Here is a 56,306-nt window from a genome sequence, read left to right as displayed (position 1 = left end):
CGTGGAACTTCCCGCTGGTGACCAGCGCCTGGAAGCTCGCCCCGGCCTTGGCCGCCGGCTGCACCGTGGTGCTCAAGCCTTCGGAGATCACCCCACTGATCGAACAGGCCTACGGCCAGATCGCCCAGCAGCTTGGGCTGCCGGCCGGGGTGCTGAACATCGTCAACGGCAAGGCCGAGACCGGCGCGGCGCTGAGTGGCCACAACGGCCTGGACAAGCTGTCGTTCACCGGCAGCAATGCCGTCGGCAGCCAGGTCATGCGCAGCGCCGCAGCCCAGTGCCGGCCAGTGACACTGGAGCTGGGCGGCAAGTCGGCGATCGTTGTGTTCGACGACTGCGACCCAGACCAGGCAGTGGAGTGGATTGTCGCCGGCATCACCTGGAACGCCGGGCAGATGTGCTCGGCCACCTCGCGCCTGCTGGTGCAGGACGGTATCGCCGACACGCTGCTACCACGGCTGCAGGCGGCGCTGGAGAAACTGCGCGTGGGCAACCCGCTGGTCGAGGAAGTAGAGATGGGACCGCTGACCAGCCAGGCGCAGTGGCTCAAGGTCGCCGGCTATTTCGCCACCGCGCGCGAGGAAGGGCTGAAGTGCCTGGCCGGAGGCAAGGCGTTGGACGCAGAGGGTTGGTTCGTCAGTCCGACACTGTACGTCGATGTGCCCGAGACCAGCCGCTTGTGGAGCGAAGAGATTTTCGGCCCGGTGCTGTGCGCACGCCGGTTCACCACCGAGGAACAAGCGATCGCCCAGGCCAACGACAGCCGCTTCGGCCTGGTAGCCACGGTCTGCTCGGCGGACCTCGAACGCGCCGAGCGCGTGGCCGATGCGCTGGAGGTCGGGCATGTATGGATCAATTCGGTGCAGGCGGTGTTCGTCGAAACTTCGTGGGGCGGCACCAAAGGCAGCGGCATCGGGCGCGAGCTTGGGCCTTGGGGATTGTCGGGGTATCTGTCGGTAAAGCATGTGACGCGGTGCGTAGGCTGAGGCCTCGGAGATGAAACCGGGGCTGCCTTACAACTCCGGGCATCGAAACGTAAGAGATTTCCGAATCTTTCACCCGACACTTCAGGACATAGTGGGCAACGAACTATCCTACGACCGCTCCAGACGCTTCGCTATTGTTGGGCTTGGCAAGCAGGGCTAATTTCCCCGGGTCGTCATTTGGCGACCGGGTGTGAGAGCCCGGCGATACATCGTGCCAGCGTTATGGCAGCCGTTCGTGGGCAGGCTTCGGCCTGGCCGGAATTCCGATGTTCGCCGGTCTCTCACCCCACGCACGGCTGCCACCTGATTCTGTGAGAGGAAGATGCATGGCAGTTTCTTGAGATGAAATCGGAAGAAAGCCATGAAAAAAATCGTTCCAGACCCACCGGCCCAGCCTCTTCACCGTCCCCTCTTCATCATCAACCCCGACATGCCCGCCACCGACGCCCTCGTCCACCTTATCCAACTGATGCACGGAATCGAGGACACCCTCGATGAATACTGCTGCGCCAATGCCGGGCTGCCTGGGAACGGGATGCTGGTGAATGCGGCGCACAGCGTGCAGATGGGCAGGCTATTGGCTGAACATGTGCTGGGGGATGGCAAACGCAGATAACAGCTTTGCCCAATACCCGTAGGAGCGGGCTGGTCAGATTTGGAACAAGACAGCCGCTCTCATACGCATCCCTTTCAAGGTGTTTGCGTAGAGGCTGGCAGGCGTTCGCCGAAAGTTTTGTTGGGCCTGTGAAATCGAGCGCCGCCCGCGCGGCGCTCGATCTCACAGGCGCTAAAAAACTTTCGGCGAGCACCTGTCAGCCTCTACACAATCACATGCGAACACCCTCTCCCACAAACATCTGTGGAAGAGGGCCCGCTGCCTCAAACCGACTCGTCGGCCGCCCGCGTCCCTTCCTGCAGCAACACCATGCTCTGCGGCGACGACAGTGCGATGCCTTCCTCGCGCAGCCGCCCGAGAATGGCGAACAGCAGGTCGCTGCGCGCGCCCGATACCTGACGCGGCCCGGCCACGTAGCCGCTGGCGCTGAGCACCATGCCGCTGGCGGTCAAATCCTTGAAGGTTACCGACGGCGCCGGGGCATCGAGGATCGCCTCGTGGTCGTGGTAGGCCTGCAGCAACAGCTCGCGCACGTGGTTGGCGTCGGTCTCCAGTGGCAGGGTCAAGGTCACACCGACAACACCCAGGGCGTTGGCCATGGTCACGTTGCGCACGTTCTGGGAGATGAACTGCGAGTTAGGCACGATCACCGTCGAACGGTCTGACATCTGGATCTCGGTGGCGCGCACGTTGATGCGCCGGATGTCACCCTCCACCCCCGCCAGGCTGACCCAGTCGCCCACTTTAACCGGGCGCTCGGTGAGCAGGATCAGGCCGGAGATGAAGTTCTGCACGATCTGCTGCAAACCGAAACCGATACCCACCGACAGCGCACTGACCACCCAGGTCAGGCTGGTCAGGTTGATGTGCAGGGTCGACATCACCAGCATGGCCAGGAACAGGAAGCCCAGGTAGCCAACCAGCGTCACCAAAGAGGCACGCATGCCAGCGTCCATGTCGGTTTCCGGCAACAGACGCTCGCTCAGCCAGCGCTTGACCACACGGATGGCGAACAGCCCGCCGAAGAAGATCGCCAGCGCCAGGAAGATATCCTGGGGCACGATATTCAGATTGCCGAGGATCTTGCCGCCGCTGCCATCCCAGTCGGCCAGGCTCAGCAGCAGCTCGCCGGGGCTGGTGCCCGAAGGCATGAAGGCCAGCAGCGCGGCTATGAACAGCAATACGGTCCGACCGATACCGGCCAGCACCGTGCTGGCCTGGGCCTGGTGACGCTGCTGCAGGCCTAGCGCCGAGGCCAGCGCCAGCCCACCGGGCTGACGCGGCGACAGCAAGGTTTCGCAGAGGTCGCCGAACACGGTCACCAGCAGGTAGGCGCACACCGCCACGACGCTGATCCACAGCAACTTGGCGGTCAGGAAGTAGGCCAGGGTGAGGTAGCCGGTGAGCAGCGCCAGCAGGATCGCGATGACCCACACCACCACCACGAAGGGGATCAGACCCGCCAGGCCCGCCGGACGCTCCAGCCCGTGCTGGCGGCGAGTGCGGCGATAGCGCACCAGCACAGCGACGAACAGCAGCGATACCACCAGCGCGGTCAGGCCGTTGGTGGCCAGGGTCAGCGCCAGGCTGGTGCCGATGACGCTGTTGATGCGCTCCTGGGTCAGCAGCAGCACCAAGGCCAGGGCCAGGGCCTGCGGGAACCAGCCCAGGGCGCTGGCCACTTCGTCGGGAATCGGCGGCAGGCGCCAGGACGGGCGTTGCAGCATCAGCATGGCGCGGCCCAGGCCAGAAATGAAGGCGCTGAACACCACCAGGGTGAGGACGTGGTTGGTCAGGCTGGCCAGGTCCGCGCCCAGCTCGGCACTGCTTTCCAGGCCCCAGCGCAGCAGCGACACGGAGCCGGCGATGGTCGCCAGGGTGGCCAGCGCCACACTCAAGGCCAGGGCGCTGCGGCGCAAGCGGCCTTCGGGCAGCCAGCGGATCATCGCGTCGGCCAGCAGGCGCTCAAGCACCTTGCGCACCAAGGTCCAGACCAGCACGGCAGCGACCAGCGCGGTGATGAACAACCAGCGGTGCTCGGCGCTGAGGGCACTGGCCACGGCATCTGCCGCCTCGCCGCGCAGGTCGCGCAGGCGCGCCACGTCTTCATCGGTAGGACGGATCAGGCTCGACCAGAACGCCGGGCTCAGCGGGCTGGCGGCGCGGCTGGTGATCTGCGAGTTGAACAGGCTGCGACGCAGGTTGACGATCTGCGTAGACAGGTCACGCGCCGACTGGGTGAGCTGGGTAGCTTCGGTCTGCTCGGCCACCAGGGCCTTTTTCTGCCTGTCCAGTTGCTGGCGCTGGCGCGTCAGGCTCTCGGCCTCCTCGGGCTGCACCGGCCCCAGCACATTGAGCTGATCATCCAGCCGGGCGACATCCGCCGTACGCTGCGTGGCCAGGGCATCGGCCTGGCGCTGAACCTGCAACGCCGACTGACGCAGTTGCGAGAGCAGATCGTCATTGGCATTGCTGGTCACGCCCTGGCGGATCTGGTCGAGCCGGTCGCTCAACTGATCCAGGCTGGCATCTTCGTCCAGCACCTGCTGTTCGGCAGCGGCCAGGCTCGATACCGGCGTGGCCGGTGCGGACCAGGCAGGCGTCGCCACCCACAGCAACAATGCCAAAATTCCTACGTAAAAACGCTCAAGGCTTATACGCCTCATCGAAATCCCCTCTATACAGCTCGACAGGCGGAGGATTCTACGCTGCCGCGGCGATCAGGTGATGACCGTTTCTCGCGCCAGCAACTGACGCTTGCGTTCCACGCCCCAGCGATAGCCACTGATATCGCCGTCACGCCGTACCACTCGGTGGCAGGGAATTGCCACGGCAATGCGGTTGGCTGCGCAGGCCAGGGCTACGGCACGCACCGCCTTGGGTGCGCCGATACGCTCGGCGATATCGCTGTAGCTGACCCGGCCGCCCGCCGGTACCTCGCGCAGCGCCTGCCAGACACGCTCCTGGAACGCGGTGCCCTGTACATCGAGGGGCAGTTGCAGCCCCAGCGACGGCTGCTCGACAAAACCCACCACCTCGGCAACCAGGCGCTCGAAAGCAGGATCACCACCGATGAAATGGGCCTTGGGGAACTGGTCCTGCAACTGTTCGAGCAGCGTTTGCGGGTCATCGCCGAGCAGGATCGCGCAGATGCCGCGCTCGCTTTGCGCCACCAGGATCGCCCCGAGAAAGCACTGGCCAAGGGCAAAACGAATGGTCGCGCCCACGCCGCCGGCCCGGTACTCACGCGGCTGCATGCCCAGGCGCTGGCCCGCGCTGGCATAGAAGCGACTGTTGGAGTTGTAGCCTGCGTCGTAGATCGCGTCGGTGACGCTGCCGGCCTGCTCCAGCCCTTCACGCAAGCGTCGGGCACGAAAGGCCGAGGCATAGGCCTTGGGTGTGAGGCCGGTTTCGGCCTTGAACAAGCGGTGCAGGTGGAAGGGGCTGACACCCAGTTCAGCACCCAGCTGCTCGAGTTGAGGCGCGCTGTCGTGGGATTCGATCAGCCGGCAGGCACGCGCGACCAGCGCGGTACGCTTGGCGCCAGGGTCGGCGAGGGTTGCCATGCAGCGTTTGCACGGGCGGTAGCCGGCGGCTTCGGCAGCGACGGCATCATCGAAGAACTCGACGTTTTCGCGCTTGGCCATGCGCGACTTGCAGCCTGGCTGGCAATAAATGCCCGTGGTGCGCACGGCATAGACGAAGTGACCGGCAGCTTCTGGATCGCGGGCCTGGACGGCCTGCCAGCGGGCTGCATCGGTGTTGTACGGGGTGGCTGGCATGGGCGGGGCCTCTGGGGTGATTGGTTGTCAGCGTGGCAGGTTCTGTTGGGCTGGGCTCTCCGGTTCTTGCGGGGTTATTTTGTGCCGGCCTTTTCGCGGGCAAGCCCGCTCCTACAAGAGCCAGCACACCCTTGCCCGCGAAAAGGCCCCGCCTCAAGCCCGCCACAGATACCAGGCCGCCACCGTCCGATAAGGGCTCCAGACCCCGCCCAGCGAGCGCATCTGCGCCGGCGTCGGTGCCTTCTCCAAACCCTTCAGGCGACGGTATCCCTCGCGCACCCCGAAGTCATCCACCGGCAGGATGTCCGACCGCTCGAGGCTATAGATCAGCAACATCTCCACCGTCCAGCGCCCCACGCCACGCAAGGCCACCAGGCGCTCGATCAGCGCTTCGTCCTTCATCGCCAGCGCCTCTTCGCGCCCGGGCACTGCCCCTTCGAGCCGAGCCTGAGCGATGTGCAGGATGCTCGCCAGCTTGCTCGCCGAGAAGCCACAGCCACGCAACACCTCGGGGTCAGTGGCGAGCAACTGCTCGGGCGCAGGAAACGCCACCTGCGGATACAACGCCAGCAAGCGCCCGAGTATCGCCTCGGCCGCCCGGGCATGCAGTTGCTGGTACGCCACCGCCCGCACCAACGCCTCGAACGGCTCACGCCCAGGCGTAGCGCGGTGCAGGCACGGCCCGACCGCGGCGATATGCCGGGCCCAGTCCGGGTCCAGCCCGCTGAGGAAGTCGATCGCCTGCTGATAGGCGTGCGGCGAGAGATCGGCATGGATCATGGCACGTTACCCGTGGAATGAGCTGAAAGCCCCATGTTAGACCAACCGTTCATCGCAAGATCGCCGAATCTTGCGCGACAAATTCCTGGTATGCCATTGCTCCGACAGCATTGCCCCGCATAGAATTGAGAACTATTCACAGTCACCTCCTCACTTCTTCGCAACCAGGGCCGCAGCCACGATGCAGATGAACGACATGCTCAAGCCTGCCGAAGTCGATCTGCTCTACCAGGCTCACCACGCGTGGCTGCGCGGCTGGTTGCGGGCACGGGTCGGCTGCCGGGAACATGCCGCGGACCTCGCCCAGGACACCTTCGTACGCCTGCTGCGCGCGCGTCAGGTTTCGCCGCTGAAAGAGCCGCGCGCCTACCTCAGCAGCGTCGCCCGCGGGCTGATGATCGATCAGTTCCGGCGCCGTGCACTGGAACGCGCCTATCAGGAAAGCCTGGCCTGCCTGCCCGAAGGCGAAGCGCCCAGCGAGGAGCATCGCCTGGTGATCCTCGACACCCTCGAACGCCTCGACCGCGCCCTGCAACTGCTCAAGCCGCGGGTGCGCCAGGCGTTCCTGCTGGCCCAGCTCGATGGCCTGAGCATCCCGCAGATCGCCGCGCACCTGGAAGTGTCCCGGGCCACGGTCGAGCGCGACCTGGCCCGGGCGCTGGGCACCTGCTATCGGTTGCGCTATGCCGACGCCTGAGCGCATCCCAGCCCAGGCCCAGGTCGATGAGGCGATCGACTGGCTGGTGAAACTGCGCTTCGACGATCCATCGGCACACCATCAGCAGCAATTCCAGCACTGGCTGCACAGCCATCCGCACAACGCCCTGGCCTGGCAGCGGGTCAACAGCCTGGGCAACGAACTGGCCGGCCTGCCTCCTGACCTGAGCCGGCGCACCCTCGAGGGCAGCCAGCGCCAACGTATGAGCCGGCGCAACAACCTCAAGCTGTTGGTCGCATTCGCCGTTGCCGGCGGGGCTCTCTGGACTGCGCGCGAGCCCCTGGGCCTGCCAGCGCTGATGGCCGACAGCCGCACCGCGACCGGCGAGCGCCGCGACTTGCAAGGCAGCGACGGCAGCCGGATCCAGCTCAACACCGCCAGCGCCATCGACCTGCGCTACAGCGCCGACCAGCGCCTGCTGACACTGATTCGCGGCGAAGTCAGCCTGGACAGCAATGCCAGCGACAACCGCACCTTTCACATCGACACGGCCATCGCCGACATGGACACCCGCAACGGCCAGTTGCTGCTGCGCGAGAACGACGACGGCCTGCTGCTGGCGGTTCGCCGTGGCGAGGTACTGCTGTTCCCCTCCTCCGCTCGCCCACGGTGGGTGAAGACCGGCGAGGTGCTGCAGGTGAGTGCCTCGGGGCAAACCGAGGTGGCGGCCCTGCATGGCGACCCGTGGGGCTGGACCGATGGCGTGCTCAGCGTGCAGCAGATGCCGTTGGGCGAGTTCGTGGCCGAACTTTCGCGGTATCGGCCGGGGCTGCTCAGGTGCGCACCGGAAGTCGCCGGGCTGAAGGTTTCCGGGACTTATCACCTGGCAGACACCGATCAGATCCTGCTGTTGATCGCACGAAGTTTGCCGGTACGCATCGACTACCGCACGCGCTACTGGGTGAGCATCGACCTGGCCTGATCCCCGGGCGTTTGGCCAGTCACCCTGTGTCATGAAAATAAATGAGGTGGAATCTCATTCTCGTTCGGCCTGAAGGAACAAAGCCCGAAAAGTGGTCTCCCCAACCTTCAGGAGCGTTTCATGATTCGCCCGTGTTCCCCCCGCAACGACAGCCTGCGCAGCGCCATCCACGCCGCTGCCTTCGGTCTGGGCTTGGTCACTGCTGCACTCTCCGCCCAAGCCCTCGCCGCCCCGGCCAGCCAGAACCAGCAGATCGCCTGGAACATCCCGGCAGGCCCGTTGGCCCCAGCGCTGGACCAGATGGCCCGCCAGGGCGGCCTGAACCTGTCGTTCGATGCGAACAGTCTCCAGGGCAAGACTACCCGCGGCGTGCAGGGCAGCTACGACAGCGCCCAGGCCCTGTCGATCCTGCTGCAGGGCAGCAACGTGCAAGTCCAGCAACAGAGCGACAAGAGCTTCATGCTGATCCCGGCGCTGGACGTCGGTGATGCACTCGAGCTTGGCGCCACCAGCATCTCCAGCGATCGCCTGGGCGAGACCACCGAGAACACCGGCTCCTACACCACCGGCGCGGTGACCATCGGCAAGACTCCGCAAAGCATCCGTCGCACCCCGCAGTCGGTGACCGTGGTCACCCGCCAGCGCATCGACGACCAGAACATCACCAACCTCACCAACCTGCTCGAACAGACGCCCGGGGTAGTGGTCAACCTGACCGACAGCGAGCGCGTGCAGTATTACTCGCGCGGCTATTCGATCGACGCCATCCAGTACGACGGCGCCACCGTGGTGCAGAGCAGCGGCGGTGGCTCGTTCATCCAGAGCGACTCGGCAATCATCGACCGCGCCGAGATCCTGCGTGGGGCCACCGGCATGCTGCGCGGGGCGGGCAACCCTTCGGGCACGGTGAACCTGGTGCGCAAGCGCCCGACCTACCAATACCAGGGCAGCGGCAGCATTACCCTAGGCACCTGGAACGCCCAGCGCTATGTCGCCGATATCTCCGGGCCATTGACCGAAACCAGCAACGTGCGTGGGCGGATCATCGCCGTGCACGACGACAAGGACCACTTCCAGGAGTCGCGCCAGGAACGCAGGGACGTGCTGTACGGCGTACTGGCCTTCGACCTGAACGACAGCACCACCCTGACCACCGGCCTTGAATGGACCAAGCTCGACGCCACCGGCGCATGGGGCAACCTGCCCGCCAACTACGACGGCTCGCCGCTGCCGTTTGGCCGCAGCACCTACCTGGGTGCCGACTGGAACCGCTGGAACCGCAGCAACCTGCAGACCTTCGCCGAGCTCGAACATCGTTTCGACAACGACTGGAAGCTCAAGCTGATGGCCCAGCGCACCCACTTCGAATTGGCCGACGATGGTTTCAAGCAGACCTACTTCACCCGCGCCACCGGCGCCGCCAACCCCACCAACAATCCGTACCTGATGAGCTACCAGGTCACCGAAGGTGATGGCGGCGAGAGCCTGCAAAACAACCTGAGCGCGACCCTCAATGGCCCGTTCGACCTGCTGGGTCGTACCCACGAGCTGATGCTGGGCGTCGAGCGTATCCGCAACGATTCCTACGCCTCGGCCACCAACTACGTTCAGTCGGGGGTGTTCGACATCCGCAACTGGGACCCCAAGACCAGCCTGGCCAACCCGTCTATCGACATCCTCGCCCACCCGGTGCGCACCCGTACCACCCAGGAAGGTGCCTACGCCACCTGGCGCATTTCCCTGGCCGACCCGCTCACCGCGATCATCGGCGCACGCACCAACTGGTACGACTATGAGCAGGAAAACAACACCCGCTCCAACGGCAAGTTCAGCGTCGACAACGAAGTGGTGCCCTACGCGGCGCTGATCTATGACCTCAACGACAACTTCAGCACCTACGCCAGCTATACCGAGATCTTCAACCCGCAGACCGCCACCGACGCCACTGGCTCGGTGCTCGCGCCGGTCACCGGCGAGGCCTACGAGACTGGCATCAAGGGCGAGTTCTATGACGGGCGGCTGAACACCTCGCTGGCGTTCTTCCGCATCTATCAGGTCGGCAACCCGCTGGACGACATCAGCGGGCCAAATCCCTGCCCACCGAACTACACCAGTGGCTACTGCAAGGTTGCGGCTGGCAAGAACCGCAGCCAGGGCTTCGAACTGGAGATTTCCGGCGAAGTGCTGCCGGGCTGGAACGTGACCGGTGGCTACACCTACAACACCACCGAGTACCTGAAGGACACCACCAGCAACACCGGCAATGCGATTCGCACCACCGACCCCAAGCGCATGCTGCGGCTGTTCACCAGCTACCGCCTGCCGGGTGAACTGGACGCCTGGACCATTGGCGGTGGCGTGCAGGCCCAGAGCGACATCTACAACCGCAGCGGCACTGCGGTCGCCACGCAGTCGGGGTATGCGGTGTACAACGCGATGGTCCACTACCGCTTCAACGACCACTATTCGTTGCAGGTCAACGCCAACAACATCTTCGACAAGCAGTACTACCGCCAGGTGGCACCGACACCGACCGGCTACTACTGGGGCGATCCGCGCAATGTGTCGGTGACCTTGCGCGGCAGCTTCTGACCTTCCCGGACTGAATGGGTCTGTTCGCAAGCCAGTCGCAGCGGCGGTTCGGCGCCCCACAGGCCCTCTCCCACGGAGATACCGCTGCTGTCCACAGCGTCTGTGGGAGCGGCGGTTCGGCGTCCTGACTTGCCCGCGAAGAACCCTCACTGGCCCGGGCTGACTTCCACGCAAACCCGCCCGGCCCGCCGCCACGCCTGCCGTGCAAAGCACACGAACAACCCTGCCATCACCGCCAGCGCCATGGGCAACCCATGCGGCGCGACGTCCATTGCCGCACCGCTGACCAGCGGCCCGACCAGGCTACCTACACCCCACAACAAGCCGACACTCGCATTGGCCGTCACCAGGTCCTTGCCCTTGAAGCGCTGCCCGATCAGCACCAGCGCCAAGGTATAGATCCCCCCGGCCACCGCCCCCAGCACCACCAGCAACGGCCACAGCAGCCAGGTCATCTGCAGCAGCCACGGCAGTGCAATACCGATCGCCATCGCCACCAGCCCACACACCAGGTGCAGCCCGGTGCGCTCCACCCGGTCCGCCAGCCAACCCAGCGGCAGCTGGAACAGCATGTCGCCAGCGAACACCACTGTCACCATCAGCGCGGCCACGCCTATTGCAAAGCCATGGCTGGTGGCATACACCGGCAACAACGACAGCACCACGGCGTCGAAGAACGAGAAGAACAGCACCGCCACGCACAGGGCCGGGGCAACACGGAAGAAGCCGCCCAGGGTGAAGCTCTTGTCGTCTTCCTCGCCATGCTCGACATGATCGTTCGGCACCGTGAACAGGATGCATAGCAACGCCAAGCCATAGCAGGCGGTGACCACCCCCGTCACCCAGGGGCTGTTGGCACCGACCAGCGCCAGCATCGCCGGGCCCAGTACCTGGAAGCCTGTGAAACTGGTGGCGTACAGGGCCATGATCTTGCCGCGGTTGTGCTCCGGGCACAGTTCGTTGACCCACGACTCGCCCAGGATGATCGCGATGCCCATGCCGACCCCTAGCGCCAGGCGCAGCAGCGCCAGCAGCCAGATCGACGCGAACGACCACTCCAGCAGGCCGATGCTCAGGGCACAGAGACTGAAGCACAACAGGTAGATGGTGCGCCGGGTGAGGAGCCGGCAGCAGGCGTCGACCATGAACGCCGAAAGCATCATGCCCGCAGCGGGAATGGCCGAGACGATGCCGATTTCCAGGGTGCCAGCCCCCGCCTCGTGCAGACGCAACGACACCAGCGGCAGGCTGGCCCCCAGGCTGAAGCCCACCACCGACACGGCGAACAGAAGGCCCGCCAGCAAACGCATGTTCATGTACCACTCCAGACAACTGAAAAAGACGTGCAAACGCAGGCGCCCACGGCCACGCCGAGGCGGCGCAGCAGACAGGGGCGCAGATCAGTTCAGTGCGTGGTGTGTGGCGAGAAGGTGAAGGCGAACAGGACGCTGCGCCGGCGCTTGAGCACCGTGTCGCTCGGCCACGCGCGACGCGCTGTCGGGGGGACAGGCAGGCATGTGTGGCTGAGGGGGTGTGGGCGGCGCATTGCTGGGATCGCAGGGAAAAATGAAGGAGGCGGCACTCTAGGCCAGGGCTGATCGTTCAGTCAACTGGGCGGCCCCTTTCGCGGACGAACCCGTGAAAGGGGCGCAACACGCGCCCTGGTGTCTCAACGCTTGCCGGTGGAAGGCAGGAACACCGCCAGCAAGCCGAACAGCGGCAGGAACGAGCACAGCCCATATACGTACTCGATCCCGCGCAGGTCCGCCAGATAGCCCAGCAGCGCCGCGCCGATGCCACCGAAGCCGAACATCAGCCCGAAGAAAATGCCCGCGATCATGCCGACGTTCCCCGGCACCAGCTCCTGGGCATATACCACGATCGCCGAGAACGCCGAGGCGAGGATGAAGCCGATCACCAGGCTCAGCACCGTGGTCCAGAACAGATCGGCGTAGGGCAGCGCCAGGGTGAACGGTGCCACGCCCAGGATCGAGAACCAGATCACCGCCTTGCGCCCGATGCGGTCACCGATCGGCCCACCGAAGAAGGTGCCCGCCGCCACCGCACCGAGGAACAGGAACAGGTGCAGTTGCGAGCTGGCCACCGACAGGTCGAACTTCTCGATCAGGTAGAACGTGAAGTAGCTGGTGAAGCTGGCCATGTAGAAGTACTTGGAGAACACCAGCAGTCCCAGCACGATCAGCGCGGCGAGCACTCGCTGGCGCGACAGGCCATGGGTGGCGGCACCGGCCTTGCGCGCCTTGAACTGGTTGAGGTGATCCTTGTACCAGCGGCGCAGCAGCAAGGTCACACCGAAGAAGAACAACGCCGCCAGGCCGAACCAGGCGACGTGGGTCTGACCGAACGGGATGACGATCGCCGCCGCCAGCAGCGGGCCGAAGGCCGAGCCGGCGTTGCCCCCCACCTGGAAGGTCGACTGCGCCAGGCCGAAGCGTCCGCCGGAGGCCAGGCGGGCGATGCGCGAGGTTTCCGGGTGGAAGGTCGAAGAGCCGATCCCCACCAGCGCCGAGGCCAGCAGGATCATCGGGAAGCTGCCGACGAACGCCAGCATGACGATACCCACCAAGGTACACAGCGTGCCCAGCGGCAGCAGGTTCGGCGTCGGCCGCTTGTCGGTATAGAAACCGACCCATGGCTGCAGCAGCGAGGCGGTGACCTGGAAAGTCAGGGTGATCAGGCCGATCTGGGCGAAGCTCAGGTCGTAGTTGGCCTTGAGCATCGGATAGATCGCCGGCAACACCGACTGGATCAGGTCGTTGATCAGGTGTGCAAGTGCGCAGAAGGTGATGATCCGCATCACCAGCGGGCTGCTGCCGGAAGTCGGCGTTGCGCTGCTGGTCGCGGAGCTGGACGAGGTACTGCTGATGGCCATGGGCTCGACATCCGTGCTCAGGTTGGGATCCGATTATTAGAAACATCTCGATACGAAGCCACCCTTAATTTGTTTTTTCTGTGCTGGATGTTGGCTTTGGTCCAGGAGTGCTCGTCGAAAGTTTTTTAGTGCCTGTGAGATCGAGCGCCGCCCCCGCGGCGCTTCGCGGGTAAACCCGCTCCTACATTTGTTTCGGGCCAATGAGTCCTGTGGCATTTTCGCGCGACCCCCTTTGGCGCAGGCGCGGTACCGAGTCGTACACACCAGGCGGTCGCGCGCCTGTGGCACAGGCATAAGTGGCCCGAAACAAATGTAGGAGCGGGTTACCCGCGAAGCGCCGCGCGGGCGGCGCTCGATCTCACAGGCGCTGAAAAGCTTCAGGCAAGCACCTCTCAGCCCTCACGCAATCAGATGCGAACACCTTGAAAGACATGCCTGTAAAAGCGCAAAGACGCTTAAACCACAACACCACCCATCGCTCACACACTTGCAAATGGTTCTCACTATATTTAGCATCCTCAACCAATTCCCCCGTAGATACAGGGCCAAACCGCCCTTTTCGCGAGCACACCGATCCCATGAACCCGATGCCCGCCGTGCAGTTCGATCACGATCCCCAACGCGAAGCACTGGAATGGTTCGCCCGCCTGCGCCAGCCGGGCGGTGATGAGCGGCAGCGCAAGGCCTTCGCCCTGTGGTGCCAGGATCCGGACAATGCCCGCGCTTTTGCGGCGCTGGAAAGCCGCTGGCAACAATTGCAGAGCCCGCCTGCGCGGCTGCGGCCACGGGAGGTGGCGGTACGTCGCAGTCACTGGGGCAAGGCGCTGGGGGCGTTGTTCCTTTTGCTGCTGGCCGCGCTCGTCTATCTCTACTGGCCATTGATGCAGCGCCTGGGCAGCGAATTGCACACCGCTGCGGGCGAGCGCCGTAGCCTGCGCCTGGCGGACGGTTCGACCCTGCATCTGGACAGCGCCAGCGCCATGAACGTCGACCTGCGCAGCCGCACCCGCCAACTGCAGTTGGTGCAGGGCCAGGTGTACCTTGAAGTGATGCTTGATGGGCGCGCGCTGGAAGTGCACGTGGACGATGCACGGATCCAGGTGTTCGGCACCCGCCTGATGATCGCTCGCCACAGCGACTACGACGAACTGGTGGTGCTCAGCGGCAAGGCCATGGTCAGCCAGGGCGGCGACCAGCGCATGGTGTCGGCGGGCGAGCGGGTCAGGTTCAACCCGGTGCGTATCGACGCGGTGGAAAAGGCCGACATCAAGACGGCCGATGCCTGGCGCAACGGGCAACTGGCCGCCCGGGACATGCCCTTGCAGCAGGTGCTGGAGCGGCTTGCCAGCTACCAAGGGCAGCGGGTGTGGATGATGGACGAGCAAACCGCTTATCGGCGCATCAGCGGTGATTTCAACCTCGACCGCGCAGGCGAAACCCTCGACAGCCTCGCCGCCGCCCAACAACTGCGGGTCAACAACCTGCTCGGGCAGTGGCTGATCGTCCGCTGAAGCGGGCCTTCCGGCTAAGTTTTTGAAAGCGTGCAGATTTTTTTTGAAATGAGTGTTGACAGAGGGTCATCACAAGAGAATAATGCGCGCCATTGGCTACATAGCTCAGTTGGTTAGAGCATAGCATTCATAATGCTGGGGTCCGGGGTTCAAGTCCCTGTGTAGCCACCAAATACGAAAAGGGCTTACCGCAAGGTAAGCCCTTTTTCTTTGCCCTCGAGAATCCCCTTCAGCGTATTCCCGCCATGGCGACGGCCACCCCCAGGCCAATCAATGCCACTCCGATCACCCGATCCACCACGACCTGTCGTTCGATCATCGCCTTGCGCAGCCCGGCGCTGGAGAAAAACACCGCCACCAGGCTGAACCACGCCCAATGGGCCAACGACATGAAGGCACCATAGGCCAGATTTATCGCCAGTCCGCTGCCCGGCTTTACCACCTGCGTGTAGGCGCTGATCACGAACAGCATGGTCTTGGGGTTCAGTGCGTTGGTGAGAAACCCCGTGCGCAGGGCCGCGAATGTGCCCGCCGCACTGACCGGCTCCTGGCTGTCGAGACGGATGCGTTGGGTATTGGTCAGCGACCGGTATCCCAGATAGACCAGATACCCCGCCCCCAGCGTTTTCATCAGCACGAACAGCGTCGGGCTGCGGCTGATGAGCACAGCGATGCCGAACAATGTGTACAGCACGTGCACCTGAACCCCCAGGGCGATCCCCAAAGCTGCCGCCAGCCCAGCTCGACGCCCTTGTGCATAACTGCTGCGGGTGACCATGGCGAAGTCCGCGCCGGGGCTGATGACAGCCAGGAGGGTGAACAGGGCAATGGCGATCAGTTCGGTCATGCGAGAAGCCTCGATAGGTGACGTCAGAACACAGTAATCACGATTATCGAAGGCGCTGATGCGGGAAAAAATCGATTTTGCCGCTACTCTATCTGCTAGTTTTCATCACCTAGCTTTTGTCGCGCATGGCGTCTTCCCACTACTGCAGCCCAGAACAGACAGCGAACGCCCCATGAAACTCCCCCACCTCACCGCCCTGCGCTACTTCGACAGCGCTGCGCGCAGCGAAAGCTTCGTGCGCGCCGCCGAGCAACTGCACGTCACCCATGGCGCGGTCAGCCGCCAGGTCCGTCTGCTCGAAGAGGGCCTGGGGATCGAACTGTTCGAGCGCCGCAACCGCGCAGTCTTCCTCACCGCGGCCGGGCGAACCCTCTTCGACACCACCCAAACGATTTTCGAACAGCTCGCCAGCACGGTGCAGCGCCTGCAGGAACACGCACAGGACAACGTCCTGGTGCTGTCGTGCGAGCCCACCCTCGCCATGCGCTGGCTGATCCCGCGCCTGCCGGACTTCCATGCCCACCAGCCGGACCTGCAACTGCACCTGGTGGCCGCGGGCGGCCCGGTCGACTTCACCCGCGGCGGTATCGACCTGGCTTTGCGCCGAGACGACTTCCGCTGGGATCGCCAACTGCACAGCCTGATGATCTGCGAGGAATGGATCGGCCCTGTCGCCCGCGCGGGCGCGCCCGCCACGCTCGACGGCCAGCGCCTGCTGCACAGCCACACCCGCACCACAGCGTGGAACACCTGGCTGAGCCTGAGCGGCCACAGCGCCACCGGCACAGAACGCAGCGACTACGAGCATTTCTATCTGTCGATCCAGGCCGCCAGTGCCGGGCTGGGCATGGCCATCGCCTCGGCGCTGATGGTTGGCGATGAACTACGCAGCGGCCAGTTGCAGGCGCCCTACGGGTTTCTGCGCGACGGCTCGGCCTATCATCTGCTCAGCCCCCAGCCCCTGGACGATGACAGCAAGCGCCAGCGCTTCGCCGAATGGGTCTTGCACCAGTGCCAGGGCAGCCTCGATCACCTGGGCCTGGCACAGAACGACGACCCCGCACTGCCGTCGCCACCCCAGGTGCGATAGCCCGCGGTATCGAGATGGATACGGCCTGACGGATAGCGCCCCAGCCCCATGTTCCAAGCCTGTCCCTGCTGCTGCCAAAAGGTGCACAGCGGATTGGGATCGGCCCAGTCGGGCAGCAACAGGTCGACAGCGAAGGCGCGGGTATGGGCGCTGCCCACTGCGCCCCCGGCACAGGCGTTGAGCTTGGGCTCGCGGTAGGCGGACACCACCTCGAACTGGCGCAGGATGCCCTGCTGCTCGAGGGTGCGGATCAGTGCCAGGGTCGAGCGCACGGTCGGCCATTGCGCGCTCGGCGCCACGGCGAACGGCGAGGCGCGGCACAGACGCCAGTCCGATGCCGAACGCAGCAACTGATGGATCGGCACCACCCCGTACAGCCGCGCATCCACCAGCATCTGGCGAAACGCGCGGGTCTCGTGGTCCCCCGCCCAATTCGCGAACATCCGCACATCACGCTCATCGGCGCAGACCCCTGTCATCGCCAGAAGCGACGTCGCCAACAGCCATGTTCCGACGCTTTTCATCCCCCACCTCTTCATCCAGTATGAGCAGCCCGCCGACCCTGGCGGCCACTGACAAGGAGTTAAGCATGCAAAAGATGGCTGTATCGGGCCTGGCCGCCCTCGCCTTCAGCGGCCTGGCACTGGCGGATGCACAGATCGACCTGGGCGATGCGCAACGGGTCACCCGCTTGTTCGCCTTCCCCAACAACTGCCACGTGATCTGCTTTCGCGACTGGACGCTGGAGCAGACCGTCGAGCACTACCTGACCCAGAGCGTACGCCGCGACGGCTATGCCGACGCCCAGGTGCAGGTGCGTCGCGACAACGACAGGCTGCATGCCCATATCAGCGCCGTTCCAGCCAGCTATGCCGAGCCGTTGCGCAAGCTACTCGACAGCGGCGAACTGGCCTACCAGGGCGCTACCCGTCTGAACAACGATGGCAAGTGGGCCTACGACTGGTACCTGTTCCTGCCACTGGGCATGGCCCTGGAAAATCGCCGCAGCATCGAGCTGCTGCACTTCCCGCCGGATTATTCGCTGACCCAGGCCCAGGACTACCTGCGCTCCAACACCACCGATCGCTGGGCGCAGCTGCTGACCTTCAACGGTGTCGAGGCCAGCCAGACCCCGGCCTACCAGACCATCGTCGACATCGCCCCGATCGCTGCGCCCGCCAGCGCCGGCAAGGACCTGGAAGGCACCTACAGCTACTTCGCCGACTATCAGACGCGCATGGTCAAGGAGATGACCCTGCGCCACGACGCCAAGCCCCTGCCGATGGTGGCTTTCGGCGCACCGGTGCGCAGCTGGATCCAGCAGCAGTACGGGCCGAAGGTCAATGTGCTGGGGCTGGTCAGCATCAGCCCGGAAGCGGGCACCCAAGTGCCGGTGCTGGGCTCCAACCACCCGAGCGCGATCTGGTATGCGGCCGACAAGAACAACACCGGCGGGGATCAGGACAAGGCGGACGCCGCAGGCCTGAAGATGATGGGCCAGGACCTGACCGCCGCCTGCTGGCAGGCCGGCATGGGCCGCAACCCGCAGGCGGACGCCAAGCTGACACTGGAGGCCTGCTCGGCCAAGTGGCAGGTGACCCAGAAAAAACAGACCTGCGAACTGTTCTACCGCACCATCCGCGACATGACCCCGGAGCAGGCGGCGGCCAAGTGCAACACCGGCACCGTGACCCGCAGCCTGAGGGATCTGCGCAAACCCGTGGAGATCACAGCGCCGCAGGGCTGACAGGGGCCATCTAGACTCTAAAGGCCCCGATCAGCCGCTTCAGCTCCACTACCTGGCTCGACAGCGCGCGGCTGGCGTCCTCCGTCTGGCAGGCGCCCTGCGTGGTGTCCTGCGCTGCGCGGTTGATCGCCACGATGTTCTGGTCGATGTCATGGGCCACGGCCGTCTGCTGCTCGACGGCCGCGGCGATCTGCTGGTTCTGCTCGACGATACCGCCCACCGCGCCCAGGATATTGGCCAGCGCCTGCTGCACCTGCCGCGCTTCATCCACGGTACCCGCCGCCATCTGGTGGCTGCTGCCCATGGCTCGCACGGCAGCACCAACCCCTTCCTGCAGGCGCTGGATCATCTGCGCGATCTCCTCGGTGGAGTCCTGGGTGCGGCGTGCAAGGGTACGTACTTCATCGGCAACCACGGCAAAGCCCCTGCCCTGCTCGCCCGCACGCGCCGCCTCGATGGCTGCGTTCAGTGCCAGCAGGTTGGTCTGCTCGGCAATGCTGCGGATCACTTCCAGCACCCGGCCGATGGCCTGGCTGTCGCCGACCAGCTGGTTGACCGCAACCACCGTCTGGTCGATCTCGCCGGCCAGGCGAGCAATGCTGTCCTGCTGGTGCGCCACCAGGCTGCGCCCGTTGGCACTCTCGCGGTTGACCTGCTGCGCGCCATCGGCGGCCAGCGCCGCGCTGCGGGCCACCTCTAGGGCGGTGGCGCTCATCTGGTTCATCGCCGTGGCCACCTGCTCGATCTGTTCGCGCTGGCCACTCACGGCCTGGTTGCTGCGTGTCGACACCGAAAGCACCTGCCCGGCCTGCTCCTCGACGGTCGCCACGGTACGCCCCACCTGCTCGATCAGCACGCGGATGCGCCGCACGGTCTCATTGAAACCCTGGCCCAACTCGCCCAGCTCATCCTGGCTGCGCACCTCGAAGCTGACCGTCATGTCGCCAACGGCCACCCTGTCCATGGCCGCACCGAGGTTGCCGAGGGTACGCCGGGTCGACACATAGAAACCGCTGTAGAGGTAGAGGATCGACAGGAACACGATGGCCAGCGCCGCGACCAGCGCCAGCATGTGCAGGCGGTGCTCGCCCAGGCGTGCCTGCAACTGCTGCTGCAGGTGGGCGATCACTGCATCGTTGAGGCGGTAGGTTTCGCCCATCAGGGCACTGACCTGCTCGTAGAAGGCAGGCCAGGGCGCATCGAGGGTCTCGGCCACCACGACCTGGTCCTCGAACAGCGCCGCAGCCCGGCGCACCGTCGCCTGGCTGGCCTGGGCCTGCGCACCGAGGCTGGCCTTGGCCTGGGCATCGGCAGCCAGCGCATCCTCCACACGCAGGGCGTAGTCGGCCGACAGACGCTCCAGGCGTTGCAGCAAGTCTTCGAACCGCGCACTCCCCGCCGAATCGATGAAACCGCGCCCCAGGGCAACAGCGCCGATGGCCCGTCCTTCGCCGAGCATCTGGGTGACCTGGGCGGTGCTGGCACCGATCAGGTCGCTCAACTGGCGTACCGACGCCTGATTGTCCTGGCTCAAGCCCGCCTGGCTGGCCACCAGCTTGCCCAGCACCTGAGCCTGGGCCAGCAGCTTGTCGAACAGCGCGGTCTTGTTTTGCAGGGAGGTTTCGGCGCGAGCCTTGGCGAAGGCGTCGGCCAGCTCGACGCGCTTGGCTTCGAGTTGCGGATCCTGGCTCGCCAGGGCCTGGAGCTGGGCCTGGACCTTGTCCTCGAGGGCATCGATACGCGCTTCGACATCCCCGGCCTGGCCCGACTGGCCGAGCACGGCGTTGATCTGCAGAAGATTGCCCAGGCTTTCGAGGTCGCCACGCAGGGCCAGGGTGCCAGCCACAGGGCCAAGGCCGCTCAGCTCGACGCCTGTGACATGGAACTGGCGATAGGCATCGCGAACCAGATAGAAGCTGGTGACCAGCATGGGCAGGAAGAACAGGACGCTGATCAGGCTGAACTTCATGCCGAAGCTCAGCCGGTTCATCAACGCGATGGCCGGATGGAGCAGGCGCTTCATGGGTCACCTCCTTGGATTTTTATTGTTCTGCGGGGTAGCACAAGGCCATAACTGGCCGAGGCTCTGTATAGCGCAGAATCAATCCAAGGTTTGTAACTTAAGGTTAAGCGGCTTCGGCGTTCAGTTCACAGCAGCACCGTCCACAGCGCAAACACCGCGTACCACAGCACCGCGCTGCGCAGCAGCAATTCCCACAGGCTGTCCAGGCGCGCCAGCGCGCTCTGCGCCTCTTCTTCCTCGGGAATGTCATCGGCCACCCGCCCGACACGGGCGATCAACTGCCCCGCGCTGATGTGCCAGTTGAGCACCTCGTGCAGCATCACCCGGGCCACCGAAACGAAGTTGCCGACCAGCGCGAAGCTCAATGCCAACACCCGCACCGGCAACCAGTCCATGGCATGGCGCAGCTGCGCCGCGCGCTCCTTGAGCGCTGGTTGATGGCTGTTTGCTGCACTCAGCGCCAGCAAGCGATACCCCAGTGCGGCGGCCGGGCCGAGCAGGAAATACCAGAAGATCACGGCAAAGAAGCTCTGGTACGCCTGCCACACCAGGTTGCCCTGCACCCGCGCCAGCAGGTCACGCGGATCGTCTGCAGCCAGGCCCAGATCGCGCTCGGCCACATGCAGCGCCGCCTGTTCATCACCCCGACGCCAGGCGTCGCGGAACGGGCCGAGCGCCGCCTTGGCATCTCCGCGCCCAAGGCTGTAGATCAGCACCAGCAGGTGCACTGGCAGCGCCAGCAAGCCGTAGGCCACCGGCTGCAACACATGCAGCAGCAACGCCAGCACCAGCACCGGTGCCAGCACCAGGATCGCCAGGCTCCACCAGGGGTGCACCTTGCCGCTGCGCTCCAGACGCACCAGCTCACCGAGGAAGAACCCGTCACGCTGCAAGCGATGGCGCAGGGACGAGAACTGCTCGACCCACAACACCAGTACCAACACCAGGAAACTCATGCCTTGTCCTCGTTCAGCGCAGCGCGGTAGCGGGGCCAGTCGAAGGCTGGCCCGGGATCGGTCTTGCGTCCCGGCGCGATATCGTCGTGACCCTTGATGCGTTCGGGGCCGATCGCAGGCCAGAGGCTGCGGATCTGCCGCGTCAGCTGTTGCAGGGCCGTGTACTGGGCATCGGTGTAAGGCATATCGTCGGTGCCTTCGAGTTCGATACCGATGGAAAAGTCGTTGCATCCCTCACGCCCGTCGAAGCACGACACCCCGGCATGCCAGGCGCGGTCGAGCAACGACACGAACTGGGTGACCGCACCGTCGCGCTCGACGAACAGGTGCGCCGACACGGTCAGGTGCTGGATGCTTTCGAAGTAGGGATGCTCTGCCGGGTCAAGCCGGTTCTGGAAGAACTGCTGAACCTTGCCCGTACCGAAACAGGCTGGCGGCAGGCTGATGTTGTGGATCACCAGCAGGGAAATCGCCTCGCCTTCGGGGCGGGCGTTGAAGTTCGGCGAGGGGCAGTGAGTGACACCGGAGAACCAGCCAGTGGCGCGGTCCAATTGCATGGGCAGATCCTGAAAAACGCCGGATACGAGGCTTCAGTATGCCCCGCCGACAGCGCGCTTGCATGTAAATGATTGTGGGTACCTCAACGTGCCTGGGCAATGCGCAGGCTGTCGAGCACCGCATCGAGGGCGCGCTCGAACAGCAGCCCGTCGTCCAGCACCCGTGCCTCGCCACGATGCAGGGCAAGGGCCAGGCCAATGCTGTTCCACTCGCGCACCTTCATGCCGGTGCGGTTGGCGAAGACCAGCCGATCACTGCTGTCGATACGCGCCACCAGCTTGCAGCGCAGCGGCTCGTCATCGTCGCTGAGCTCGATCCAGGTGCCCAGGCGCAGGCGCTGAACCTGGCGCAATTGCGGGCTGTGCTCGTCCAGGACCGGCGCCCGGCCACCTGCCGACTCCTCGGCGACGGCCAGGACGATATCCGTCTCCACCCGCACATCGTCAGCCTCGTCCTGCCATTGGCCGGGCTCGGCACAGGCGCGCAAGTGCAGACGCTCCAGTTGCAGGAAGAATTCGCGCAGCGCAGCCGAATCCAGTGCCACACCCGCCAGCCCATCACGCAAAGCCTTGAGCAGCCCCGGCACCTGTTCGAGCAGGGCCTGGCGCGCTTGCGGCCCCGGGTGCGGGGCGATGCTGTCCAGCAGCGCGTCCATGGTCGCCAGGCCATCGATCCAGGCCGCGGACGCCTCGCCCTGCTTGAGCCAGGCGAGCAGCAGCACCTGGCTCCAGGAGTCCACCAGCATCTGCACCACCACCCGCGGCAATACGCGCCCGCGCAGGCGTTGGTTGAGCGCGTGCTGGACCTGCTGGCGTGCCTGCAGCGTCCGCGCCCGCCCCTCCTCGGCATCGCGGGTGCGCTGCTCCAGCAGCTCGTTGCGCCGACGCTCTTCGGTGCTGAAAAGCAGGAACTCCTCGAGCACCTCGGCGAACAGCCGAGCATCGTCGGTGAAATCGCTGAGCAGCCGCAGGACGATACGCTCAACCCGCGCCTGCAACCCTTCACCCGCTCCTTCCCAACCGATGGCCATGGCAGCGATCTCGTTGAGCAGGCGGCGCGCTGGATGACTGGCACGGCTGAACAGGCTCTTGTCGAGCAAGGCGACCTTGAGCAGTGGGATGTGCAAGCGTCCAAGCAGGGCGCGCAGGGGCGGGGGCAGGTTATCGTCGTGCTGGATGTGGTCGAACAGCAGGTCGACCAGGTTGATCATGTCTTCGTCGGCAGTGGCCAGGCGGCGGCGCGTGCCACTGCGAACGCTGACCCGCAGCAACAGTTGTTCGAGCTGCTGGCCGAGGTCGAAATCGTCGGCCTCGAACGGCCCGGGCACGTAATGCTGCAGGTGAGTGAGCAAGCGCAACAGGTCGGCGCTACCGATCGGCTGCGCCGCCGAGACACTCTGCAAGCGTGGCGCCAGCCTGCCGCGTACCGGTGCCAGCAAGCCTTCCAGCGAGGCGAAATACGCCTGGCCGGCGCTGTCCGCACCAATGTCTTCACCCGCGATCAACGAGGCCGGGGTGCGTCGTGCGGCCAGGCCGCGGTCCTCGGCACGCCGACGCGGGGCGGGGGCAAGTTCGCCCAGCACGCCTGCCGCGGCCAGCAACTGGTTGGCCTCGCCATAGAGCAGGTCGACGTCGCGCAGCACATAGCGCTCGAACAGTTTGAGCAGGACCAGCTTGACCTTGAGGTCTACCCCCAGGCTGCGTCCGGCGTCCAGAAAGTAGCCACACAGGCACGCGGGCCCCAGCGGATTGCACCGCACATCCAGCGGGATTTCGAGCAGGGCGGCAAAGCGCTGGCCGAGTTGCTCGAGAGCAAAGACGTCGCGCGCCAGCACGCGCTCGACCATGGCCCCGACCGCCAGTGTTCGCTCGCGCTGGGCCTTGCCGACGGGCAGGTCGATAGTGCCCAGCGCGCCCAACGGGTCGGCCTGGCCGATGCGGCTGAAGGTTTCATGGAAGATGTCGAGAAAGGCACGTTCGATGCTCTTGCGCTTGAGACGCAAGTCGCGCATGGCTTCGAAATAGAGATGTTGCTGATCGCCCGCGCAAGCCTTGTCAGCCATTTCGAAGAGCGTGTCGTCAGCGTTGTCGAACAGGGCACGCAGCCCTTGGCGCAAGTGCAGTGCCGCTTTGTCACGTACTTGCAGGAGCACGACGGGAAGGCAAGGCAAGGGCGTGCGCACCCCTCTGTCGATGGCGGCCACCAAGGGCCCCATCTTGCCTTCTTCATGCATCCCGAACTCCTTGCAGGGTATTGGTCGACTGGCGAGGAAACATCGTCAAAGCTATGACGCCAAATACAAGGCGCCATTATCAGTGAAAAAGATGACAGCTGCCAACACGCCATTTACAAGACGCGACCAGACGCACACTTCCCGACTGCAGGGTCGACGGCTGTAAACCGCGCCCCCCTGCCCTATAATCGCCGGCACCTAGCTTGTGGAGCCGACCATGCCGAACCTACGTCTCGCCGATCTCACCGCCGAAATCGAATCCAACGTGCGCCGAGCACTGCTGGAAGACGTCGGCAGCGGCGACATCACCGCCCAGCTGATTCCGGCCGAGCGCCTGGCCAAGGCCACCATCATCACCCGCGAAGACTGCGTGATCGCCGGCACCGCCTGGGTCGATGCCGTGTTCCGCCAGCTCGACCCGCGGGTGGCCGTGCACTGGCAGGTGGCCGATGGCGAACGCGCCACCGCCAACCAGGTGCTGTTCCATCTCGAAGGCCCGGCCCGTTCGCTGCTCACCGGCGAGCGCTCGGCATTGAACTTCCTGCAGATGCTGTCGGGCGTGGCCACCCGCGCACGCTTTCTCGCCGACCTGGTCGAGGGCACCCAGGTGCGCTTGCTCGATACCCGCAAGACACTGCCGGGCCTGCGTCTAGCGCAGAAGTACGCGGTCACCTGCGGCGGCTGCCACAATCACCGCATCGGCCTGTATGACGCCTTCCTGATCAAAGAAAACCACATCGCTGCCAGCGGCGGCGTGGCCGAAGCCGTCGCCGCCGCGCACCGCATCGCGCCGGGCAAGCCGGTGGAAATCGAAGTGGAAAGCCTGGACGAACTGCGCCAGGCCCTGGCGGCTGGTGCAGATATCGTCATGCTCGACGAACTGACCCTGGACGAGATGCGCGAAGCGGTGCGCATCACCGCAGGCAAGGCCAAGCTCGAAGCCAGCGGCGGGGTCAACGAAACCACCCTGCGGGTCATCGCCGAAACCGGTGTCGACTACATCTCCATCGGCGCGATGACCAAGGATGTGAAGGCCATCGACCTGTCGATGCGCCTGAGCCTCTGATCCCGCTGCCCGTCAGCCGACCAGCCCGAGGCTGACCAGGCTGCGGGCGGTCGCGACGATCGCCTCCTCACGTGAGCGCGGTGACCAGCCAAGCAGGCGTCGCGCCTTCTCGCTGGTGCAGTTCATGTTCACGTCCAGCAACGGCGCCATCGACTTCATGTTCGGGTTGCTGCGCGCAGCCAGGCGCACCAACCAGTTGGGCAGCTCACGGGTCGAGACCTTGCTGGCCACCTCGCCCATGTGATGGCGCAGCACCTTGGCGACATCGGTCATCCACATGCTTTCACCGGCAATCGCCAGGAAGCGCTCGCCCTTGGCTGCAGAGTGGGTCATCGCCAGCAGATGCAGGTCGGCAAGGTCGCGCACATCGACGAAGCCCGAGTTGATCCGTGGGCAACCGGCCTGCCCCTGGAGCAGGCTGACGATGATGCGGATGGAGTGGGAATAATCGGCCCCCAAAGCAGGCCCGAGCACCGCCACCGGGTTGATCGCCGACAGCTCAAGATCACCGCCTTCACGTTTGATGAAGTCCCAGGCGGCACGCTCGGACAGGGTTTTCGATTTCTGGTAGGGCGCGACATTGCCACTCAGGTCGCTCCAGTCGGTTTCATCGAAGGGGCGTCGATATTCGGGGCTGTGCCCAACGCCCACCGCACCAAAGGCGGAGGTCAGCACCACACGCTTGACCCGGGCATCACGCGCCGCACGCAGTACCCGCAGATTGCCGTCAACGGCTGGCCTGACCCAGTCCTCTTCGCGCTGCTGATCGCCCGAAGGGGTGGGTGAGGCGCCGTGCAGCACATAGCAGCAACCCTCGCACGCCTGGGCCCAGCCGGCATCGTCGGCCAGGTCGGCGACGACGAACTGCAAGCGCTCGCCCGCCTCGACACCGCCAACCTTCAGATAGTCGCGCACCTCGTTTTCACGGGTGGCCGAACGGATCGTGGTGCGCACCCGGTAGCCCTTGTTCAGCAGGGCGATGATGCAATGCTGGGCGATAAAGCCGGTGCCGCCGGTGACCAGAACCCAGGGTTCGCTCATGTTGCCTTCCTCTCTCGATTGGTCGCGCCAAGCGCGAATACAGGAAAGGTTAAGGCGCACACTGCGTACTGTTAATGCTTGAACGTGCGCATTAGTTGCGCGAGAGTACGGCGATGAACATCGACCCTTTCTCCGAGATTCTGCGCCTCACCAACGCCACTTCACTGACCACCGGCGGCTTCAGCGCGGGCGGGCATTGGGCGCTGCGCTTTCCGCCGCCCGACAAGATCAAGTTCTTCGCCGTGGTCAAGGGCAGTTGCTGGGTACAGATCGATGGCGAACCCCAGGCCGTGCAGTTCAATACCGGGGACGTCGGCCTGCTGACTGCCAAGCGCGGCTTCGTCCTGGCCAGCGACCTGGATACCGAACCTGTCGATGCGATGAGCGTGTTCAGCGCCTCCGGGCAGTCGCCGGTGGTGCTCGGCGACGGCAACGATTTCACCCATATTGGTGGGCATGTGCTGCTTGATCCCGGCAGCGGACGCCTGCTGGCCGATGTCCTGCCGGGGTGGATTCACGTACCGGCAGCGTCCAAGCAGGCGAGCAACTTTCGCTGGTTGCTCGATCAACTGGTCGCCGAGCGCAGCACCGGGCAACCGGGCGCACAGCTCGCTTCGGCGCAGTTGTCACAGCTGCTGTTCATCCAGATCCTGCGGGCTCACCTGCAGACCGCCGCGCCCATGCCGGCCAGTTGGTTGCGCGCACTCGGCGCACCACGCCTGGCCCCGGCATTGCGCCTGATGCATGGCGATCCGGCGCGGGCCTGGCATCTCGACGAACTGGCCCAAGCCTGCGCCATGTCGCGCACCACCTTTGCCCTGCATTTCAGGACGGTGGCGGGCGTGGCGCCGCTGACCTACCTCACCGAATGGCGCATGCGCCTGGCCGAGCGCGCCCTGCGTGAAGAGAGCACGCCACTGGCAGTGCTGGCAGGCTCGCTGGGCTATGGTTCGGAAAGCGCCTTCAGCAATGCATTCAAGCGCGTGACCGGGCTCTCGCCGACGGCGTTTCGCAGTGCAGCGCCGGCACGCTGAAACGAAAGAACCGGCCAAAGGGCCGGTTCTTTCGTGATCAGGCAGCGACTCAGAACGAGGCGTTGGCCAAGCCGTCCAGGTAGCGCTCGACGTCCAGTGCTGCCATGCAGCCGGCACCGGCCGAGGTGATCGCCTGGCGGTAGACGTGGTCGGCCACGTCACCGGCAGCGAACACACCTTCGACGTTGGTGGCGGTGGCATTGCCTTCACGGCCGCCGTTGACCACCAGGTAGCCGTCTTTCAAGGTCAGCTGGCCTTCGAACAGCGAGGTGTTCGGGGTGTGACCGATGGCGATGAACACGCCGTCGACCTTGATCTCGTCGCTGCTGCCATCGTTGTTCTTCAGGCGCGCACCGGTCACGCCCATGTTGTCACCGAGCACTTCGTCCAGGGTGGCGTTGAGCTTGAGCTCGATCTTGCCTTCGGCGACACGGGCATTGAGCTTGTCGATCAGGATCTTCTCGGCGCGGAAGGTATCGCGACGGTGCACCAGGGTCACCTTGCTGGCGATGTTGGCCAGGTACAGCGCCTCTTCCACGGCGGTGTTGCCACCACCGACCACGGCAACCGGCTTGTTGCGGTAGAAGAAGCCGTCGCAGGTGGCGCAGGCCGACACGCCCTTGCCCATGAACGCTTCTTCCGACGGCAGGCCCAGGTAACGGGCGCTGGCACCGGTGGCGACGATCAGCGCATCGCAGGTGTAGGTGCCGCTGTCGCCGGTCAGGGTGAACGGCTTGCTGGCCAGGTCGACGGCATTGATGTGGTCGAAGACGATCTCGGTCTCGAAGCGCTCGGCGTGTTCCTGCATGCGCTGCATCAGTGCCGGGCCGGTCAGGCCATGGGGGTCGCCCGGCCAGTTGTCGACTTCGGTCGTGGTGGTCAGCTGGCCGCCAGCCTGCAGGCCGGTGATCAGCAGCGGCTTGAGGTTGGCACGGGCAGCGTAGACTGCGGCGCTGTAACCGGCAGGGCCGGAACCGAGGATGATGACCCGGGAATGACGAACTTCGGACATGTCGTGCTCCTGTCGAGCCGGCCACATGAGGCCGACACCGGTGTGCCGGCGACGCCGGCTGGAAAATAAAAAGGACCTGCGCAGCACTTGGGGAAGGCTACAACGCACAGGTCCGAAAACCTGGGGGCCACCTCCCACTGAGGGCTCGCGGCGTTTCACGGCGTTCAGAAATTGAACGCACTGTAGCGAGGTGGCAAAGATTAAGGAAATATCCTTCGACAATCCACCTTATAGACAGGCTCTATCCAGGGACGAAACCGATCTGTGATTGTCCCTATGCTTTGTTACAGCCGGTGTCGCGCCTTTCGTCGGCGCCGCAAACTCGGTAAGGTCAGCCCGTTTTCCTTTTGTGGAGCATCCCGATGCAAGCCCCCGTCCTGTCCGGCCCCCAGTACCTGCGCGAGGGCCTGAAGCTGGTCCTGAGCCCGAACCTGCGGTTGTTCGTGCTGTTGCCTCTGGCAGTCAACCTGCTGCTGTTCGGCGGCCTGATCTATTTCGCCGGCCACCAGTTCAGCCTGTGGGTGGATGCGCTGATGCCGACCCTGCCCAGTTGGCTGAGCTTTCTCACCTACATTCTGTGGCCACTGTTCGTCGCCCTGGTGGTGCTGATGGTGTTCTTCACCTTCACCCTGTTCGCCAACATCATCGCCGCGCCGTTCAACGGTTTTCTCGCTGAGAAGGTCGAGGTGGTGGTGCGCGGTGAAGACACCTTCCCGGCGTTCAGCTGGGGCGAACTGGCGGCGATGGTACCGCGCACCTTCAGCCGCGAGATGCGCAAGCTCGGCTACTTCCTGCCACGCGCCATCGGCTTGTTCATCCTGTCGTTCATTCCGGTGGTGAACGTGGTGGCTGCGCCGCTGTGGCTGGTCTTCGGCATCTGGATGATGGCTATCCAGTACATCGACTACCCGGCCGACAACAACAAGATGAGCTGGCAGGACATGCTCGCCTGGCTGCGCAGCAAGCGCTGGCAGTCGATGGGCTTTGGCGGGATCACCTACCTGGCGCTGCTGATCCCGGGGGTGAACGTGCTGATGATGCCGGCGGCGGTGGCGGGGGCTACGTTGTTCTGGGTGCGGGAGCGCAACTGAGGCATCCGGGCTCTTGTGCCGAAACTGAGACCCCGTTGGATGGCCCCGGCGATGCCGGTGATCGCGGGACCAGCCCGCTCCCACAGGAATTGGGCTGGCCTTGGATTTTGAGCAAGACAGGTGCTTGTAGGGTAAGACCTGAAGGGAAAGGGCAGCGCAAGGCACCGCCCGTCAGTCAGTGACTCAACTGGCTGGAGAATTGCCCCACCGCATTGACCACCTTCTTCGCCCCGTCCTGGATCTCGACGATCACGCTGCCGGTTTCCCCGGCCAGCGTCAGGCCCTGCTCGGCCTGGCGCTTGCTGGTGTCGATGATGTCCACCGCCGCCTGGGCCAGTTGCTCGTTCTGCTGCACCACCCGGGCAATCTCCTCGGTAGCACTGCTGGTACGCGAGGCGAGCTGGCGCACTTCGTCGGCAACCACTGCGAAGCCCCTGCCCTGCTCGCCCGCCCGGGCGGCTTCGATCGCGGCATTGAGCGCCAGCAGGTTGGTCTGCCCGGCAATGTCGCTGATGGTCTTGATGATCGAGCCGATCACCTTGGATTGCTTGTCCAGCGCCTGGATGCCCTGGGCCGCCTCCTGCATCGAACTTTCCAGGCCACGCATCACCTCGACCGTCTGGGTGACCACGTCGGTGGCCTTGCGGGCGCTGGCGTCGGTGTCCTGCGAGGTGCTGTAGGCGATATCGGCGGCCTGGGCCACGGCGATTTCCTGATTGACCTGGTCAGTGATCACAGTGGCGAACTTCACCACTTTGTAGAGCACGTCATGGGCATCGATGATCGGGTTGTACGAAGCCTCCAGCCAGACGACTCGGCCATGTGAATCAATGCGCTTGAAGCGCTCGGCCACGTATTCTCCGCGGCGCAACTTCTCCCAGAACTGCTGGTAACCTGCCGAGCTGGTTTCCTCAGGGTCGCAGAACATGCGGTGATGCTTGCCGCGCACCTGCTCCAGGCTGTAGCCCATGGTGTGCAGGAAGCGGTCGTTGGCGGTCAGCACCTGCCCGTCAAGGTTGAACTCGATCACGGCCGTGGAGCGCATCAGCGCCTTGATCAGGCTTTCATGCTCGCGGGAGGTCTCGATGGTGCGGGTCAGGTCGCTCGAGTGCAGGGTGAAGTACTTGATCCGCCCGTCGACACCTTTGACCGGTTGCAGGATCGAGCGCAGCCAGGCTTCTTCGCCATTGCCCCGCAGCAGGCGGAACGCGCCGTTGAGGTGCTCGCCACGGGCGATCGCAGCCTTCATGCGCAGGCAGAAATCCAGCTTCTTCACGTGCTCCGGGACGATCTCTTCGATGTTGCGGCCGATCAGACGATCGCTGCTGTAGAGCATTTCTTTTTCGAAATTGGCATTGGCGGACTCGATGCGCCCCTGGGGATCGAGTTGCAGCACGAGCATTTCGCTATCGAGGCTGTTTTTCACCTGCTCGATGGATTGCAGTTCCTCGCGCAATTGCTGGATTTCTTTTTTCAGTTTGCTGTTGAACATCACCGCTCTCCCGGAGCGCAATCCACCCGTCGAATGCTTCTGCATCGGCTGAGGACAGGTGGTTCTTGAGGACCCGACGAGGAAATATTCGAGTGACAGACAAACCTGGAAAACACACGTCACCAGGGGATCATTTTCATGTCACATAACGGCAACCAAGCAGGCGGAAACTTTTTGACATGAATACGCCGCCTCTACGCATCACCCTCGTCAGCGAAACCTTCCCGCCGGAGATCAATGGTGTGGCCAATACCCTTGGCCGCCTCAGTGAAGGCTTGCGCGTGCGCGGGCATCAAGTGGAAGTGGTGCGCCCACGCCAAGCCAGCGATGCACCGGGCAATAGCGACGACTCGCTGCTGCTCTGTCGCGGTTGGCCACTGCCCGGATATCCCGGCCTGCAGTGGGGTGAGGTATCAATGCACAAACTGTGGCGCCGCTGGCGTCGATTGCGCCCTGATGTGCTGTACATCGCCACCGAAGGCCCGCTCGGGCTCAGCGCCCTGCGCGCCGCACGGCGCCTGGGGATTGCCGTGGTCAGTGGTTTTCACACCAATTTCCCGCAGTATTCCGGCCAGTACGGCCTGGGTCTGCTGGCACGCCTGCTCACCCACTACCTGCGCTGGTTCCACCGCCGCACCGCGACCACCCTGGTCCCCAGCGCCAGCCAGCGCCTGGAGCTGGAGCGACGTGGTTTCGAACGCCTGGCACTGATGGCGCGTGGCGTCGATGCGCAACTGTTCAACCCGGCACGGCGCAGCCAGGCGCTGCGTGAGCAGTGGGGCCTTGGCCCGGATGACATCGCGGTGCTGCACGTCGGACGCCTGGCGGCGGAGAAGAACCTCGCGCTGCTGCTGCCTTGCATGCAGGCGCTGCAAAAGACTTATCCACAGCGGCGCCTGCGCCTGGTCGTGGTCGGCGACGGGCCACTGCGTACCCAGATGCAGCAGCAGTTCCCCGATGCGATGTTCTGTGGCGTGCAACGCGGCGAAGCACTGGCCGAACATTACGCCAGCGGCGACCTGTTCCTCTTCCCCAGCCTCACCGAAACCTTCGGCAACGTGGTGCTCGAAGCACTGGCCTCGGGCCTTGCGGTAGTGGCGTACGACGAGGCCGCCGCAGCCCAGCATATTCGCCACGGACACAGCGGCGCGCTGGCCATGCCGGGGGATCAGCCAGCGTTCATCGACGCCGCATGCTGGCTGCTCGAGGACGCCGAGACCCTGCGCAGGGTGCGTCTCAATGCCCGCCAGCACGCCAGCCGCCAGGGCTGGCAAGCGATCGTCGAAGAGTTCGAGGCGCACTTGTACAGCGCCTGTCGGCAGACCGCCGCCCAGAGTAAGCGCGCGGCCACGCCGCTGACGATCAAGTCAGGCTCGACAGCGCCTCGCGGCTGAACGGCAGAATCTCTTCCTCACGCCCCTCGCGGACTTTCTGCGCCCACTGGGCATCCACCAGCAACGCACGACCGACCGCCACCAGGTCGAACTCATCATCGCCCAGGCGCTGCAGCAGGCCCTCCAGGCTGGCCGGCTTGGCCACCTTGTCGGTGTCGACCATGAACTGCAGGAACTCGCCATCCAGACCAACGCTGCCAACGGTGATGGTCGGCTTGCCGGTGAGCTTGCGGGTCCAACCGGCCAGGTTCAGCGGCGAGCCGTCGAACTCCGGCTCCCAGAAACGGCGGGTGGAGCAGTGGAAGATATCCACACCGGCGTCGGCCAGCGGCTGCAGGAAGGCTGCCAATGCCTCGGGCGTTTCGACCAGGCGCGCGCTGTAGTCCTGCTGCTTCCATTGGGAGAAGCGGAAGATGATCGGGAAATCCGGCCCCACCGCAGCACGCACGGCCTGGACCAGCTCGATGGCGAAGCGCGAGCGTTGCGCCAGATCGCCGCCGTATTCGTCACTGCGCTGGTTGCTGGTGGCCCAGAAGAACTGGTCGATCAGGTAGCCATGCGCGCCGTGGATCTCGACGCCATCCATACCGATGGCCTTGGCATCGCGGGCAGCTTGTGCAAAGGCGGCAATGACCTCGCGGATGTCGTCGTGGGTCATTTCATGGACCACCACCTGGCCATCCTTGCTTTTACCGCTCGGACCGTAGCCCGGCACGCTGGCGTCCGGCTCGGTACCCAGGCGGCGAACGCTGCCCACATGCCACAGCTGCGGAACGATGCGCCCGCCTTCGGCGTGTACGGCCTCGACCACCTTTTTCCAGCCAGCCAAGGCATCTTCGCCATGGAAGCGCGGCACATTCGGATAACCGTTGGCAGCCTTGTGATCGACCGTGGTGCCCTCGGTGATGATCAGGCCCACGCCAGCCGCAGCGCGGCGGCGGTAGTACTCGATGACGCCCTTGTGCGGTACGCCGCCAGGGCAGAAGGTGCGGGTCATCGGCGCCATGACCACACGGGTCGGCAACTCGAGGGTGCCCAGGGTGAAGGGCTGAAACAGTGGGTTGCTGGACATGCGGCGCTCCCGATGAGGTAAGGAAATGCGCCTGAGCTTAGAGCCAGCCGAATGGCGGGCACAGCATTATTGATTTGAGTGATTGAACAGGATATGGCGCAGCTTGCTCCTGTACCTTTGGGAAAACCGAGCGGCGGTTCGCCGCTCCAGCATGCATCAGGCCAGCGCCTTCTCGACCGCTTGAATCACCGCCGGATCGTCCGGCGCAGTGCGTGGCGCGAACCTCGCCAGGACGCGGCCGTCCTTGCCCACCAGGAACTTCTCGAAATTCCAGGTGATATCGCCAGGGAACTCCGCACCCTCGCCCGCCAGCAAGCGGTACAGCGAATGACGCTCAGGCCCGTTGACCTCGAGCTTGGCGCTCAAAGGGAAGCTGACGCCATAGTTCAGGCTGCAGAACTTCTGGATCTCGTCTTCGGTGCCCGGTTCCTGGCCGGCGAACTGGTTGCACGGCAGGCCGAGCACGCTGAAGCCCTGGCCCTTGAACTGCTGGTGCAGCTTTTCGAGCGACGCGTACTGAGGCGTCAGGCCGCACTTGGATGCGACATTGACCACCAGCACCACCTGGCCCTTGAACGGTGCCAGCGGCAGGTCCTGGCCGTTCAGCGCCTTGAGCGTCAGATCGTGAAATGCACTCATCTTGATTCCCCTCTCAGGTTGCCGGTTGCCGCTGGGGCGAATTGCGCCCACTAAAAAGGCGCGCGACCAAGCCGTACACCCGCCCGTGGGGGTGGGTCGGCTTGCTCGAGCGCCTGACGACTCTCAGAGCTTAGCTGAGAAATCAGTGGTGATGGCCACCTTCACCGTGGATGTGACGGTGAGCGATTTCTTCTTCGCTGGCGTCACGCACGTTGACCACCTTGACCTGGAAGTTCAGGCGCTGGCCTGCCAGCGGGTGGTTGCCGTCGACGGTCACGTCGTCGCCGTCGATGTCGCGGATGGTGACGATCTGCATCTGGCCGTCCGGCGCCGAAGCATGGAACTGCATGCCGACTTCCAGTTGGTCGACACCTTCGAACATGCTGCGGTTCAGGGTACTGACCAGCTCGGCCAGGTACTCGCCATAGGCGTCTTCCGGCTCGATGGCAACGGTCAGTTCGTCACCGGCCTGCTTGCCTTCCAGGGCTTTTTCCAGGCCCGGGATGATGTTGGCGGCACCGTGCAGGTAGACCAGTGGGGCGCCACCGGCGGAGCTGTCGATGGTCTCCCCGGCGTCGTTGGTCAGGGTATAGTCGATGGAGACTGCCTTGTTGGCGGCGATCAGCATGGGGCAAGACCTTTTGCAAAAGAATGTAGAGCGCACAAGTGTAACCAAGGCCTCGCCCGATTGCGAACGCGCGGCGGCTGGCGAACGGCCCATCAGTCGGATCATCGGCTTTCACCAGGACGAGGAAGGCCATTGGGTGGTCGAGCTGTCCTGCGGTCATACCCAGCACCTGCGCCACCAGCCGCCGTGGCAAGCGCGCCCCTGGGTGCTCGATGCGCACGAGCGCACCCGGCGCATCGGCCAGGCTTTTGCCTGCGGCTGGTGCGCGAACGGGGCCGATAGCGCTACCCTTGGCCGTTGATTCCTTGCACCGCTTATTCCGAGAAGCACGCATGCAGACATTTTTCATCGCGCCGACCGACTTTGGTGTCGGCCTGACCTCCATCAGCCTCGGCCTGGTACGCGCCCTTGAGCGCGGCGGCCTGAAGGTGGGTTTCTTCAAGCCAATCGCCCAGCCGCATCCCGGCGATACCGGCCCCGAGCGGTCCAGCGAGCTGGTCGCACGCACCCACGGCATCAAGCCACCCACGCCGCTGAGCCTGGCCCAGGTCGAGCGCATGCTGGGCGATGGCCAACTCGACGAACTGCTCGAAGAAATCATCCGCCTGTACCAGCAAGCCTGCATCGGCAACGACGTGGTGGTGGTCGAGGGCATGGTGCCGACCCGTCATGCCAGCTACGCGGCGCGGGTCAACCTGCACCTGGCCAAGAGCCTGGATGCCGAGGTGATCCTGGTCTCGGCACCGGAGAACGAGGTGCTCAGCGAGCTCTCCGGGCGCGTCGAGTTGCAGGCCCAGCTGTTCGGTGGCCCGCGTGATCCGAAGGTGCTCGGGGTCATTCTCAACAAGGTCCGCACCGACGAAAGCATGGCCGATTTCGCCACGCGCCTGCGCGAGCATTCGCCACTGCTGCGCGGCAACGATTTCCGCCTGCTCGGCTGCATCCCCTACCAGGCAGACCTCAACGCCCCGCGCACCCGCGATGTCGCCGAGTTGCTCGGCGCCCAGGTACTCAACGCCGGCGACTACGAACAGCGGCGGATGAACAAGATCATCATCTGCGCACGCACCGTGGCCAACACCGTGCCGCTGCTCAAGCCTGGCACCCTGGTAGTGACGCCCGGGGATCGCGACGACATCATCCTCGCCGTGAGCCTGGCGGCGATCAACGGCGTTCCGCTGGCCGGGCTGCTGCTGACCAGCGACAGCAAGCCTGACCCGCGCATCCTCGAACTGTGCCGCGGCGCCCTGCAGGCCGGCCTGCCGATCCTTTCGGTGAGCACCGGATCGTACGACACCGCCAACCAGCTCAACTCGCTGAACCGCGAAATCCCGGTGGACGACCGCGAGCGTGCCGAGTTCATCACCGACTTCGTCGCCAGCCACCTCGACGCCCACTGGTTGCACCAGCGTTGTGGCACGCCGCGAGAGATGCGCCTGTCGCCAGCGGTGTTCCGCTACCAGCTGATCCAGCGCGCGCAGCAGGCCAACAAGCGCATCGTCCTGCCCGAGGGCGCCGAACCGTTGCTGGTGCAGGCCGCCGCCATCTGCCAGGCGCGCGGCATCGCGCGCTGCGTATTGCTGGCCAAGCCCGAGGAAGTCGAGGCGGTGGCCCGTGCCCAGGGCATTACCCTGCCGGCCGACCTGGAAATCCTCGACCCCGAACTGATTCGCGCACGCTACGTCGAGCCGATGGTCGAGCTGCGCAAGAGCCGCAACCTCAACGCCCCGATGGCCGAGCAGCAGCTGGAGGATCCGGTGGTGATCGGCACCATGATGCTTGCGCTGGATGAAGTCGACGGCCTGGTTGCAGGGTTGGTGCACTCCACCGCCAATACCATCCGCCCGGCCCTGCAACTGATCAAGACCGCGCCGGACTGCAGCCTGGTGTCGTCGGTGTTCTTCATGCTGTTCCCCGAGCAGGTGCTGGTGTACGGCGACTGCATCATGAACCCGCACCCCAGCGCCGTGGAGCTGGCGGAGATCGCACGGCAAAGCGCCGAATCGGCGCAGGCCTTCGGGATTGCGCCGCGCGTGGCGATGCTCAGTTATTCGAGCGACTCGGCGGCCAGTGACGAGGAAGTGGAGAAGGTGCGCGAAGCCACACGCCTGGCGCAGCAGGCGGAACATGACCTGCTGATCGACGGGCCGTTGCAGTACGACGCCGCAGCCAACCCGGAGATTGCCCGGCAGTTGGCACCGCACAGCCAGGTTGCGGGCCGCGCCACGGTGTTCGTGTTCCCGGACCTGAACACCGGCAACACCACGCACAAGGCGGTGCAACGCAGTGCCGACTGCGTAAGCCTTGGGCCGATGCTGCAGGGGCTGCGCAAGCCAGTGAACGACTTGCCGCGCGGTGCGCAGGTGGACGATATCGTGCACACCATCGCGTTGACGGCGATCCAGGCCAGTCACGTGCGCTGAAACGCATCGCGGGACAAGTCGGTGCGCCGACTTGTCCCGCGACAGGGCCGCAAAGGGGCTGCGTTAAGGGTCAGGGGTACTGCTGAACGGTGCCCTGCTGGTCATACTGCTGGCCAGGGATCGGCTTCAGGTTGACCTCTACGCGGCGGTTCTGCGCCCGACCATTGGCATCGGCGTTGCTGGCGATCGGCTGATCCGGGCCCATGCCACGTACCGAAACCCGCGAAGCATCGACACCCTGCGAGGTCAGGTAGGTGCTGACGGCCTGCGCGCGACGCTGCGACAGGTCCATGTTGTGCTGGCGGCTGCCGGTGCTGTCGGTGAAGCCAACCACTTCGATGGTGTTCTGGTTGAACTGCTTGAACGAGCTGGCGAGGTTGTTCAGCGGCGAGTAGAAGCTTGGGGCGATGTTCGCCGAATCGGTCGCGAAGGTGATGTTACCTGGCATGATCAGCTTGATCTGGTCACCCTGGCGCTGCACTTCGACACCGGTGTTGGCCATCTGTGCACGCAGCTCGGCTTCCTGCTTGTCGGCATAGTAGCCATAACCGGCGGCGGCGGCGCCTACCGCAGCAGCGCCGATCAGCGCACCCTTGCCACGGTTGTTGTGATCGATGGCCGCACCCGCGATGGCACCGGCCAGTGCACCCAGGCCACCGTACTTGGCAGTCTTGCTCATCCCTGTGGAGCCGCCCTGCGCCTGGCCCTGGTTGTCGTAGGGGTTCTGGCCGGCACAGCCGGTCATCAGGGCAGCAGCGGTAGCGACGATAATCAGACGACGCATGGTGAACATGGACAAGCTCCTGGTGAAATTCGAAAGTGCAGCGGATCGTATGCGGATCAGTGCCAGCCTTGGATTGCAGCGACGCGGAAAAATTCCATGAAACTTCACGCCCGCACGAACGGGTTCTCACGCATCTCTTCGCCGAGGCGAGTATCCGGACCATGGCCGGTCACCACGATCGCCTCTTCATCCAGGCGGTACAGCCGCTCCTTGATTGAACGAACGATAGCCCGTTGATCGCCCCCCCACAAATCGGTGCGCCCCACACCACGCCGGAACAGGGTGTCGCCAGCAATCAGCAGCTTGTGCTCGGCAAACCAGAAACTCATCGAGCCCGGCGTATGCCCGGGCGTGTGCAGCGCCACGCCACAGCCGCAGGCCAGCGCTTCGTCATCGGCGAGCCAACGGTCCGGGGCAGGTACCGGCGTGTAGGGCACACCGAACATCTGGCACTGCATCTCCAGGTTGTCCCACAGCGGCTGGTCGTCCTTGTGCAGGTGCAGGGTCGCACCGGTCAGCTCCTTGAGCCTGCCGGAAGCCAGGAAATGATCGAAGTGGGCGTGGGTATGGATGATGCTCACCAGCGTCAGGCCATGCTGTTGCAGGCGAGCGAGAATCTTCTGCTCGTCGCCCCCCGGATCGACGACGATGGCCTTCTTGCTGACCGGGTCGCCGATCAGCGTGCAGTTGCACTGCAGGGGGCCTACGGGGAAGGTTTCGCGGATCAGCGATACAGGGATAGGGGTCATGGGAGTCCAGCTCCAAGCGACTTCACGCTCATTCAAATAAGGTTTGTACGCGCGCCAGCGCATCATCAATGACAACGTCGGGAACAGACTCGATACGTCGGGCACCACGTGCCTCGAGATCCAGCGTACGCAACTGGTTGCACAACACCACGCCCTGGGTTCGCGTACCTGCCCCACTGAGCGTGACTGCAAACCCGGCATGTCGGGCGAAATCCCCACCTTGAGTGATCGGGACTACCACCGCCAGGCCCGCGGCATTGTAGGCAGCCGGTGTGAGCACCAGAACCGGACGCATCGCACCTTGCTGCTCGCGTCCGACCACAGGCTCAAGATCGACTCGCACAATATCGCCCCTGGCGAATCCCACCCGCCTCATACCTCACGACCAACAGGACGAATGGCGTTCCACGCCGCGAGCTCATCCGGCTCGGGTGCATCGAGATCGCACTGGGCCATCAGCTCCTCAAGCTTGTACTTGGGTTTTGATCGGACGGGCTTGAGAACCAGCGACCCGGTGGCGGTATCCAGGCTGAGGACGGAGCCCACGCTCAGGCGCATCTGCTTGAGAATGGTCGATGGCAGGCGAATGGCAGCACTGTTGCCCCACTGTTGAATCTTGACTTCCATAAGTATCTCCAAAGGTAGATACATAGTAGAAACCCTCCAGATGATTGCAAGTAACTCGTAGAAACAACGTGTCTACATTGTCATCTGAAGCGCTGCTCTTGAAGTCATGAGCTCGAGGTCAGGAGCTATCCCACAACGCAGTGGGAAGTGACACTCAAATAGCCAGAGTCAAGGCAAATACAACCTGAACAACCCGCCACCCAGCGCACCACCGTTGGCGATTTCGATCCGCCCACGCACGCCGTTGCGCTCGTGCAGGGCGGCGATCCTGGCGGCGAAGTACAGGCCAAGGCCGGTGCTGCCGCTCTGCTGGTCGATGCCCTGCACGTAGTCCTGCTGACGCTCGAGCAAGCGCTGCGGATAACCGGCGCCATCATCGTTGACGCTGATCACCAACTGCTCGCCCTCCTCTTCGACGCTGATCAGCAGCGTGTGTCCGGCGTAGCGAATGGCGTTGGTCAGCACGTTGGCGACCACCGAGGCGACCAGTTCACGGTCGAAGAAGCCCAGCGGGCTTTCGGTGTCGATGCGCCAGGTCGCCAGCACGTCGCGGTGGCGGATGACTTCCTGTTGCGCCGCCAACTGGGCTTCGACGAAATCCTCGAGCTCGTGGTAGTCGGGGCAGATCGGCAACTGGTTGATGCCCAGCTTGTACAACCCCAGCAACTGCACCAGCATACCGTTGAGGTGGCGGAACTCGTGCTCCATCACCCCTTGTTCGCTGCCACTGCGGGACTGTTCGGGCAAACGCGCCAGCCACTGGTCGTGGGCCTGGATCAGGGCCGAAAGCGAGTTCTTCATGTCGTGCACGGTGGAGGCGATCACCGTGGAAAAATCCAGCCCCTGCTCATCACGGCTCATGCGCCGAACACCCGCACGTGCAGCTTGCGGTAGCGGTCGAAGCGGTTGTCGCTGGCGGGGATGCCGGCCACGCGGTTAAGGCAGTTGCGACATTCCTGCATAAGCGACTCCGACGGACTTTCGCCGCCGATACGCAGCAGCGCCTGGGCGGTATTGAGGGCGATACTGATGTTCTTCGGTTGCAACGACAGGGCCTTGCGGAACATCTCCAGAGCCTCGTTCAACTGGCCGCCCTGGTAACTGCGTACACCCTGGCGGTTGAGGTCCACGGCTTCGGTGACAGCGCCGAGCACGCTCGGGTCGTCAGTCACCTTGGCCACACTCTGCATCACTTTCGGGTCATCGCCATAGGTTTCCACGCAGCCCTTGAGGATCGAAGTCCCGGCCGACTCCTGGCCCAGCTCCTTGAGCTGCCTGGCCACGGTCAGTGCGGCATCGACCGAGAAGAACTGGTCCATCTTGTCCAGGCGCTGCATGGCCTGCTCGGTGAGCTTGGCCGCGGTTTCCGCATCGCCGGCCTGCTGCAGGCTGGCAGCCTTCATCAGCCGGGCGCGCACCTGCAGGCCCTGGTCCTCGGTGTTTTCCTTGGCGACTTCGCTGAGCACGGTATTGATCTCGACCCGCGTACGCGCATCCAGACCGTTGCCGGCGTTCTTGTTCATCAGCGCCTGGACCAGGCCCAGGTTGCTCTCGGCGCTCTTGTAACGCGAGCTCTGCCCCTGGCTAACGGCATGCCGGTATGCCTTGGAGGCGCCTTCGTAGTCTTCGTTGTCCAGCGCCAGCTTGCCCAGCGCGGCTTGGCGACGCACCGCAAGCGGCGATAGGCGCACCGCCTCTTCGAGCATGTGCTGGGCGCGCTTGTTGTCGCCCTTGGCCACCAGCACTTCGGCCAGCCCGTCGTACAGCCCAGGCATGATCGGGAACGCTTTGAGCGCTTGCTCATAGACGCCCTGGGCCTGTTCGTACTGGCCACGCTTGTGCATCAGGCTGCCCAGCGCCGCATACACCCAAGGCTGCGGGCGGCTGGCAAGAATGTTGGTAAGAAACTTTTCCAGGTCGTCGAAGCGATTGAGGTCGCGCAACGCATCGGCCCGGTAGCGCAGGCACAACGGCGCGAAACGCGGATCCTGCTTGCACAGCTCGGCGCAGGCCGCCAGCACCTCGGCCGGGCGCCCACGGTCCAGCGCCTGGAGGATCGGCTTGAGCAGGGTCTTGCGCTGCACCAGCTTTTCCAGCCGCTGGGCCAGGCCCAGGCGGTTGAACGGCTTGGTCAGATAGGCGTCAGGTTCATGCTCGATGGCACTGAGGACGATCGACTGGCTGCTTTCGGCAGTGACCATGATGAACACGCATTCATGGCTGATGAGCTTGTCCAGCAGCAGGTCCTCGAGCACCTGCTGGCCATTCTTCTTGCCATCGCCCAGGTGGAAGTCCTGGAGAATGAAGTCATAGCGCTTCTGCGCGCACATCCGCAGGGCCTGCTCGCCACTGTCGGCGGTGTCCACGTCGCGCACACCCAGCTCGCGCAGCATGGAGCGCGTCGAGGTGCGAAAGTCGGTGAAGTCGTCGACGATCAGAAAGCTTTTTTGCCCATACTGCAGCATCAACACGACCTGTATTGAGAAGAGGTGGAAAAAGACCTGCGGCGACTGTGCCCGGCGAATGCTGTATCGGCCGGGCGGCGGGAAAGATGAGACTGGGAAGTCAGCGCATGACAAGATAATGTCAACTAGCCATCATTTTAACTGCAAGGCGCTTTCTAGACCAGCAGGCCAAGCGATTTGGCCCGTGCCACGGCTTGCGTGCGGCGCTCCACGCCTAGCTTGCTGTTGATATGGCTGGCGTGGGTCTTGACGGTGTGCAGAGAGATGAACAGGCGCTCGCTGATCTGCTGGTTGGAGCAGCCTTGGGCGATCAGTTCCAGTACCGCCAGCTCACGGCCGCTGAGCGCCTCATTGCTGGCCACGGTAACAGGCTGGGTCTGCGGCAGGCGTGCCAGCAGTTCGGCCTGGACCGGGCACACGGGGCTGGCGGCGAGCTGCTCGCGCAACCATATCGGGCGTTCCTCCAGCAGCCGCTGGAAAGCATGCAAGGCGCCGCCACGCGCGGCCTCAAGCGCTTTGCCCAGCAACTTGCCCGCTTCCTGTTCGCGCCCCTGCGCCAGCAACAGCTCAACCAACTGGCAGAGCGCGCTGACCGCCAGCATCATTCCACCACTGGCCTGCCCCTGTGCGACCAGCGCCCGCAAGCGCTGCTCGGCAGGCTCCGGTCGTGCCAGGGTGCGTTCCAGCAACGCTTGTTGAAGCTCGATGTGCAGTGGCAGCAATGGATGAAATTCCGGTGCCGCGGCCGGTTGCTCGCCGCCGTAGGTCTGCCCCAGGCGCAGCAGCCAGGACTCGGCAAGGTCGGTGCGGCCCTGGGCCAGCCAGAGCTCGCATTTCACCAGCGTGATCATGGCCAGATAGAAGATCGGCGGCACGTCCCAGATATGCATCAACCGCTCGGCCTCGGCGAGCTCCGCAAAGGCCTCGGCGAAGCGCCCGTCGCGCCCCTCCAGCGAGGCGATCACGCAATGGCCGATCAGCACGCTGATATCACGGCAGGCCCGTGCTTCGCTCAGCCCGGCGCGCAACCGCGCCCGCCCCTGGCCTGGTTGCAGGCGCGAGGCATACAGGTAGCCTTCGTAGAGAATCAACCGGGCGCGCACGGCGTACAGGCGCTGCCCCGACAACCCCTGCAGACGCTGCAACCCCTGACGCACCTCGTCCAGGGCGCGCAACACTTCGCCCCGGGCGTGCAACACCCTGGCGCGGTCGTAATGGGCCAGGGCCTCGAACAACGGATTGCCAACACGCTGGGCCAACTCCAGCGCCTCACGGTTCCAACCCCGCGCCCGCCAGAAGTCACCGTCGGCAATGGCCAGGTTGGACAGCGTCGACAGGCACACCAGACGCTGGCCATAGCGCTTGCAGGGCAGGCTCTGCAGGGCTTCCTCGCAGTAGGCCAGGGTCCGCTCGCGATCGCCGCGGCCGCGTGCGATCACGCCGCTGAGCGCAAGCCACTGGGCGAGCATGGACTTCTGTGCGGTCGCCGAGGGCGCTGGCAGGAAACGGCTGAGATAGGCCGCCAGTTCTTCGGCTGCATCCAGCTGGCAGGCCAGACCCAGTGCCCAGCTGTACAGCACGATCAGGCGTGGCGTGCTGATCAGCAGGCTGTCTGGCAGGTCCATCTTCCAGCGCAGCAGCATGCCGACGTTCTGTTCGGCCAACAGTTGCTCTTCGGAAAGGCTCTGCACCAGATCGGCGGCGACATCCAGAGAACCCGCACGCAAGGCCTGCTCCACCGCTTCGTCGAGCAGCCCCTGGCGCTCGAACCAGCGGCAGGCACGCAGGTGCAGCGCCGCCGAAGGCTCGCTGGCCTGGCGACTGCGCAGCAGGTCGGAGAACAGGTGGTGGTAACGGAACCACCGGCCGTGCTCATCCAGCGGCACCAGGAACACCTGGTGAGCCTGCAGGTAGCGCAGGATCGCCGCACTGTCCTCGCGCTCGCGCAGGGCGTCGCACAGTTCGGTGCAGAAGCGCTCCTGGCAGGCGGTGTCGTAGAGGAAAGCCTGGACTTCTGCCGGCAGGATCTCGATGACCTCTTCGAGCAGATAATCGCGGATCAGCCCTTCGCCACCGTGCAGCGCCTGGGGCAAGGCATGGTCCTCGCCCGACTCGCTGGTCGCCAGCTGCCAGAAACGCAACCCGGCGACCCAGCCGTCGCTGCGCTGGATCAGGTTGTCCAGCGCCTGGCCACGCAGGCCGGTGGGCTGGCGGCCAATCACGGCAAGGGCTTCGTCGGAGGTCAGGCGCAGGTCTTGTTCGTTGAGCTCGGCCAACTGGCGCGACAGGCGCAGCCGCGCCAGATGCCAATCAGGGCGCTGGCGGCTGGTGACCAGCAATGCCAGGCCCGGGGGCAAATGGTTGAGGAAGAACTGCAGGCAGCGATCAAGAACCGGCCCCTGGGCAAGATGGTAGTCATCCAGCACCAGCAGCAGCGGCGTGTCGGCGTTCAGGTAGAGCGCCAGCTCGTCGAGCAGGCTGTCGAGCCACTCCTCGAAGGCAAACGGCTGATGACGCTGGCGCATCTTCAGCAGACCCATGGCCTGACCGCCCAATGCCGGGCAGAACTGCTGCAAGCCTTCGAGCAGACGCTCGAGGAAGCGACCGGGGTCGGCGTCGCGCTGGCTCAGGCCCAACCAGAGGCTGCGCCAGTGGCTGGGCAACTGCTGGCAAAACTCGATGGCCAGCGAACTCTTGCCGAACCCCGCCGGTGCGTTGACCAGCAGCAGCCGCCCATCCAGACCCGCTTCGAGACGCTGGCACAAGCGCGCGCGCAGCACATGCCCGTCCGGCAGCGGTGGCCGGAAGAAACGCCCGTCCAGCAGACCAAGGGCCTGGCTGGCGACTCCATGCGTACGGGACAAATCTGTCATGGCCGACTCGTTCTGGTTGGAAGATCACGGCGATACGGATTGTTGCGAGCCTAGCGGCTATTGCGACGCATTTGAAGATGATCAAAACGCTTGAGAAGGAAAAGACTACGACAAAAAGCAACAACACTGATGGACATCAGTGAGATCTATTGCACGGCATAGCACAGACCGCCCCAGAACGGGTGCAGAGGCTCAGCGAGGTTCGAGCCAGACCAGCGAAGCGAAGCGCCCGCCCTGCGGGGTGCGCCGATAGGAGAAGAAACGCGGGTCGCTGACCGTGCAGAACCCTCCGCCATGGACGGCCGTCACGCCGCGCGCGGCCAGGCGGATACGCGCCAGGGCATAGATGTCGGCGATCAGCTTGTCGGGGCGTTGGCCCGCGACGAAGGCACTGGCGGCCTCTGGATGCACGGCGGTGAAAGCATCGCGCACTTCCAGGCCCACTTCGAACGCCTGCGGGCCGATAGCCGGGCCCAGCCACACCAGCACCTCTTCAGGCGCCAGCGCCAGACGATCAAGGGTGGCTTCCAGCACGCCACCGGCCAGCCCGCGCCAGCCAGCATGTGCGGCCGCCACACGCGTACCGGCGCGATCGCAGAACAGCGCAGGCAAACAATCGGCGGTCATCACGGTACAGGCGATACCGGGCTGGTCGGTCCAGCTGGCATCCGCTTCGGCCACCACGGCCGGATCGGCGTCGGCCACGACCAGGCCATGCACTTGCTTGAGCCAGGCCGGCTGGATAGCGAACTCAGCGCCCAGGCGACGGCGGTTCTCGGCGACCGCTGCAGGATCGTCGCCCACGTGGTCACCCAGGTTGAAGGTTTCGTAGGGGGGCAGGCTGACGCCGCCCTCTCGTGTGGTGACGCAAGCGCGAACCGAGGACGGGGCCGGCCAGTCGGGGAAGATCAGCGATTGCGTCAGCTCGCTCATCCGATAAAGCTCTCGCGGTCCTGATCGAGCAGCGACAGCAGCCACATGAAGTCGTCCGGTAGAGGCGATTTCCACTCCATGCGCTCACCGGTCGTCGGATGATCCAGCGCCAGGAAGCGCGCGTGCAGGGCCTGCCGAGGGAAGTGCTTGACCGCCTCGACCATGGCCACGCTGGCGGCCGGCGGGATGCGGAAGCGACCGCCGTAGGTCTGGTCGCCCACCAGCGGGAAGCCGACATGGGCCATGTGCACACGAATCTGGTGGGTACGCCCGGTCTCCAGCTTGACCCGCACGTGGGTGTGCGAACGGAAACGCTTGAGCACGCGATAGTGGCTGACCGCCGGCTTGCCGCCATCGGTGACCGCCATGCGCTGACGCATGCCGCCGTGGCGACCGATCGGTGCATCGATCTTGCCACCGGCCGTCACCACGCCCACCACGATGCATTCATAGATGCGGCTGACCGAGCGTTTCTGCAACTGGTCGACGAGGTTGGTCTGCGCCTGCAGCGTCTTGGCGACCACCATCAGACCGGTGGTGTCCTTGTCCAGGCGGTGGACGATGCCGGCGCGCGGCACGTTGATGATGTCCGGCACATGGTGCAGCAGGGCGTTGAGCAGGGTACCGCTGGCATGTCCCACAGCCGGATGGACCACCAGCCCGGCAGGCTTGTTGATCACCAGGATCTGGTCGTCTTCATAGACGATGTCCAGCTCGATGTCCTCTGCCTCCCATTCACCCTGTGCCTCCTGTTCGGCCTCCAGGGCGAGAACGGAGCCGGTGTGGACGGTATCGCGCGGGCGCAGCACCGCACCATCGACGGTCAGGCGGCCTTCCTTGATCCACGAAGTCAGGCGCGAACGCGAGTACTCGTCGAACAATTGGGCGGCGACCTGGTCGAGGCGTTGGCCGCCCAGCTCGGACGGGACCTCTGCACTAAGTTGAATGATCTCGGACATGCTCGAATCGATGGGCTTACAGCCTTTGGTTTCGGCTGCGTGCTTGTGGTTAAATACGGCTTCTTTTGCCCCGGGGTTGGCCGGGGGCGCTCATCATAACAGGACGGCACCGCCCAAGACAGCGGCCGTCAAAGGACGCAAGCCGCCATGCAAGTGAAACACCTGCTGCTGATCGCCATCCTCGGGCTCACTGCTGCCTGTTCCTCGAACAAGGAAGTCATTGACGAGAACCTCAGCGAAGCCGAGTTGTACCAGCAGGCGCAGGCCGACCTGGACAACCACAGCTACACCAGTGCCGTGAACAAGCTCAAGGCCCTGGAATCGCGCTACCCGTTCGGCCGCTACGCCGACCAGGCCCAGCTCGAGCTGATCTACGCCAACTACAAGAACACCGAGCCCGAGGCCGCGAAGTCCGCTGCCGAGCGCTTCATCCGCCTGCACCCGCAGCACCCGAACGTCGACTACGCCTATTATCTGAAAGGCCTGACCTCGTTCGACCAGGACCGCGGCCTGCTGGCGCGCTTCCTGCCGCTGGACATGACCAAGCGTGACCCGGGCGCGGCGCGCGACTCGTACAACGAGTTCGCCCAGCTCACCAGCCGCTTCCCCAATAGCCGTTACGCCCCGGACGCCAAGCAGCGCATGATCTACCTGCGCAATCTGTTGGCCTCCTACGAAATCCACGTCGCCGACTACTACCTGAGCCGTGAGGCTTACGTCGCCGCCGCCAACCGTGGCCGCTACGTGGTGGAGAACTTCCAGGAAACGCCATCGGTTGCCGACGGCCTGGCCGTGATGACCGAGGCCTACCAGAAAATGCACCTGGACGACCTGGCCGTCACCAGCCTGGAAACCCTCAAGCTCAACTACCCGAACCACCCGAGCCTGGTAGACGGCCAGTTCGTACCCAAGCAGGGCGAGTCCGACGGCCGCTCCTGGCTGTCCAAGGCCACCCTGGGCCTGATCGAGACCGACACGCCGCTGCCACCGGGTGAAACCCGCGCCAACCAGGACGTGGTCCGTCAGTTCAAGGACGCCCGTTCGGAAATGCCAGCCGACCTGCTGCCCAAAGACGAAAACGGCGACCCGATCTTGCCGGAAGGTCCGAAGGACGCCGAGGTGGATCGTTCCTGGTTCAGCTACCTGACCTTCGGTCTGTTCGACTGACAGATCGCGCAACGAGAAAGGGAGGCCCAGGCCTCCCTTTTTTCATGGCCGCGCCCTAGACTGTGGCCTCTTCATTCACGACAAGCTGGACACCATGGTTCGCCTACTCTTCTGGATCGCCCTGATCGCCGCCGCGTTCTGGCTGTGGCGCAAATTCAAGATCAGCCAGCAATCACGTCCCGAGCCACGCCTCGAAGACCCCTTGACCATGGTGCGTTGCGCCCATTGCGGCGTACACCTGCCCAACGACCGGGCGCTCAAGCTCGGCAAGGACTGGTACTGCAGCCAGGCCCACCTCGAACAGGGTCCTGGCCGACAAGGCTGATCGCACAGAACGAGCTCTCCCTTGTGGGAAAGCGGGTTTGCCCGCGCCCACGGGGGGCGGTTTCAGATTTTCGAGCCCGCCTCACTTATCCCTCCCCGACCCTTTCACTCCATTTGCGACCCCTGCTCCCCCGCCACCATTGACCCCTTCCAGCAAAACTCGCTAAATCCTATTTATCCGCATAAATATGAAAAATAGCGAAATGCTCAAACCCAAACGCAAGCGCCAGAAGCTCTCCGACGTCATCGTCGAATCGGTCAAGCGCTCGATCGTCACCGAGGCCCTGCGCCCAGGCGATCGCCTGCCCACCGAACGCGAGCTGATGGAGCACTTCGAATGCTCCAAAGGGACCGCCCGCGAGGCGCTCAAGGCCCTGGAGGTCGAAGGGCTGGTCAACACCCGCACCGGCCCTACCGGCGGTGCCTATCTCGCTGAAGTCGGCACCGAGCCCGCCAGTCGCGCGCTGCGCAACTACCTGCACTTCCAGCATCTGGACGGCGAACAGGTCTACCAGCTGCGCAAAGTCATCGAGGTCGAGCTGGCAGTGGCCGTGATGGGCCAGCTCAGCGACGCCGACTACGCCGCGCTGCAGGCCAACATCGACTTCTGCAGCACCCCGGAAGACAGCGAACAGGGCCAGCGCGAACAGCGCCTGGCGGAGATCGAATTCCACACCTTGCTGGCGCGCCGCTGCCCCAATCCACTGCTGCGCTTCATGGCGGTGTTCCTCAACGACCTGCTGCGCGACCTGGTCGTGCTGAAGAAGGCCTACCTGCCCAAGCGCCAAGCGTTCGCCGCTGCCAACATCGACTACCACAAGCAACTGCTGGTCGCCCTGCGCGCCAGCGACGAGAAGGCCGTGCGCCGGCTGATGCACGAACACATGTGCGACGCCGAACACCATATGACCGCGCTGGAGGGCGAGGTCGAACGCAACTTCCTGCTGGAGTTCGAACACCACCACTGATCCAGCCTGCACAGAGGCCTGCTCAAAAGCCCGGCCGTACCCGCTTTGCCATTGCCACTCCTGCCTAATAACCAGAATCAAGGAGTTATCCATGCAAAGACGTACCCTGCTCAAGGCAGGTCTTGCCCTGGGTGCCCTCGGCAGCCTCCCCCTGGGAGCGCAGCGGGCATTCGCCGAACAGCCGCTGGTCTTCTACGGGCTCAAGTCGATGTCCGGCGCCTTCGCCAGCTATGGCAAGTACGCCGACATGGGCTCGCGCCTGGCCATCGCCGAGCACCCGCAACTGCTGGGGCGGCCGCTGCAGTACAAGGTCATCGACACCGAAGGCAATGCCGGCAAGGCGGTGCGCAAGGTGCAGGAAGCCATCGGCCAGGACGGTGCGAGATTCTTCCAGGGCTGCACCCTGTCTTCGTCGGCCCTGGCCGTGTCCAAGGAAATCAACAAGGCCGGCGGCGTGTTCATGACCCCGGTCGGCGCCGACGAGATCACCGGCAAGGATTGCAATCTCTCGACATTCCGCTGGTCGGTCCCGACCTACGGCGCGATCCGCGAAACCCTGGTGCCGATGATTCGCCAGCTGCCGCAAGCCAAGCGCTGGTACACCATCACCCCGCAATACGTGTTCGGCGATGCGCTGCTGGACAATGCGCGCAAGGTTTTTGCCGAGTTCGGTGTCGAGCACATCGGCAACAGCTACCACTCACTGCAGGAGCAGGAGTTCTCCGGGTACCTGACCAACGCCATCGCCGCCAAGCCCGACGTGCTGGTGCTGCTGAACTTCGGCAGCCAGTCGTCCAACGCCCTGCGCCAGGCGGTCAATTTCGGGATCAAGGAGCGGATGAAGGTGCTGCTGGTCTGGTCGGCAGGGCTCGATCAGTTCCAGGAGCTGGGCAGCGACGTGCTCGAAGGGGTCTACCTGGGTGCCCAGTACTGGCATCAGGTGGATACGCCGCTGAACAAGGCACTGGTCGCCGCCACGCAGAAGGCCTACGGGATCAACCCCAACTATCCGCTGGCCGCCGACTACATCGGCACCAAGGTCATGCTCGACGCCATCGTCCAGGCTGGCACCTTCGACGGCGCCAGCGTCGCCAGGGCCTTGCAGGGCATGCGTTTCCAGGGCCCTACCGGCGAAGAGCTGATCCGCCCTGGTGACCACCAGGTGCTCAAGGACTACTACCTGCTGCGCGGCAAGCCCCAGGGCCAGTTGCGCGACGAGGACGACCTGGCTGAAGTCATCAGTTCGGGCCGCTCGTTCGTCGAGGTCGATCACACCGGTTGCGCCTTGGCCTGAGGCCACGGCGCCAGTCAAACACACCTGTACAGGCAGCCGCGCCGCGCGCTGTCGAGGGCACGCTCATGCTCGAATTGTACCTGTTCCAACTGCTCAACGGCCTGGGCCTGGGGATGATCTACTTCCTCATCGCCGTGGGCCTGACGATCATTTTCGGCCTGCTGAACTTCGTCAACTTCGCCCATGGGGCGTTCTTCCTGCTCGGCGCCTACCTCTGCTACACCGCCGTGGCCCTGACCGGCAACTTCTGGCTGGCACTGCTGATCGCACCGTTGGTCGTGGCAGCGCTGGCCTGGGCGGTCGAGCGCCTGCTGATCAAGCGCATCTACCACCTGCCGCACACCTTCCAGATCCTGGTCACCCTGGGCATCGCGCTGATCATCCAGGAAGCCTCGGTACTGATCTGGGGGCCGGTGGGCAAGAACATCGCCGTACCGCCGGAGCTTCGTGGCGTGATCATTCTGGGCGACTTCATCTACCCCTACTACCGCCTGTTCCTGATCGGCTTCGCCGCGCTGATCGGCCTGGCCCTGTGGCTGCTGCTCGAACGCACGCGCTTCGGTGCCCTGGTACGCGCCGGCAGCGAGAGCACCGAAACCGTGTCGCTGCTGGGCACCAACATCTTCCGCCTGTTCTCCCTGACCTTCGCCCTCGGCGTGGGCCTGGCCGGTGTCGCCGGGGTGCTGTTCGCGCCGTTGCGTGGTGCCCAGCCCTTCGTCGGCCCGGAGATCCTCGGCATCGCCTTCGTGGTGGTGGTGATCGGCGGCATGGGTTCGTTCGGCGGCGCGCTGGTCGGTGGACTGCTGGTCGGCGTGGTGCAAAGCATGATGACCAGCCTCTGGCCGCAGGGCGCCAGCCTGATGATCTACGGGGCGATGGCCGCGGTGATCCTGGTCCGTCCCTATGGCCTGTTCGGGAGAGCATGACTGATGAGCGAGAAGAATCCATTACCGGCCGGGCCGCGCACGCCCGTCCTGCTGTTGCTGGTGGTCGCCAGCCTGGTGGTGCTGCCGCTGGTGCTGCCCTCGGCCACGCTGGCCACCGAGATCCTGATCTTTGCCCTGGCGGCGCTCGCCTGCAACCTGCTGTTGGGCTACACCGGCCTGCTGTCATTCGGCCAGGGCATTTTCTTCGGCGTGGGTGCCTATGGCGCGGCACTGCTGATGATCCACCTGAAATGGGGGCTGTTCGCCGCGCTGCTGGGCGCTGCGGTATTCGGTGCGTTGCTGGCGCTGCTGGTCGGCGCACTGGCGATCCGGCGCAAGGGCATCTACTTCGTCATGCTGACCCTGGCCTTCAGCCAGATGGCGTACTTCCTGGCCTACACCCTCAGCGGCTGGACCGGTGGCGACAATGGCCTGCTAGACGTGCCACGGCCGAATGTCGAAGTCTTCGGCCACGTGCTGGTCGACCTGGGCAACCCTCGGCACTTCTATGCCTTCGTCGCCGTGCTGTTCCTGCTGATTTTCGCCTTCGCCCTGCGGGTGATCCGCTCGCCCTTTGGCAGCACCTTGCTGGCGATCCGCGAGAACGAGACCCGCGCGGCGGCGATCGGCTACGACACCCGCCACTTCAAGATCCTGGTGTTCATGCTGTCCGGCGCCATCACCGGTATCGCCGGGGCGCTGTACGCCATGCTGCTGCACTTTGCGCCGCTGTCGAACATCGACCTGATGATGAGCGAGAACATCCTGATCATGACCATCATCGGCGGCACCGGCTCGCTGTTCGGCTCGCTGCTGGGGGCCGGCGCCATCGTGGTACTGGGCGATGTGCTGTCGGAGCTGTGGCCACGCTGGCTGATGCTGCTCGGGCTCATCCTGATCCTGGTGGTGGTATTCATGCGTGGCGGCCTGTGGGGCGGCCTGGCCGAGCTGGGCAAGCGCTTGCGTCCGGGGCGTGCGTTGTCGACCAAGACCAAGGAGACCTTGTGATGAGCGAGTTCCTGCTGGAAACCCGCAACCTGGAGCTGGCCTACGGGCCGTTCCGCGCGGTCGGCGGTGTCGACCTGAAAGTCCGGCCTGGCACCATCCACACGGTCATCGGCCCCAACGGCGCCGGCAAGACCAGCCTGTTCCACTGCCTGACCGGCGAACGCCAGGCCACCGCCGGCAGCATCCTGTTCAATGGCCGCGACATCGTCCGCAAGCCCTCCCATGGCCGCGTGGCCCTGGGCATGGCGCGCTCGTTCCAGCTCACCAGCCTGTTCCAGAACCTCTCGGTGCGCGAGAACCTGCGCCTGGCCGCCCAGGGCCGCGATGGCCTGGGCGCGCTGAACTTCTGGCGCAGCGTCGAGCACAAGCGCAGCCACTGGGACACCGCCGACCAGGTGCTCGAGCGCCTGAAACTCACAGGCCGTGCCGACACCCTCGCCGGCGAACTCTCCCATGGCCAGCAGCGCGTACTGGAAGTCGGCATGTCGATCTGCGCCAAGCCGAGCCTGCTGATGCTCGACGAGCCCACCTCCGGCATGGGCATCGACGACATCCCGCTGATGACCGAACTGATCAGCGATCTGGGCCGCGACCACACCGTGCTGCTGATCGAACACAACATGAGCATCGTCATGTCTATCAGCCAGCGCATCACCGTCATGAGCCACGGCCAGATCCTGGTCGAGGGCACCCCGGACTTCGTACGCAACGACGAACGCGTGCGCACCGCCTACCTTGGAGAGGCCGCCTGATGCTCAACGTCGACTCGATCCATTCCTACTACGACAAAAGCCACGTGCTCGAAGGCGTCTCCCTGCAGGTCGGCGCCGGGGAACTGGTGACCCTGCTCGGGCGTAACGGCGCTGGCAAGACCACTACCTTGCGCAGCATCCTCGGCATTGTCCAACCTCGCCAGGGCCAGATCAGCTTTGATGGTCAGCCCCTGGTCGGCCGCGAAATCTTCGATATCGCCCGCCGGGGCATCGCTCTGGTGCCGGAACATCGCGGCATCTTCCGCCAGCTCAGTGTCGAGGAAAACCTGAAGATCGCCACGCGCAAGGAGAGCCGCTGGCAGTTGCGCGACGTCTACGCGATGTTCCCGCGCCTGGAAGAGCGCCGCCGTAACGGTGGCTTCGCGCTGTCGGGCGGCGAGCAGCAGATGCTGGCGATCGCCCGCGCCCTGCTCAACGGCCCGCGCCTGCTGATCCTCGATGAGCCGACCGAGGGGCTGGCACCGGTGATCGTCGACGAGCTGGTGAAGATCCTGCGGCGAATCAAGGACGAAGGGCTGTCGATCCTGTTGGTGGAGCAGAACCTGATGGTCTGCGATGCCTTGGCCGACCGTCACTACGTGCTCGAACAGGGCCGCGTGGCCTACCAGGGCACCGCCGCACAGTTTCGCGACGACCCGAGCATCAAGAACCGTTACCTGGCGCTGAGTGCCTGATTTCAGGCCTTGCTCTGTATCGGCCTCTTCGCGGGCAAGCCCGCTCCCACTGGGATATCGCCACAAGCAGCCCGCGAAGAAGGCCTCTAATTGCTACAGGAGAGACGCACCATGAACACCCGCATCGATCCCTCGCAACACCTGCTCGGCCAGGGCGCCCTGGTCAACCGCGAGCGCCTCTGGCAATCGCTGATGGACCTGGCCCGGCTCGGTGCCACGGCCAAGGGCGGTGTATGCCGCCTGGCGCTGACCGATCTCGACCGCCAGGCCCGCGACCTGTTCGTGCACTGGTGCGAAGAGGCTGGCTGCACAGTCAGTGTCGACGCCATCGGCAACATCTTCGCCCGCCGCGCAGGACGCAACCCGGCACTGGCGCCGGTCATGACCGGCAGCCATATCGATACCCAACCCACCGGCGGCAAGTTCGACGGCTGCTACGGCGTCATGGCCGGGCTCGAAGTGGTGCGCACCCTCAATGACCTTGGCCTGCAGACCGAGGCCCCGCTGGAAGTGGTGGTGTGGACCAACGAAGAAGGCTCGCGCTTCCCACCGTGCATGATGGGCTCGGGCGTGTTTGCCGGTAAGTTCGGCCTGCAGGAGACCCTCGACAAGGTCGACGAACAGGGCCTTTCGGTGGGCGCGGAGCTTCAGCGCATCGGTTACGCCGGCCCGCGAGTGCCCACCGGGCATCCGGTCGGCGCCTATTTCGAAGCGCATATCGAGCAGGGGCCTGTGCTGGAGGACCAGCGCACCACCATCGGTGTGGTTCAGGGCTGCCTGGGCCAGAAGTGGTTCGACCTGGTGTTCACTGGCGTCGAGGCGCATGCAGGCCCGACGCCGATGCACCTGCGCAAGGATGCGCTGGTTGGCGCTGCCGAGGTGGTGGCCGCAGTCAACCGCGTGGCCCACGCCCACCAGCCACATGCCTGCGGCACCGTCGGCTGCCTGAACGTGCACCCCGGTTCGCGCAACGTGATTCCCGGCCAGGTGCAGATGACCCTCGACCTGCGCCACCTCGACCCCGCCCACCTGGATGCGATGGTCGCCGAGGTGCGCGAGGTGATCGAGGCCAGCGCCGCCCGCCATGGCCTGAGTTTCGAGCTCACCCCCACCGCCGACTTCCCTCCGTTGTACTTCGCCGAGCAGTGCGTCGATGCGGTACGCCAGGGTGCGCGCGAATTGGGCTTGAACCACATGGACATCGTCAGTGGCGCTGGCCACGATGCGATCTTCCTCGCCGAACTGGGCCCGGCCGGGATGATCTTCGTGCCGTGTGAAGGCGGCATCAGCCATAACGAAATCGAGAACGCCGCGCCGCAGGACCTGGCAGACGGCTGCGATGTGCTGCTGCGCGCCATGGTCCAGGCCGCCAACCCGGGAGCCCATTGAGATGACAGGCAAGACCGCCATCGGTGAATTCAGTGCCACCGAGCTGCTCGAACTGTACCGCCGCCGCCAGTTATCGCCGCTCGAAGTGATCGACGACGTGCTGGCCCGCATCGACCTGCACAACCCCGCCGTCAACGCCTACTGCCATGTCGACGGCGAAGGCGCACGCGCCGCTGCCCGCGCCAGCGAACGCCGCTGGCAGCGTGGCGAGCCGTGCGGACGCCTGGACGGATTGCCCACGTCGATCAAGGACCTGACCTTGACCCGCGGCATGCCGACCCGCAAAGGCTCACGCACCAGCTCAGGCGTCGGACCATGGGAAGTCGATGCGCCCTTCAGCGCCTTCATGCGCGAGGCCGGCGCCGTGCTGGTGGGCAAGACCACCACGCCGGAGTTCGGCTGGAAAGGGGTCACCGACAACCCGTTGTACGGCATCACCCGCAACCCCTGGGATACCCGCCTGACCGCGGGCGGGTCGTCTGGCGGTGCGGCAGCAGCAGCGGCGCTCAATCTCGGCGTGCTGCACCAGGGCAGCGATGCCGGTGGCTCGATTCGAATCCCCTGCGCCTTCACCGGTACCTTCGGCATCAAGCCGACCTTCGGCTACGTACCGCAGTGGCCAGCCAGCGCCATGACCGTGCTGTCGCACCTGGGGCCGATGACCCGTACGGTGGATGACGCCGTGCTGATGCTCGACTGCGTAGCCCGCCCCGACCCGCGCGACGGCCTGGCCGGAGCCCCACGTCAGTCGCCCTGGCTGGACGACTCGACAGACCTGCGCGGCCTGCGTATCGCCTACAGCGCCGACTTCGGCTACATACAGGTCGATCCGCAGATCCAGGCACTGGTGGCCCAAGCCGTGCAACGCCTGGCGCGCCTGGGGGCGACGGTGGAGGAAGTCGATCCAGGTTTCAGCGACCCGCTGCAGACCTTCAATACCCTGTGGTTCGCGGGCGCGGCACGCTTGGCCAGTGGGCTGAGCGAGGCACAGCGGGACTTGCTCGACCCGGGCCTGCGCGGGATCGCCGAGCAGGGGGCTGGCATCAGCCTGGCCGATTACACCCAGGCACTGGAAGCACGTGCCGAGCTGATCGCGCAGATGAACGCCTTCCACCAGCGTCATGACGTGCTGCTCTCACCGATGCTGCCACTGGTCGCATTCGAAGCCGGGCACAACGTGCCGCCAGGGTCGGGCATGGCGCAGTGGATGGAATGGACGCCCTTCAGCTACCCGTTCAACCTGACCC

48 protein-coding genes, 1 tRNA gene and 4 pseudogenes (2 of these 53 only partly in view) are annotated in these 56,306 nt (G+C 64.7%); 25 read left to right on the top strand and 28 right to left on the bottom strand.

Translation table 11 applies throughout. The features are described from left to right. Positions 1 to 986, top strand: partial view of an aldehyde dehydrogenase family protein gene (locus ACTYOL_RS04270; RefSeq protein WP_444757576.1) — the 3' portion only. The gene continues 445 nt to the left of window position 1, outside the view; the window shows 986 of its 1,431 coding nt (coding positions 446-1,431); its start codon lies off the left edge, out of view; it ends in the stop codon at positions 984 to 986. Between the two features lie 361 nt (positions 987 to 1,347). Further along, entirely contained in the window at positions 1,348 to 1,602 is a 255-nt protein-coding gene (locus tag ACTYOL_RS04265; protein ID WP_197892589.1) for a hypothetical protein, read from the top strand. 263 nt (positions 1,603 to 1,865) lie between these two features. Here the strand turns inward: ACTYOL_RS04265 and ACTYOL_RS04260 are convergent, their stop codons facing one another. From ACTYOL_RS04260 to ACTYOL_RS04250, 3 genes are all read right to left on the bottom strand, one after another. Continuing rightward, positions 1,866 to 4,268, bottom strand: a complete 2,403-nt coding sequence (locus ACTYOL_RS04260) for a DUF3772 domain-containing protein (protein WP_153772597.1) — start codon at positions 4,266 to 4,268, stop codon at positions 1,866 to 1,868. A gap of 54 nt (positions 4,269 to 4,322) precedes the next feature. Beyond that, the gene (gene ada / locus ACTYOL_RS04255) at positions 4,323 to 5,384 is read right to left on the bottom strand and encodes a bifunctional DNA-binding transcriptional regulator/O6-methylguanine-DNA methyltransferase Ada (protein ID WP_444757575.1); all 1,062 of its coding nucleotides are present in this window, start codon (positions 5,382 to 5,384) and stop codon (positions 4,323 to 4,325) included. A 153-nt stretch (positions 5,385 to 5,537) separates the two neighbouring features. Continuing rightward, positions 5,538 to 6,164, bottom strand: coding sequence for a DNA-3-methyladenine glycosylase family protein (locus tag ACTYOL_RS04250; RefSeq protein ID WP_054895229.1), 627 nt, complete (start codon positions 6,162 to 6,164; stop codon positions 5,538 to 5,540). Positions 6,165 to 6,345: 181 nt separating this feature from the next. On the opposite strand from ACTYOL_RS04250, the gene ACTYOL_RS04245 reads away from it, so the two are divergent. The 3 genes from ACTYOL_RS04245 (at position 6,346) to ACTYOL_RS04235 (ending at position 10,396) form a co-directional block, all read left to right on the top strand. Next, positions 6,346 to 6,861 (top strand): sigma-70 family RNA polymerase sigma factor, encoded by a 516-nt coding sequence (locus ACTYOL_RS04245; RefSeq protein WP_063542868.1) that lies wholly within the window; start codon positions 6,346 to 6,348, stop codon positions 6,859 to 6,861. After that, complete coding sequence (locus tag ACTYOL_RS04240) at positions 6,848 to 7,804, top strand: FecR domain-containing protein (RefSeq protein ID WP_153772599.1); 957 nt, start codon at positions 6,848 to 6,850, stop codon at positions 7,802 to 7,804. Before ACTYOL_RS04245 ends, ACTYOL_RS04240 begins: the two co-directional genes overlap by 14 nt. A gap of 120 nt (positions 7,805 to 7,924) precedes the next feature. Then, positions 7,925 to 10,396, top strand: coding sequence for a TonB-dependent siderophore receptor (locus ACTYOL_RS04235; RefSeq protein WP_444757574.1), 2,472 nt, complete (start codon positions 7,925 to 7,927; stop codon positions 10,394 to 10,396). A 146-nt stretch (positions 10,397 to 10,542) separates the two neighbouring features. On the opposite strand, the gene ACTYOL_RS04230 is transcribed toward ACTYOL_RS04235, so the two are convergent. Together ACTYOL_RS04230 and ACTYOL_RS04225 are read right to left on the bottom strand one after the other, a co-directional pair. Further along, positions 10,543 to 11,712, bottom strand: a complete 1,170-nt coding sequence (locus ACTYOL_RS04230; RefSeq protein WP_153772601.1) for an MFS transporter — start codon at positions 11,710 to 11,712, stop codon at positions 10,543 to 10,545. A gap of 353 nt (positions 11,713 to 12,065) precedes the next feature. Next, a complete protein-coding gene (locus ACTYOL_RS04225; protein ID WP_065864907.1) occupies positions 12,066 to 13,289 on the bottom strand; it encodes an MFS transporter in 1,224 nt (407 codons plus the stop codon). A gap of 578 nt (positions 13,290 to 13,867) precedes the next feature. On the opposite strand from ACTYOL_RS04225, the gene ACTYOL_RS04220 reads away from it, so the two are divergent. Together ACTYOL_RS04220 and ACTYOL_RS04215 are read left to right on the top strand one after the other, a co-directional pair. Further along, on the top strand, positions 13,868 to 14,800 hold the full coding sequence (locus tag ACTYOL_RS04220; protein ID WP_197892600.1) for a FecR family protein: 933 nt from the start codon (positions 13,868 to 13,870) through the stop codon (positions 14,798 to 14,800). Positions 14,801 to 14,894: 94 nt separating this feature from the next. Further along, positions 14,895 to 14,971: transfer RNA gene (locus ACTYOL_RS04215), tRNA-Met, on the top strand. Positions 14,972 to 15,029: 58 nt separating this feature from the next. Here the strand turns inward: ACTYOL_RS04215 and ACTYOL_RS04210 are convergent. Further along, positions 15,030 to 15,647: a LysE family translocator gene (locus ACTYOL_RS04210; protein WP_153772603.1), complete on the bottom strand. Its 618-nt coding sequence runs from the start codon at positions 15,645 to 15,647 to the stop codon at positions 15,030 to 15,032. A gap of 172 nt (positions 15,648 to 15,819) precedes the next feature. Between ACTYOL_RS04210 and ACTYOL_RS04205 the strand changes: the two genes are divergently transcribed. Continuing rightward, the gene (locus ACTYOL_RS04205; protein ID WP_153772604.1) at positions 15,820 to 16,737 is read left to right on the top strand and encodes a LysR substrate-binding domain-containing protein; all 918 of its coding nucleotides are present in this window, start codon (positions 15,820 to 15,822) and stop codon (positions 16,735 to 16,737) included. On the opposite strand, the gene ACTYOL_RS04200 is transcribed toward ACTYOL_RS04205, so the two are convergent. Next, positions 16,677 to 17,261, bottom strand: a complete 585-nt coding sequence (locus ACTYOL_RS04200) for a D-Ala-D-Ala carboxypeptidase family metallohydrolase (protein WP_200602667.1) — start codon at positions 17,259 to 17,261, stop codon at positions 16,677 to 16,679. The two genes, ACTYOL_RS04205 and ACTYOL_RS04200, sit on opposite strands and share 61 nt — an antisense overlap. A gap of 65 nt (positions 17,262 to 17,326) precedes the next feature. Here ACTYOL_RS04200 and ACTYOL_RS04195 point away from each other — a divergent pair, with 65 nt between their 5' ends. After that, on the top strand, positions 17,327 to 18,484 hold the full coding sequence (locus tag ACTYOL_RS04195) for a hypothetical protein (protein WP_153772605.1): 1,158 nt from the start codon (positions 17,327 to 17,329) through the stop codon (positions 18,482 to 18,484). Between the two features lie 10 nt (positions 18,485 to 18,494). On the opposite strand, the pseudogene ACTYOL_RS04190 reads toward ACTYOL_RS04195, so the two are convergent. The 5 genes and pseudogenes from ACTYOL_RS04190 to ACTYOL_RS04170 all read right to left on the bottom strand — a co-directional run. Continuing rightward, positions 18,495 to 19,010: pseudogene (locus tag ACTYOL_RS04190) on the bottom strand (methyl-accepting chemotaxis protein); the annotation flags it as partial. A 342-nt stretch (positions 19,011 to 19,352) separates the two neighbouring features. Beyond that, positions 19,353 to 19,556, bottom strand: a pseudogene (locus tag ACTYOL_RS04185) (HAMP domain-containing protein); the annotation flags it as partial. A 1,076-nt stretch (positions 19,557 to 20,632) separates the two neighbouring features. Then, complete coding sequence (ampE, locus tag ACTYOL_RS04180) at positions 20,633 to 21,463, bottom strand: regulatory signaling modulator protein AmpE (protein ID WP_112897311.1); 831 nt, start codon at positions 21,461 to 21,463, stop codon at positions 20,633 to 20,635. Beyond that, positions 21,460 to 22,020 carry a 1,6-anhydro-N-acetylmuramyl-L-alanine amidase AmpD gene (gene ampD / locus ACTYOL_RS04175; RefSeq protein ID WP_054895216.1) on the bottom strand — a complete coding sequence of 187 codons (561 nt, stop codon included), beginning with the start codon at positions 22,018 to 22,020 and terminating at the stop codon, positions 21,460 to 21,462. The genes ampE and ampD overlap by 4 nt, the downstream gene beginning before the upstream one ends. Positions 22,021 to 22,103: 83 nt before the next feature. Continuing rightward, positions 22,104 to 24,254 carry a DUF1631 domain-containing protein gene (locus tag ACTYOL_RS04170; RefSeq protein WP_444757573.1) on the bottom strand — a complete coding sequence of 717 codons (2,151 nt, stop codon included), beginning with the start codon at positions 24,252 to 24,254 and terminating at the stop codon, positions 22,104 to 22,106. Positions 24,255 to 24,471: 217 nt separating this feature from the next. Between ACTYOL_RS04170 and nadC the strand changes: the two genes are divergently transcribed. Next, the gene (nadC, locus tag ACTYOL_RS04165; protein WP_444757572.1) at positions 24,472 to 25,320 is read left to right on the top strand and encodes a carboxylating nicotinate-nucleotide diphosphorylase; all 849 of its coding nucleotides are present in this window, start codon (positions 24,472 to 24,474) and stop codon (positions 25,318 to 25,320) included. Positions 25,321 to 25,332: 12 nt separating this feature from the next. Here the strand turns inward: nadC and ACTYOL_RS04160 are convergent, their stop codons facing one another. Then, positions 25,333 to 26,361: an SDR family oxidoreductase gene (locus ACTYOL_RS04160; protein ID WP_444757571.1), complete on the bottom strand. Its 1,029-nt coding sequence runs from the start codon at positions 26,359 to 26,361 to the stop codon at positions 25,333 to 25,335. A 113-nt stretch (positions 26,362 to 26,474) separates the two neighbouring features. Here ACTYOL_RS04160 and ACTYOL_RS04155 point away from each other — a divergent pair, with 113 nt between their 5' ends. Next, positions 26,475 to 27,395 carry an AraC family transcriptional regulator gene (locus ACTYOL_RS04155; protein ID WP_197892613.1) on the top strand — a complete coding sequence of 307 codons (921 nt, stop codon included), beginning with the start codon at positions 26,475 to 26,477 and terminating at the stop codon, positions 27,393 to 27,395. 49 nt (positions 27,396 to 27,444) lie between these two features. Here the strand turns inward: ACTYOL_RS04155 and trxB are convergent, their stop codons facing one another. Continuing rightward, positions 27,445 to 28,407: a thioredoxin-disulfide reductase gene (trxB, locus tag ACTYOL_RS04150; RefSeq protein WP_054895213.1), complete on the bottom strand. Its 963-nt coding sequence runs from the start codon at positions 28,405 to 28,407 to the stop codon at positions 27,445 to 27,447. A 362-nt stretch (positions 28,408 to 28,769) separates the two neighbouring features. On the opposite strand from trxB, the gene cysZ reads away from it, so the two are divergent. After that, positions 28,770 to 29,498 (top strand): sulfate transporter CysZ, encoded by a 729-nt coding sequence (cysZ, locus tag ACTYOL_RS04145; protein WP_200602662.1) that lies wholly within the window; start codon positions 28,770 to 28,772, stop codon positions 29,496 to 29,498. 175 nt (positions 29,499 to 29,673) lie between these two features. Here cysZ and ACTYOL_RS04140 read toward each other — a convergent pair. Further along, positions 29,674 to 30,108, bottom strand: a pseudogene (locus ACTYOL_RS04140) (methyl-accepting chemotaxis protein); the annotation flags it as partial. Positions 30,109 to 30,267: 159 nt separating this feature from the next. Continuing rightward, positions 30,268 to 30,900: pseudogene (locus tag ACTYOL_RS04135) on the bottom strand (PAS domain-containing protein); the annotation flags it as partial. 269 nt (positions 30,901 to 31,169) lie between these two features. On the opposite strand from ACTYOL_RS04135, the gene ACTYOL_RS04130 reads away from it, so the two are divergent. After that, the gene (locus ACTYOL_RS04130; protein WP_197892623.1) at positions 31,170 to 32,384 is read left to right on the top strand and encodes a glycosyltransferase family 4 protein; all 1,215 of its coding nucleotides are present in this window, start codon (positions 31,170 to 31,172) and stop codon (positions 32,382 to 32,384) included. Here the strand turns inward: ACTYOL_RS04130 and ACTYOL_RS04125 are convergent. From ACTYOL_RS04125 to ACTYOL_RS04115, 3 genes are all read right to left on the bottom strand, one after another. Beyond that, entirely contained in the window at positions 32,353 to 33,456 is a 1,104-nt protein-coding gene (locus ACTYOL_RS04125) for an NADH:flavin oxidoreductase (protein WP_444757570.1), read from the bottom strand. The genes ACTYOL_RS04130 and ACTYOL_RS04125 overlap by 32 nt on opposite strands. Positions 33,457 to 33,612: 156 nt before the next feature. After that, a complete protein-coding gene (locus ACTYOL_RS04120; RefSeq protein ID WP_153772615.1) occupies positions 33,613 to 34,095 on the bottom strand; it encodes a glutathione peroxidase in 483 nt (160 codons plus the stop codon). Positions 34,096 to 34,237: 142 nt separating this feature from the next. Next, complete coding sequence (locus ACTYOL_RS04115) at positions 34,238 to 34,723, bottom strand: FKBP-type peptidyl-prolyl cis-trans isomerase (RefSeq protein WP_054925639.1); 486 nt, start codon at positions 34,721 to 34,723, stop codon at positions 34,238 to 34,240. Here ACTYOL_RS04115 and ACTYOL_RS04110 point away from each other — a divergent pair. Together ACTYOL_RS04110 and pta are read left to right on the top strand one after the other, a co-directional pair. Next, a complete protein-coding gene (locus ACTYOL_RS04110; protein ID WP_054895124.1) occupies positions 34,722 to 35,024 on the top strand; it encodes a DUF3565 domain-containing protein in 303 nt (100 codons plus the stop codon). The two genes, ACTYOL_RS04115 and ACTYOL_RS04110, sit on opposite strands and share 2 nt — an antisense overlap. Positions 35,025 to 35,055: 31 nt before the next feature. Further along, positions 35,056 to 37,146, top strand: a complete 2,091-nt coding sequence (gene pta / locus ACTYOL_RS04105) for a phosphate acetyltransferase (protein ID WP_444757569.1) — start codon at positions 35,056 to 35,058, stop codon at positions 37,144 to 37,146. A 70-nt stretch (positions 37,147 to 37,216) separates the two neighbouring features. On the opposite strand, the gene ACTYOL_RS04100 is transcribed toward pta, so the two are convergent. The 9 genes from ACTYOL_RS04100 to rluD all read right to left on the bottom strand — a co-directional run bounded on the left by ACTYOL_RS04100 (position 37,217) and on the right by rluD (position 46,536). Next, positions 37,217 to 37,939 (bottom strand): OmpA family protein, encoded by a 723-nt coding sequence (locus ACTYOL_RS04100; protein ID WP_065863405.1) that lies wholly within the window; start codon positions 37,937 to 37,939, stop codon positions 37,217 to 37,219. A gap of 95 nt (positions 37,940 to 38,034) precedes the next feature. Continuing rightward, on the bottom strand, positions 38,035 to 38,679 hold the full coding sequence (locus tag ACTYOL_RS04095; RefSeq protein WP_054895121.1) for an MBL fold metallo-hydrolase: 645 nt from the start codon (positions 38,677 to 38,679) through the stop codon (positions 38,035 to 38,037). 28 nt (positions 38,680 to 38,707) lie between these two features. After that, positions 38,708 to 39,055, bottom strand: coding sequence for a type II toxin-antitoxin system ChpB family toxin (locus ACTYOL_RS04090; protein WP_063542834.1), 348 nt, complete (start codon positions 39,053 to 39,055; stop codon positions 38,708 to 38,710). Continuing rightward, complete coding sequence (locus ACTYOL_RS04085; protein WP_063546635.1) at positions 39,052 to 39,306, bottom strand: AbrB/MazE/SpoVT family DNA-binding domain-containing protein; 255 nt, start codon at positions 39,304 to 39,306, stop codon at positions 39,052 to 39,054. Before ACTYOL_RS04085 ends, ACTYOL_RS04090 begins: the two co-directional genes overlap by 4 nt. 168 nt (positions 39,307 to 39,474) lie before the next feature. Beyond that, complete coding sequence (locus tag ACTYOL_RS04080; RefSeq protein ID WP_054895119.1) at positions 39,475 to 40,167, bottom strand: sensor histidine kinase; 693 nt, start codon at positions 40,165 to 40,167, stop codon at positions 39,475 to 39,477. Continuing rightward, positions 40,164 to 41,771: a tetratricopeptide repeat-containing response regulator gene (locus tag ACTYOL_RS04075; protein ID WP_054895118.1), complete on the bottom strand. Its 1,608-nt coding sequence runs from the start codon at positions 41,769 to 41,771 to the stop codon at positions 40,164 to 40,166. Before ACTYOL_RS04075 ends, ACTYOL_RS04080 begins: the two co-directional genes overlap by 4 nt. A gap of 155 nt (positions 41,772 to 41,926) precedes the next feature. Further along, positions 41,927 to 44,644: a LuxR C-terminal-related transcriptional regulator gene (locus tag ACTYOL_RS04070; RefSeq protein WP_054895117.1), complete on the bottom strand. Its 2,718-nt coding sequence runs from the start codon at positions 44,642 to 44,644 to the stop codon at positions 41,927 to 41,929. Between the two features lie 192 nt (positions 44,645 to 44,836). Then, the gene (gene pgeF, locus ACTYOL_RS04065) at positions 44,837 to 45,577 is read right to left on the bottom strand and encodes a peptidoglycan editing factor PgeF (RefSeq protein WP_444757568.1); all 741 of its coding nucleotides are present in this window, start codon (positions 45,575 to 45,577) and stop codon (positions 44,837 to 44,839) included. Then, on the bottom strand, positions 45,574 to 46,536 hold the full coding sequence (rluD, locus tag ACTYOL_RS04060; protein ID WP_063542824.1) for a 23S rRNA pseudouridine(1911/1915/1917) synthase RluD: 963 nt from the start codon (positions 46,534 to 46,536) through the stop codon (positions 45,574 to 45,576). The genes pgeF and rluD overlap by 4 nt, the downstream gene beginning before the upstream one ends. Before the next feature lie 147 nt (positions 46,537 to 46,683). Here rluD and ACTYOL_RS04055 point away from each other — a divergent pair, with 147 nt between their 5' ends. The 10 genes from ACTYOL_RS04055 to ACTYOL_RS04010 all read left to right on the top strand — a co-directional run. Next, a complete protein-coding gene (locus ACTYOL_RS04055) occupies positions 46,684 to 47,703 on the top strand; it encodes an outer membrane protein assembly factor BamD (RefSeq protein ID WP_444757567.1) in 1,020 nt (339 codons plus the stop codon). A gap of 94 nt (positions 47,704 to 47,797) precedes the next feature. Further along, on the top strand, positions 47,798 to 48,028 hold the full coding sequence (locus ACTYOL_RS04050) for a PP0621 family protein (RefSeq protein ID WP_063542822.1): 231 nt from the start codon (positions 47,798 to 47,800) through the stop codon (positions 48,026 to 48,028). A gap of 202 nt (positions 48,029 to 48,230) precedes the next feature. After that, a complete protein-coding gene (locus tag ACTYOL_RS04045; protein WP_054895112.1) occupies positions 48,231 to 48,995 on the top strand; it encodes a FadR/GntR family transcriptional regulator in 765 nt (254 codons plus the stop codon). A 91-nt stretch (positions 48,996 to 49,086) separates the two neighbouring features. After that, on the top strand, positions 49,087 to 50,289 hold the full coding sequence (locus tag ACTYOL_RS04040) for an ABC transporter substrate-binding protein (RefSeq protein WP_054895111.1): 1,203 nt from the start codon (positions 49,087 to 49,089) through the stop codon (positions 50,287 to 50,289). 65 nt (positions 50,290 to 50,354) lie between these two features. Further along, positions 50,355 to 51,215: a branched-chain amino acid ABC transporter permease gene (locus ACTYOL_RS04035; RefSeq protein WP_054895110.1), complete on the top strand. Its 861-nt coding sequence runs from the start codon at positions 50,355 to 50,357 to the stop codon at positions 51,213 to 51,215. Between the two features lie 3 nt (positions 51,216 to 51,218). Then, positions 51,219 to 52,223, top strand: a complete 1,005-nt coding sequence (locus tag ACTYOL_RS04030; protein ID WP_444757566.1) for a branched-chain amino acid ABC transporter permease — start codon at positions 51,219 to 51,221, stop codon at positions 52,221 to 52,223. After that, positions 52,223 to 52,975: an ABC transporter ATP-binding protein gene (locus tag ACTYOL_RS04025; RefSeq protein ID WP_054895108.1), complete on the top strand. Its 753-nt coding sequence runs from the start codon at positions 52,223 to 52,225 to the stop codon at positions 52,973 to 52,975. Before ACTYOL_RS04030 ends, ACTYOL_RS04025 begins: the two co-directional genes overlap by 1 nt. After that, positions 52,975 to 53,670 carry an ABC transporter ATP-binding protein gene (locus ACTYOL_RS04020; RefSeq protein WP_153774752.1) on the top strand — a complete coding sequence of 232 codons (696 nt, stop codon included), beginning with the start codon at positions 52,975 to 52,977 and terminating at the stop codon, positions 53,668 to 53,670. Before ACTYOL_RS04025 ends, ACTYOL_RS04020 begins: the two co-directional genes overlap by 1 nt. Positions 53,671 to 53,781: 111 nt before the next feature. Further along, complete coding sequence (locus ACTYOL_RS04015) at positions 53,782 to 55,059, top strand: Zn-dependent hydrolase (RefSeq protein WP_444757565.1); 1,278 nt, start codon at positions 53,782 to 53,784, stop codon at positions 55,057 to 55,059. Between the two features lies 1 nt (position 55,060). Next, positions 55,061 to 56,306: the 5' portion of an amidase gene (locus ACTYOL_RS04010; protein ID WP_197892641.1), read on the top strand. Its footprint extends 164 nt past the window's final position; 1,246 of the gene's 1,410 nt are visible here — the first part of the coding sequence; the start codon lies at positions 55,061 to 55,063; its stop codon lies off the right edge, out of view.

The organism is Pseudomonas sp. A014, assembly GCF_052378495.1.
Taxonomy (GTDB): Bacteria; Pseudomonadota; Gammaproteobacteria; order Pseudomonadales; family Pseudomonadaceae; genus Aquipseudomonas; species Aquipseudomonas machongensis.
This window is presented reverse-complemented; position numbering and strand designations above follow the sequence as displayed.

Coding starts and splice junctions, on each gene's coding strand:
- ACTYOL_RS04015 (WP_444757565.1), top strand. CDS start 53,782: ATGAACACCCGCATCGATCCCTCGCAACACCTGCTCGGCCAGGGCGCC.
- ACTYOL_RS04125 (WP_444757570.1), bottom strand. CDS start 33,456: ATGTCCAGCAACCCACTGTTTCAGCCCTTCACCCTGGGCACCCTCGAG.
- ACTYOL_RS04235 (WP_444757574.1), top strand. CDS start 7,925: ATGATTCGCCCGTGTTCCCCCCGCAACGACAGCCTGCGCAGCGCCATC.
- ACTYOL_RS04120 (WP_153772615.1), bottom strand. CDS start 34,095: ATGAGTGCATTTCACGATCTGACGCTCAAGGCGCTGAACGGCCAGGAC.
- cysZ (WP_200602662.1), top strand. CDS start 28,770: ATGCAAGCCCCCGTCCTGTCCGGCCCCCAGTACCTGCGCGAGGGCCTG.
- ACTYOL_RS04200 (WP_200602667.1), bottom strand. CDS start 17,261: ATGAAAAGCGTCGGAACATGGCTGTTGGCGACGTCGCTTCTGGCGATG.
- ada (WP_444757575.1), bottom strand. CDS start 5,384: ATGCCAGCCACCCCGTACAACACCGATGCAGCCCGCTGGCAGGCCGTC.
- ACTYOL_RS04155 (WP_197892613.1), top strand. CDS start 26,475: ATGAACATCGACCCTTTCTCCGAGATTCTGCGCCTCACCAACGCCACT.
- ACTYOL_RS04230 (WP_153772601.1), bottom strand. CDS start 11,712: ATGAACATGCGTTTGCTGGCGGGCCTTCTGTTCGCCGTGTCGGTGGTG.
- ACTYOL_RS04030 (WP_444757566.1), top strand. CDS start 51,219: ATGAGCGAGAAGAATCCATTACCGGCCGGGCCGCGCACGCCCGTCCTG.
- ACTYOL_RS04035 (WP_054895110.1), top strand. CDS start 50,355: ATGCTCGAATTGTACCTGTTCCAACTGCTCAACGGCCTGGGCCTGGGG.
- ACTYOL_RS04075 (WP_054895118.1), bottom strand. CDS start 41,771: ATGCTGCAGTATGGGCAAAAAAGCTTTCTGATCGTCGACGACTTCACC.
- ACTYOL_RS04205 (WP_153772604.1), top strand. CDS start 15,820: ATGAAACTCCCCCACCTCACCGCCCTGCGCTACTTCGACAGCGCTGCG.
- ACTYOL_RS04070 (WP_054895117.1), bottom strand. CDS start 44,644: ATGACAGATTTGTCCCGTACGCATGGAGTCGCCAGCCAGGCCCTTGGT.
- ACTYOL_RS04160 (WP_444757571.1), bottom strand. CDS start 26,361: ATGAGCGAACCCTGGGTTCTGGTCACCGGCGGCACCGGCTTTATCGCC.
- ACTYOL_RS04085 (WP_063546635.1), bottom strand. CDS start 39,306: ATGGAAGTCAAGATTCAACAGTGGGGCAACAGTGCTGCCATTCGCCTG.
- ACTYOL_RS04080 (WP_054895119.1), bottom strand. CDS start 40,167: ATGAGCCGTGATGAGCAGGGGCTGGATTTTTCCACGGTGATCGCCTCC.
- ACTYOL_RS04245 (WP_063542868.1), top strand. CDS start 6,346: ATGCAGATGAACGACATGCTCAAGCCTGCCGAAGTCGATCTGCTCTAC.
- ACTYOL_RS04115 (WP_054925639.1), bottom strand. CDS start 34,723: ATGCTGATCGCCGCCAACAAGGCAGTCTCCATCGACTATACCCTGACC.
- ACTYOL_RS04045 (WP_054895112.1), top strand. CDS start 48,231: ATGCTCAAACCCAAACGCAAGCGCCAGAAGCTCTCCGACGTCATCGTC.
- ampD (WP_054895216.1), bottom strand. CDS start 22,020: ATGCAATTGGACCGCGCCACTGGCTGGTTCTCCGGTGTCACTCACTGC.
- ACTYOL_RS04040 (WP_054895111.1), top strand. CDS start 49,087: ATGCAAAGACGTACCCTGCTCAAGGCAGGTCTTGCCCTGGGTGCCCTC.
- ACTYOL_RS04240 (WP_153772599.1), top strand. CDS start 6,848: ATGCCGACGCCTGAGCGCATCCCAGCCCAGGCCCAGGTCGATGAGGCG.
- ACTYOL_RS04225 (WP_065864907.1), bottom strand. CDS start 13,289: ATGGCCATCAGCAGTACCTCGTCCAGCTCCGCGACCAGCAGCGCAACG.
- ACTYOL_RS04055 (WP_444757567.1), top strand. CDS start 46,684: ATGCAAGTGAAACACCTGCTGCTGATCGCCATCCTCGGGCTCACTGCT.
- ACTYOL_RS04210 (WP_153772603.1), bottom strand. CDS start 15,647: ATGACCGAACTGATCGCCATTGCCCTGTTCACCCTCCTGGCTGTCATC.
- ACTYOL_RS04220 (WP_197892600.1), top strand. CDS start 13,868: ATGAACCCGATGCCCGCCGTGCAGTTCGATCACGATCCCCAACGCGAA.
- nadC (WP_444757572.1), top strand. CDS start 24,472: ATGCCGAACCTACGTCTCGCCGATCTCACCGCCGAAATCGAATCCAAC.
- ACTYOL_RS04170 (WP_444757573.1), bottom strand. CDS start 24,254: ATGCATGAAGAAGGCAAGATGGGGCCCTTGGTGGCCGCCATCGACAGA.
- rluD (WP_063542824.1), bottom strand. CDS start 46,536: ATGTCCGAGATCATTCAACTTAGTGCAGAGGTCCCGTCCGAGCTGGGC.
- ACTYOL_RS04090 (WP_063542834.1), bottom strand. CDS start 39,055: ATGAGGCGGGTGGGATTCGCCAGGGGCGATATTGTGCGAGTCGATCTT.
- ACTYOL_RS04130 (WP_197892623.1), top strand. CDS start 31,170: ATGAATACGCCGCCTCTACGCATCACCCTCGTCAGCGAAACCTTCCCG.
- ACTYOL_RS04250 (WP_054895229.1), bottom strand. CDS start 6,164: ATGATCCATGCCGATCTCTCGCCGCACGCCTATCAGCAGGCGATCGAC.
- ACTYOL_RS04020 (WP_153774752.1), top strand. CDS start 52,975: ATGCTCAACGTCGACTCGATCCATTCCTACTACGACAAAAGCCACGTG.
- ACTYOL_RS04265 (WP_197892589.1), top strand. CDS start 1,348: ATGAAAAAAATCGTTCCAGACCCACCGGCCCAGCCTCTTCACCGTCCC.
- pta (WP_444757569.1), top strand. CDS start 35,056: ATGCAGACATTTTTCATCGCGCCGACCGACTTTGGTGTCGGCCTGACC.
- ACTYOL_RS04095 (WP_054895121.1), bottom strand. CDS start 38,679: ATGACCCCTATCCCTGTATCGCTGATCCGCGAAACCTTCCCCGTAGGC.
- ampE (WP_112897311.1), bottom strand. CDS start 21,463: ATGAGTTTCCTGGTGTTGGTACTGGTGTTGTGGGTCGAGCAGTTCTCG.
- ACTYOL_RS04050 (WP_063542822.1), top strand. CDS start 47,798: ATGGTTCGCCTACTCTTCTGGATCGCCCTGATCGCCGCCGCGTTCTGG.
- ACTYOL_RS04260 (WP_153772597.1), bottom strand. CDS start 4,268: ATGAGGCGTATAAGCCTTGAGCGTTTTTACGTAGGAATTTTGGCATTG.
- ACTYOL_RS04195 (WP_153772605.1), top strand. CDS start 17,327: ATGCAAAAGATGGCTGTATCGGGCCTGGCCGCCCTCGCCTTCAGCGGC.
- ACTYOL_RS04100 (WP_065863405.1), bottom strand. CDS start 37,939: ATGTTCACCATGCGTCGTCTGATTATCGTCGCTACCGCTGCTGCCCTG.
- ACTYOL_RS04110 (WP_054895124.1), top strand. CDS start 34,722: ATGGGGCAAGACCTTTTGCAAAAGAATGTAGAGCGCACAAGTGTAACC.
- ACTYOL_RS04025 (WP_054895108.1), top strand. CDS start 52,223: ATGAGCGAGTTCCTGCTGGAAACCCGCAACCTGGAGCTGGCCTACGGG.
- pgeF (WP_444757568.1), bottom strand. CDS start 45,577: ATGAGCGAGCTGACGCAATCGCTGATCTTCCCCGACTGGCCGGCCCCG.
- trxB (WP_054895213.1), bottom strand. CDS start 28,407: ATGTCCGAAGTTCGTCATTCCCGGGTCATCATCCTCGGTTCCGGCCCT.